This window comes from Roseibium sp. 10G30-5 (assembly GCF_055809635.1).
The window spans coordinates 56,043-111,944 of record NZ_JBVVUH010000001.1; the positions used below are offsets into that span (position 1 = coordinate 56,043).

Annotated in this window: 51 protein-coding genes and 15 pseudogenes (2 of these 66 running past the window's edge); 28 read left to right on the forward strand and 38 right to left on the reverse strand. The window is 56.7% G+C overall.

The features are described from left to right. From AC0L7U_RS19145 to AC0L7U_RS19230, 18 genes and pseudogenes are all read right to left on the reverse strand, one after another. Positions 1-891, reverse strand: the 5' portion of a protein-coding gene (locus AC0L7U_RS19145; RefSeq protein WP_473696044.1) for a nucleotidyltransferase family protein. 456 nt of this gene lie to the left of the window's left edge; only the first 891 of its 1,347 coding nucleotides appear in the window; its start codon is at positions 889-891; its stop codon lies off the left edge, out of view. Positions 892-1,042: 151 nt separating this feature from the next. Then, positions 1,043-1,717: a glycosyltransferase family 2 protein gene (locus AC0L7U_RS19150; RefSeq protein WP_473696046.1), complete on the reverse strand. Its 675-nt coding sequence runs from the start codon at positions 1,715-1,717 to the stop codon at positions 1,043-1,045. A 74-nt stretch (positions 1,718-1,791) separates the two neighbouring features. After that, a complete protein-coding gene (locus AC0L7U_RS19155; RefSeq protein ID WP_473696048.1) occupies positions 1,792-2,472 on the reverse strand; it encodes a glycosyltransferase family 2 protein in 681 nt (226 codons plus the stop codon). Further along, positions 2,469-3,560, reverse strand: a complete 1,092-nt coding sequence (locus tag AC0L7U_RS19160) for a hypothetical protein (protein WP_473696050.1) — start codon at positions 3,558-3,560, stop codon at positions 2,469-2,471. Before AC0L7U_RS19160 ends, AC0L7U_RS19155 begins: the two co-directional genes overlap by 4 nt. After that, on the reverse strand, positions 3,527-3,943 hold the full coding sequence (locus AC0L7U_RS19165; RefSeq protein ID WP_473696052.1) for a PqqD family protein: 417 nt from the start codon (positions 3,941-3,943) through the stop codon (positions 3,527-3,529). Before AC0L7U_RS19165 ends, AC0L7U_RS19160 begins: the two co-directional genes overlap by 34 nt. An 88-nt stretch (positions 3,944-4,031) precedes the next feature. Next, on the reverse strand, positions 4,032-5,231 hold the full coding sequence (gene hydA / locus AC0L7U_RS19170) for a dihydropyrimidinase (protein WP_473696054.1): 1,200 nt from the start codon (positions 5,229-5,231) through the stop codon (positions 4,032-4,034). 212 nt (positions 5,232-5,443) lie between these two features. Then, positions 5,444-6,213: pseudogene (locus tag AC0L7U_RS19175) on the reverse strand (maleate cis-trans isomerase family protein). Further along, complete coding sequence (locus tag AC0L7U_RS19180; protein ID WP_473696056.1) at positions 6,206-7,648, reverse strand: amidase; 1,443 nt, start codon at positions 7,646-7,648, stop codon at positions 6,206-6,208. Before AC0L7U_RS19180 ends, AC0L7U_RS19175 begins: the two are co-directional and overlap by 8 nt. A 5-nt stretch (positions 7,649-7,653) precedes the next feature. Beyond that, entirely contained in the window at positions 7,654-8,442 is a 789-nt protein-coding gene (locus tag AC0L7U_RS19185) for an aspartate/glutamate racemase family protein (RefSeq protein WP_473696058.1), read from the reverse strand. Next, positions 8,439-9,416, reverse strand: a complete 978-nt coding sequence (locus AC0L7U_RS19190) for an oligopeptide/dipeptide ABC transporter ATP-binding protein (RefSeq protein ID WP_473696059.1) — start codon at positions 9,414-9,416, stop codon at positions 8,439-8,441. Before AC0L7U_RS19190 ends, AC0L7U_RS19185 begins: the two co-directional genes overlap by 4 nt. Continuing rightward, positions 9,406-10,026, reverse strand: a complete 621-nt coding sequence (locus tag AC0L7U_RS19195; RefSeq protein ID WP_473696061.1) for an oligopeptide/dipeptide ABC transporter ATP-binding protein — start codon at positions 10,024-10,026, stop codon at positions 9,406-9,408. Before AC0L7U_RS19195 ends, AC0L7U_RS19190 begins: the two co-directional genes overlap by 11 nt. Then, positions 9,950-10,378: an ATP-binding cassette domain-containing protein gene (locus AC0L7U_RS19200; RefSeq protein WP_473696063.1), complete on the reverse strand. Its 429-nt coding sequence runs from the start codon at positions 10,376-10,378 to the stop codon at positions 9,950-9,952. Before AC0L7U_RS19200 ends, AC0L7U_RS19195 begins: the two co-directional genes overlap by 77 nt. Then, a complete protein-coding gene (locus tag AC0L7U_RS19205; RefSeq protein WP_473696065.1) occupies positions 10,375-11,253 on the reverse strand; it encodes an ABC transporter permease in 879 nt (292 codons plus the stop codon). Before AC0L7U_RS19205 ends, AC0L7U_RS19200 begins: the two co-directional genes overlap by 4 nt. Further along, on the reverse strand, positions 11,243-12,265 hold the full coding sequence (locus AC0L7U_RS19210) for an ABC transporter permease (protein WP_473696067.1): 1,023 nt from the start codon (positions 12,263-12,265) through the stop codon (positions 11,243-11,245). The genes AC0L7U_RS19205 and AC0L7U_RS19210 overlap by 11 nt, the downstream gene beginning before the upstream one ends. Before the next feature lie 105 nt (positions 12,266-12,370). Further along, positions 12,371-12,568 carry a hypothetical protein gene (locus AC0L7U_RS19215; RefSeq protein WP_473696069.1) on the reverse strand — a complete coding sequence of 66 codons (198 nt, stop codon included), beginning with the start codon at positions 12,566-12,568 and terminating at the stop codon, positions 12,371-12,373. Next, complete coding sequence (locus AC0L7U_RS19220; protein WP_473696071.1) at positions 12,528-12,803, reverse strand: hypothetical protein; 276 nt, start codon at positions 12,801-12,803, stop codon at positions 12,528-12,530. The genes AC0L7U_RS19215 and AC0L7U_RS19220 overlap by 41 nt, the downstream gene beginning before the upstream one ends. Next, entirely contained in the window at positions 12,755-13,810 is a 1,056-nt protein-coding gene (locus AC0L7U_RS19225; protein ID WP_473696073.1) for an ABC transporter substrate-binding protein, read from the reverse strand. The genes AC0L7U_RS19220 and AC0L7U_RS19225 overlap by 49 nt, the downstream gene beginning before the upstream one ends. Next, entirely contained in the window at positions 13,791-14,015 is a 225-nt protein-coding gene (locus AC0L7U_RS19230; protein WP_473696075.1) for a hypothetical protein, read from the reverse strand. Before AC0L7U_RS19230 ends, AC0L7U_RS19225 begins: the two co-directional genes overlap by 20 nt. A 326-nt stretch (positions 14,016-14,341) precedes the next feature. Between AC0L7U_RS19230 and AC0L7U_RS19235 the strand changes: the two genes are divergently transcribed. From AC0L7U_RS19235 to AC0L7U_RS19245, 3 genes are all read left to right on the forward strand, one after another. Continuing rightward, complete coding sequence (locus AC0L7U_RS19235; protein WP_473696077.1) at positions 14,342-14,626, forward strand: GntR family transcriptional regulator; 285 nt, start codon at positions 14,342-14,344, stop codon at positions 14,624-14,626. Beyond that, positions 14,623-15,045 carry a GntR family transcriptional regulator gene (locus AC0L7U_RS19240; protein ID WP_473696079.1) on the forward strand — a complete coding sequence of 141 codons (423 nt, stop codon included), beginning with the start codon at positions 14,623-14,625 and terminating at the stop codon, positions 15,043-15,045. The genes AC0L7U_RS19235 and AC0L7U_RS19240 overlap by 4 nt, the downstream gene beginning before the upstream one ends. Before the next feature lie 160 nt (positions 15,046-15,205). Next, complete coding sequence (locus AC0L7U_RS19245; RefSeq protein WP_473696081.1) at positions 15,206-15,820, forward strand: GntR family transcriptional regulator; 615 nt, start codon at positions 15,206-15,208, stop codon at positions 15,818-15,820. Here AC0L7U_RS19245 and AC0L7U_RS19250 read toward each other — a convergent pair. Together AC0L7U_RS19250 and AC0L7U_RS19255 are read right to left on the reverse strand one after the other, a co-directional pair. Continuing rightward, positions 15,809-16,465 (reverse strand): NrsF family protein, encoded by a 657-nt coding sequence (locus tag AC0L7U_RS19250; RefSeq protein WP_473696083.1) that lies wholly within the window; start codon positions 16,463-16,465, stop codon positions 15,809-15,811. The two genes, AC0L7U_RS19245 and AC0L7U_RS19250, sit on opposite strands and share 12 nt — an antisense overlap. A gap of 8 nt (positions 16,466-16,473) precedes the next feature. Beyond that, complete coding sequence (locus AC0L7U_RS19255) at positions 16,474-17,052, reverse strand: sigma-70 family RNA polymerase sigma factor (protein WP_473696085.1); 579 nt, start codon at positions 17,050-17,052, stop codon at positions 16,474-16,476. Between the two features lie 181 nt (positions 17,053-17,233). Here AC0L7U_RS19255 and AC0L7U_RS19260 point away from each other — a divergent pair, with 181 nt between their 5' ends. After that, the gene (locus AC0L7U_RS19260) at positions 17,234-18,046 is read left to right on the forward strand and encodes an alpha/beta fold hydrolase (RefSeq protein ID WP_473696086.1); all 813 of its coding nucleotides are present in this window, start codon (positions 17,234-17,236) and stop codon (positions 18,044-18,046) included. Positions 18,047-18,372: 326 nt separating this feature from the next. On the opposite strand, the pseudogene AC0L7U_RS19265 reads toward AC0L7U_RS19260, so the two are convergent. Together AC0L7U_RS19265 and AC0L7U_RS19270 are read right to left on the reverse strand one after the other, a co-directional pair. After that, positions 18,373-19,381 (reverse strand): annotated as a pseudogene (locus tag AC0L7U_RS19265) (GlxA family transcriptional regulator). Beyond that, positions 19,378-19,938 (reverse strand): isochorismatase family protein, encoded by a 561-nt coding sequence (locus tag AC0L7U_RS19270; RefSeq protein WP_473696088.1) that lies wholly within the window; start codon positions 19,936-19,938, stop codon positions 19,378-19,380. Before AC0L7U_RS19270 ends, AC0L7U_RS19265 begins: the two are co-directional and overlap by 4 nt. A gap of 238 nt (positions 19,939-20,176) precedes the next feature. Between AC0L7U_RS19270 and AC0L7U_RS19275 the strand changes: the two are divergent. The 6 genes and pseudogenes from AC0L7U_RS19275 (at position 20,177) to AC0L7U_RS19300 (ending at position 24,467) form a co-directional block, all read left to right on the forward strand. Next, positions 20,177-20,770, forward strand: a pseudogene (locus AC0L7U_RS19275) (TetR/AcrR family transcriptional regulator). A 198-nt stretch (positions 20,771-20,968) separates the two neighbouring features. Continuing rightward, positions 20,969-21,662 (forward strand): annotated as a pseudogene (locus tag AC0L7U_RS19280) (type 1 glutamine amidotransferase domain-containing protein). A 131-nt stretch (positions 21,663-21,793) separates the two neighbouring features. Next, entirely contained in the window at positions 21,794-22,558 is a 765-nt protein-coding gene (locus AC0L7U_RS19285; protein ID WP_473696090.1) for an alpha/beta fold hydrolase, read from the forward strand. A gap of 92 nt (positions 22,559-22,650) precedes the next feature. Further along, positions 22,651-23,073, forward strand: coding sequence for a GlcG/HbpS family heme-binding protein (locus AC0L7U_RS19290; RefSeq protein WP_473696092.1), 423 nt, complete (start codon positions 22,651-22,653; stop codon positions 23,071-23,073). A 346-nt stretch (positions 23,074-23,419) separates the two neighbouring features. After that, positions 23,420-23,950, forward strand: coding sequence for an MFS transporter (locus tag AC0L7U_RS19295; protein ID WP_473696507.1), 531 nt, complete (start codon positions 23,420-23,422; stop codon positions 23,948-23,950). Then, positions 23,934-24,467 (forward strand): MFS transporter, encoded by a 534-nt coding sequence (locus AC0L7U_RS19300; protein WP_473696509.1) that lies wholly within the window; start codon positions 23,934-23,936, stop codon positions 24,465-24,467. Before AC0L7U_RS19295 ends, AC0L7U_RS19300 begins: the two co-directional genes overlap by 17 nt. Before the next feature lie 53 nt (positions 24,468-24,520). Here the strand turns inward: AC0L7U_RS19300 and AC0L7U_RS19305 are convergent, their stop codons facing one another. Then, positions 24,521-25,441, reverse strand: coding sequence for an AraC family transcriptional regulator (locus AC0L7U_RS19305; RefSeq protein ID WP_473696095.1), 921 nt, complete (start codon positions 25,439-25,441; stop codon positions 24,521-24,523). Positions 25,442-25,539: 98 nt separating this feature from the next. Here AC0L7U_RS19305 and AC0L7U_RS19310 point away from each other — a divergent pair. The 4 genes and pseudogenes from AC0L7U_RS19310 to AC0L7U_RS19325 all read left to right on the forward strand — a co-directional run bounded on the left by AC0L7U_RS19310 (position 25,540) and on the right by AC0L7U_RS19325 (position 28,645). Beyond that, positions 25,540-26,369 (forward strand): annotated as a pseudogene (locus AC0L7U_RS19310) (oxidoreductase). 501 nt (positions 26,370-26,870) lie between these two features. Further along, positions 26,871-27,020, forward strand: coding sequence for a hypothetical protein (locus AC0L7U_RS19315; RefSeq protein ID WP_473696096.1), 150 nt, complete (start codon positions 26,871-26,873; stop codon positions 27,018-27,020). Between the two features lie 154 nt (positions 27,021-27,174). Further along, positions 27,175-28,002 (forward strand): sulfotransferase family protein, encoded by an 828-nt coding sequence (locus tag AC0L7U_RS19320; RefSeq protein ID WP_473696098.1) that lies wholly within the window; start codon positions 27,175-27,177, stop codon positions 28,000-28,002. 523 nt (positions 28,003-28,525) lie between these two features. Continuing rightward, positions 28,526-28,645: a winged helix-turn-helix transcriptional regulator gene (locus AC0L7U_RS19325; RefSeq protein WP_473696511.1), complete on the forward strand. Its 120-nt coding sequence runs from the start codon at positions 28,526-28,528 to the stop codon at positions 28,643-28,645. Between the two features lie 23 nt (positions 28,646-28,668). Here AC0L7U_RS19325 and AC0L7U_RS19330 read toward each other — a convergent pair whose 3' ends face one another. After that, on the reverse strand, positions 28,669-29,298 hold the full coding sequence (locus tag AC0L7U_RS19330; protein WP_473696101.1) for a TetR/AcrR family transcriptional regulator: 630 nt from the start codon (positions 29,296-29,298) through the stop codon (positions 28,669-28,671). 113 nt (positions 29,299-29,411) lie between these two features. Here AC0L7U_RS19330 and AC0L7U_RS19335 point away from each other — a divergent pair, with 113 nt between their 5' ends. Continuing rightward, positions 29,412-30,545 (forward strand): alpha/beta hydrolase, encoded by a 1,134-nt coding sequence (locus AC0L7U_RS19335; RefSeq protein ID WP_473696103.1) that lies wholly within the window; start codon positions 29,412-29,414, stop codon positions 30,543-30,545. 124 nt (positions 30,546-30,669) lie between these two features. Here the strand turns inward: AC0L7U_RS19335 and AC0L7U_RS19340 are convergent, their stop codons facing one another. The 3 genes from AC0L7U_RS19340 to AC0L7U_RS19350 are packed head-to-tail and all read right to left on the reverse strand — an operon-like array spanning position 30,670 to position 32,982. Beyond that, on the reverse strand, positions 30,670-31,716 hold the full coding sequence (locus AC0L7U_RS19340) for an FAD-binding oxidoreductase (RefSeq protein ID WP_473696105.1): 1,047 nt from the start codon (positions 31,714-31,716) through the stop codon (positions 30,670-30,672). Between the two features lie 10 nt (positions 31,717-31,726). Further along, positions 31,727-32,308, reverse strand: a complete 582-nt coding sequence (locus AC0L7U_RS19345) for a hypothetical protein (protein WP_473696107.1) — start codon at positions 32,306-32,308, stop codon at positions 31,727-31,729. 26 nt (positions 32,309-32,334) lie between these two features. Beyond that, the gene (locus tag AC0L7U_RS19350) at positions 32,335-32,982 is read right to left on the reverse strand and encodes a glutathione S-transferase family protein (RefSeq protein ID WP_473696110.1); all 648 of its coding nucleotides are present in this window, start codon (positions 32,980-32,982) and stop codon (positions 32,335-32,337) included. A 141-nt stretch (positions 32,983-33,123) separates the two neighbouring features. Here AC0L7U_RS19350 and AC0L7U_RS19355 point away from each other — a divergent pair, with 141 nt between their 5' ends. The 10 genes and pseudogenes from AC0L7U_RS19355 to AC0L7U_RS19400 form a co-directional block, all read left to right on the forward strand. Further along, positions 33,124-34,017 carry a LysR family transcriptional regulator gene (locus AC0L7U_RS19355; RefSeq protein ID WP_473696112.1) on the forward strand — a complete coding sequence of 298 codons (894 nt, stop codon included), beginning with the start codon at positions 33,124-33,126 and terminating at the stop codon, positions 34,015-34,017. Positions 34,018-34,367: 350 nt separating this feature from the next. Further along, positions 34,368-35,253: pseudogene (locus AC0L7U_RS19360) on the forward strand (AraC family transcriptional regulator). Between the two features lie 96 nt (positions 35,254-35,349). Further along, positions 35,350-36,268, forward strand: a pseudogene (locus AC0L7U_RS19365) (ABC transporter substrate-binding protein). A gap of 73 nt (positions 36,269-36,341) precedes the next feature. Next, a complete protein-coding gene (locus AC0L7U_RS19370) occupies positions 36,342-37,844 on the forward strand; it encodes a sugar ABC transporter ATP-binding protein (protein WP_473696114.1) in 1,503 nt (500 codons plus the stop codon). Continuing rightward, positions 37,834-38,820 (forward strand): ABC transporter permease, encoded by a 987-nt coding sequence (locus AC0L7U_RS19375; protein WP_473696116.1) that lies wholly within the window; start codon positions 37,834-37,836, stop codon positions 38,818-38,820. The genes AC0L7U_RS19370 and AC0L7U_RS19375 overlap by 11 nt, the downstream gene beginning before the upstream one ends. Before the next feature lie 61 nt (positions 38,821-38,881). Beyond that, complete coding sequence (locus AC0L7U_RS19380) at positions 38,882-39,613, forward strand: SDR family oxidoreductase (RefSeq protein ID WP_473696118.1); 732 nt, start codon at positions 38,882-38,884, stop codon at positions 39,611-39,613. 49 nt (positions 39,614-39,662) lie between these two features. After that, a complete protein-coding gene (locus AC0L7U_RS19385) occupies positions 39,663-41,291 on the forward strand; it encodes an FGGY-family carbohydrate kinase (RefSeq protein ID WP_473696120.1) in 1,629 nt (542 codons plus the stop codon). Between the two features lie 37 nt (positions 41,292-41,328). Further along, positions 41,329-42,054 (forward strand): SDR family oxidoreductase, encoded by a 726-nt coding sequence (locus AC0L7U_RS19390; protein WP_473696122.1) that lies wholly within the window; start codon positions 41,329-41,331, stop codon positions 42,052-42,054. A gap of 198 nt (positions 42,055-42,252) precedes the next feature. Then, a pseudogene (locus AC0L7U_RS19395) lies at positions 42,253-43,644 on the forward strand (ISNCY family transposase). A gap of 194 nt (positions 43,645-43,838) precedes the next feature. Then, a pseudogene (locus AC0L7U_RS19400) lies at positions 43,839-44,644 on the forward strand (IS3 family transposase); the annotation flags it as partial. 237 nt (positions 44,645-44,881) lie between these two features. Here the strand turns inward: AC0L7U_RS19400 and AC0L7U_RS19405 are convergent. Continuing rightward, positions 44,882-46,142: pseudogene (locus AC0L7U_RS19405) on the reverse strand (IS110 family RNA-guided transposase). 145 nt (positions 46,143-46,287) lie between these two features. Between AC0L7U_RS19405 and AC0L7U_RS19410 the strand changes: the two are divergent. Further along, positions 46,288-46,560 (forward strand): annotated as a pseudogene (locus tag AC0L7U_RS19410) (transposase); the annotation flags it as partial. A gap of 40 nt (positions 46,561-46,600) precedes the next feature. Here AC0L7U_RS19410 and AC0L7U_RS19415 read toward each other — a convergent pair. The 4 genes and pseudogenes from AC0L7U_RS19415 to AC0L7U_RS19430 form a co-directional block, all read right to left on the reverse strand. Beyond that, a pseudogene (locus AC0L7U_RS19415) lies at positions 46,601-47,128 on the reverse strand (transposase); the annotation flags it as partial. A gap of 22 nt (positions 47,129-47,150) precedes the next feature. Then, on the reverse strand, positions 47,151-47,444 hold the full coding sequence (locus tag AC0L7U_RS19420; RefSeq protein WP_473696124.1) for a hypothetical protein: 294 nt from the start codon (positions 47,442-47,444) through the stop codon (positions 47,151-47,153). A 288-nt stretch (positions 47,445-47,732) separates the two neighbouring features. Next, positions 47,733-49,057 (reverse strand): annotated as a pseudogene (locus tag AC0L7U_RS19425) (type II toxin-antitoxin system HipA family toxin). Between the two features lie 3 nt (positions 49,058-49,060). Next, positions 49,061-49,417 (reverse strand): helix-turn-helix domain-containing protein, encoded by a 357-nt coding sequence (locus AC0L7U_RS19430; RefSeq protein WP_473696126.1) that lies wholly within the window; start codon positions 49,415-49,417, stop codon positions 49,061-49,063. Positions 49,418-49,606: 189 nt separating this feature from the next. Between AC0L7U_RS19430 and AC0L7U_RS19435 the strand changes: the two genes are divergently transcribed. Then, positions 49,607-50,497 carry a hypothetical protein gene (locus tag AC0L7U_RS19435; protein ID WP_473696128.1) on the forward strand — a complete coding sequence of 297 codons (891 nt, stop codon included), beginning with the start codon at positions 49,607-49,609 and terminating at the stop codon, positions 50,495-50,497. 1,271 nt (positions 50,498-51,768) lie between these two features. On the opposite strand, the pseudogene AC0L7U_RS19440 reads toward AC0L7U_RS19435, so the two are convergent. The 5 genes and pseudogenes from AC0L7U_RS19440 to AC0L7U_RS19460 all read right to left on the reverse strand — a co-directional run. Further along, positions 51,769-52,050: pseudogene (locus AC0L7U_RS19440) on the reverse strand (recombinase family protein); the annotation flags it as partial. A 173-nt stretch (positions 52,051-52,223) separates the two neighbouring features. Beyond that, positions 52,224-52,463: pseudogene (locus tag AC0L7U_RS19445) on the reverse strand (GrpB family protein); the annotation flags it as partial. A 151-nt stretch (positions 52,464-52,614) separates the two neighbouring features. Further along, a complete protein-coding gene (locus tag AC0L7U_RS19450) occupies positions 52,615-53,814 on the reverse strand; it encodes an MFS transporter (RefSeq protein WP_473696130.1) in 1,200 nt (399 codons plus the stop codon). Then, positions 53,804-54,232 (reverse strand): thiamine pyrophosphate-dependent enzyme, encoded by a 429-nt coding sequence (locus tag AC0L7U_RS19455; RefSeq protein WP_473696132.1) that lies wholly within the window; start codon positions 54,230-54,232, stop codon positions 53,804-53,806. The genes AC0L7U_RS19450 and AC0L7U_RS19455 overlap by 11 nt, the downstream gene beginning before the upstream one ends. 8 nt (positions 54,233-54,240) lie before the next feature. Next, positions 54,241-54,600 (reverse strand): hypothetical protein, encoded by a 360-nt coding sequence (locus tag AC0L7U_RS19460; protein ID WP_473696134.1) that lies wholly within the window; start codon positions 54,598-54,600, stop codon positions 54,241-54,243. Positions 54,601-55,075: 475 nt separating this feature from the next. Here AC0L7U_RS19460 and AC0L7U_RS19465 point away from each other — a divergent pair, with 475 nt between their 5' ends. After that, positions 55,076-55,225 carry a hypothetical protein gene (locus tag AC0L7U_RS19465; RefSeq protein ID WP_473696136.1) on the forward strand — a complete coding sequence of 50 codons (150 nt, stop codon included), beginning with the start codon at positions 55,076-55,078 and terminating at the stop codon, positions 55,223-55,225. On the opposite strand, the gene AC0L7U_RS19470 is transcribed toward AC0L7U_RS19465, so the two are convergent. Continuing rightward, a protein-coding gene (locus tag AC0L7U_RS19470; RefSeq protein ID WP_473696138.1) for an HPP family protein crosses the window boundary here: on the reverse strand, positions 55,226-55,902 show its 3' portion. The gene runs 472 nt beyond the window's last position; 677 of the gene's 1,149 nt are visible here — the last part of the coding sequence; the start codon falls outside the window, past its right edge — the gene reads right to left on this strand; its stop codon occupies positions 55,226-55,228. It abuts the gene before it with no gap.

Here is a 55,902-nt window from a genome sequence, read left to right on the forward strand (position 1 = left end):
GGCGCTCCAAAGGGAGTGTTCGTCGCGCGAATGGAACAGGAACAATGCCTCAAGATAGGCGAGACGGTCAGCGGTACCCTCCTCGTGTAACCACTGCAGCACATCAGGGGGCACCGGAACGCCAAGACCGACTGACATATAGCGCAGCGCGATATGAGCATGCGGCAAAATGTTGAGAGCTTGTGCACGTTGAAGAAAGAGCGGCCAGTCGACAGTTTGGGTGCTGATCATTTTGGCGCAGTCCGCGATCCAGTCAGCGTGGTGCTGGGCGTCTACGGCGCCATGTGCGAGGGCGGTGGTAAACAGATCGGTTGCACAGGGCACGTGAACCTTTGCCCCGAGGAAGGTGACCGGCTGTGCCCGTCGCCAGATGTCCTGCTCGACCGGATGCGTTCGTGCCACTGTTCGGTGAACACGGGCGTGAATGTCGAGATTGCCGTTTGGAGCTTTGACGAAGTTGATCCCGTGAAAGCGCGTTTCCAAGGATCGAAGGTAAAGTGTCGATGCGCCATAGTCAGCACGCCACCCGGCCGTGTCGAGCACGTCGAGAACCCGCAGGTAGTCGTCCGCCTTGATGACGAGGTCAACGTCGTGAGCAATGCGGCCTTTGAGGCTTGCCATATCGAGCGCGGAAAACGCAGCTCCCTTGATGACAAGCATGTCAATGCCTGCGTTTGACAGCGCCTGCAAAACCGGCTCCGCAGTTTTGAGTGCGACACGTGATTTGCTCCAGAGCATGCGGACTATGCCGTCAATTCGGGGACGCTCCGGAATGTCGAGCAGCGATGCCGGAAAACGATTGGCCGCGCGGACAAGCAGTCGTTGGTCAGCAAAGGTCGCCGCGTCAAAATCGGTGTTCTCAAGCCATTCCCGAAGGGCCCTGTACCGCATGGTCCTCATCAGGGCAGGCGGCGGCGATGATCAACAGTTCTCGCTCGTTACGTGGCTGAGTCCCATGCCGCCGAAGGAAAACGCCGCTTTGTGGTGCCGGAAATCGGATGCTTTTGGCCGGCTGAGAGGGCCTTGAGGTTGCGTGACATGATCATGTTTTGCGCTCACGTCTGCGCAGTATCGCCTGTCGTGCGGCGAAGAGGTAGCCGGCATCGCGGTCATGTGTCTGTTTGTAGCTCAGACTTCCCGGTCTGATCCTTCGTAGCACAAGCGTTTCGTCACACATGAACAGACGGTTTTGCCCTTCACGGACCCGCGCAAGCCAGTCGACCAAATCGCCGGTCCCTCCAGGAGGGTCGATGATTGGGCCAGTTGTCTCAAAGATCTTCCGGCGCACCACCATTGTAGATCTCAACCAGCCTTCTACAGGACTTTTGAGTGTCTGGGAGGAGACGGGCGAGCCATCCCGGAAGTTTTGAATGTGCGAGAAGACACCGGCGAACGCAGAGTTTGCTGCGAGGCAGGCAAGTTGTGTTTCCATCTTGTGCGGCAGCCAGAGATCATCAGAATCCAGTGTGGCAATCACAGGCGCGCGTGCTGTCATGAAACCGGCTGAGGTCGCTGACCCGACGCCCTTGTTTGTTTGTCTGACAAGATGAATGTCGACGCCAAGGGTTTGCACGCTGTCGCTGGTCCCGTCTGTGGAACCGTCATCAATGACAATGATCTCGGCCGGAGGCACGGTTTGTGCCCGGACCGATGCGATTGTCTCGCGGATCCAGAGGGCTGCATTAAACGCCGGGATGATTACTGCGTAGGGCTGCATGTTTCCAACGGTCCAGTTCGGCAGTGTGCGTGTCGGTTAAAAAGCCTTTCGGCAAGGGCGCTGCGCCCGTTTTTCTACGGCGATTGGCCGCACGCAGCATGGCACGTGTCATCTCCCTGCGAGCCTTGGTCAAGATCATCGGTGATGCTGCCGTGATTGCGGCGATAGTAGACGGCGATGTCGTCATCAAAGGCATAGATGATATTCTGTTCAAACATTCGCAGCAGGTAATCTGTATCTTCTGCCTGGAGAAGCGCTTCATCGAAAAGGCCAACCGCCCGAATGAGGTCGGCCCGATAGAGGCCTGCGCCGAGCTGGATCGGGCGCCCATCCAGAATGCGTCCTCTTGGTGAGGGGGCCAATGTGTTGCTGTCTTCCGTTTCAAAGAAGCGGGTGGCGCAGTAAATCATCTCGAGGTTGGGTTGCGCCGAGAATTTCGCCAGATCACGTTGGAAGCGCCCGGCCGGAGACAGATCATCTGCATCGAGAAAGGCGACGAAATCGGTATCTGCGGCGAGGGCACGCAGACAGGCATTTCGGCTGGCCGAGATGCCGAAATGTGGCCTGCTGATAAAGTGGATTTCGGGCGCGCTGTCTGCCAGGTGACGCGCCATCGCGGCGGTTTTGTCTGTCGAGCCGTCATCGGCGACAAGAATTTCAAGATGGGCGGCGTCGCGCTGCCGGAGAAGCGAATTCAACGCCGATGAAATGGTCTGCTCGCAGTTATAGGCGGGCATGATGACAGACAGCTTCATGGCCGACCCTTGATCAGGATGTTGCGGATGAAATCCGCGACTTCTTTTGGATCCTTGCCGAGATCAAGGTGCCATGTGGGCATACGGCGACAAAACTTTGCCATGAAGCTCAAATCGGCTCTCCACGTGCCGAAGAGTTGCGCAAAACTGCTCGGTGCCAGTGCCAGCATGGCGTCCTTGGAAGAGCCTGAAACTGCCGTGGTGCGTTGGTCACCGCTGACTTTTGGCAAAAGGATTGCGCGCCCTTTCAGCGAGGAGACTGGGGGAGACGATAACATTTGCTCGAACTCGAATTCATACTTGCCTTGCCAGTTGGGCCCTGGAAAATGCGGTGTGCTGGATTCAGTCCAAGTCGCTGCAAGCCTCGGGGGTCTTGTTTCATGATTTTCACGATGGGACGCGCGGTGACATGGGTTGATGTGACTTCGGCGAGCACATAGTCGTCTCCGACGCTGTCCAATCCATTCAGGATGCCGGAAAGTGTCGTGCCGGATTTTCCGGATCCGCCTGGACCGGCGAGAAAAGCACAGGTTCCCTCCATGGCCAAGCGTGCCGGCATGCACCAACGGGCGGCCAATGCCATGCATGGCCCAATGAACGAAAAGACGAAGCGGGATCGATGCCTCCCACGGCGGAGGAGTGTCTGTTCTGGGCATCAACTGCACCCCTTCGCCCGTTTCCGGATCATAAAATTGCCAGAGGTCCAGTTCGGGATCATGAACTCCAAGAAGGTTTTCCTGCTCCAGAGCATCGCGCACAGGCCCGCCACCGATCACGCTATCTGACCATACACAGCGCGGCATTTCCGGGATTAGCTGCGCATCCAGAACGGTCAGCTTGACTGTGCGTTGTGGACTGTCAGTTGTCTCATTCAGGGCATAGATGCGAGCGCAAGCCTGTGCGTAGGCCGGGTCGGCGCATGCAATATCAAGGTTCAGACCATGGAGACGGAAAGATCGGTGAGTCAGCTGATCCTCAGGCAAACATCGTGCAAATGCCAGCGCGTCTTTTGCAAAGCTTGCCAGATCGGCGCGGCCGACCTTGCGGGGAGAGGTCAGGATCGTACCGCTTCTTTTTGCAACGGCCATCCAGCTTGCTCTTCCACATCGTGCACCGGATCAGCGCGGATCAGGTCGGACAAATCATCAAAGACATCAACCGTCGGCGCGTCTGTCGCGAGGGAGAGCGTCTCAAGCGCTGCGGCATCAAGCAGGGCGTCCCCGGGCAATGTGGAGGCAACAAGTAGCTTATGCTTGGTCAACGTGCTGAGCAGCGGGCCGACCGTCCTGCCCGCTGCGGCTTCGATTGCAGCAGGGGCGACGCCGGCCACGAGAAGTGTCCAGATCACACTGGCACTCTTGTTGAGGCTGAAGTAGCAGCCGGTTTCAAGGTCCAGGACAACAAATTCACCGTCGAACTCTTCACAGACCACATCCGGTCCGGGCAAGATGTATTTTCTTGTCGAAGTCATCACTGTTTTTCATTTCAAGATTTCATTGACCTGACAAAAATACCTATATACCGGAACAACTTCAAGTTGTTTTGCCTGTTGATTTGTCTCAGATCGAGTGAGATGTGGGGAGAAATCTGCCACGACCGGCGGTTGCGGTGACTTTGCCTTCATCCATTACGGTTTTGCCACGGGCCAGGGTCTTGACGGGCCAGCCAGTGACGTGAAATCCCTCATAGGGGGTGTAGTCGATGGCGTGTTGCATCAGCGCATTTGTCAGGGTGACTTTACGTTTCGGGTCCCAGAGGACGAGGTCGGCATCGCTGCCCGGTGCGATCGTGCCTTTTTGCGGATAGAGGCCGAAGCGTTTGGCGGGGGTCGTGGCACACAGTCTTACGAACGTGTTGAGATCGATCTGCTTGTCGGAAACTCCGAGACTGAAGACCAGCGGTAGCCGCGCGGCCAGTCCCGGAATGCCGTTTGGAATTCGGGTGAAATCCGCATCGCGGCCATTCATCCACTTGCCAGTCTCCCCGTTGAAGCTGAAGCCGCAGTGATCGGACGAGATCACATCCAGCGTGCCGTTCCGGATTGCATCCCATAATCCTGCATGGTCAGCGACATCGCGAGGGCTCGGGCTGCACATGAATTTGGCGCCTTCTCCCTTGGGACGATCCATGTCCGCAGCAGTCAAGCACAGGTATTGGGGGCATGTTTCCGCGGTCACTTTGACGCCACGTGCCTGAGCGCGAGCGATTTCATCGGCAACCTCGGCACACGAAACATGAAAGATATGGATTGGCTGGTCGATCATTTCAGCCAGGGCAATGGCCCGACAGGTGGCTTCGCGCTCCACGACTTTTGGTCGTGACAAGGCATGGGCCGCCGGGTCGGTGCGTCCATTGGTAAGCAAGGTTTCGGAACGCCAGCGGATGGCTTCGTAATTCTCGCAGTGAACGCAGACCAGAACACCTCGTTTCCTAGCCGCAACGAGCACGGCCAGAAACTGTCTGTCATCAATGTGAAGCGGGTCGTAGGTCAGAAAGACTTTCAGACTGCCGCAGCCATCATCAATGATTGGTGGCAACTCACCTTCCAGCACATCTCCTGTCGGATCGGTGATGATTTGGTGAAGTCCATAGTCGATGGGAGAGCGTGCGGCACGGTTGCGATAGTCACTCAGATGGGCGGCAATCGGCTGGCCCTTGAACTGGGGAGCGAAAGGGATGACCGTTGTCGTGCCCCCTGCATAGGCCGAGGTGGCGGCGCTTTGAAACGTTTCTTCGTGAATGGATCCGTCGGGCTCCAATTGTTCGATATGGCAATGGCTATCGACGCCGCCTGCAGCAAAACGAGCAGGCCGCTTGCATCCAAAGTGACGGCACCGCTCAGGTGCTCGCCAAGCGCAGCAATTCGCTCGCCCGTGATGCCAATGTCGCAGCGGGTGGTGTCAGTGCCCGTGACGACCGTGCCACCGGTAATGACCAGATCATAGTCTTGCATCTCTGCTATCCTTCCTGTTCAGGCAGCGCTCGTGGTGAACATCTGGCCGTATGTGCTCAAACCACCTGTTGGAATGCCTGTCGCGGTTAGTGCACCGAAGAGCGCAGTCGCGATGCTGTCGTGGATGGGAATGCCAAGCTGGCGCTCCAGTTGGGCAGCGACTGGCGCACCGATCAGATTGGTACACAGCACAGAGATTGCATCTGGCCGTCTGTTCCCAACTGTTTCGATTGCCGCTGCAATTCGTGCAGGCGGAACCGTGCCAAAACTGTAGTTATCGCGAATTCCGAAATGATTTTCTGCAATGATTTCGATCCCTTCGCGGGAAAAGCCCGTGATGATGGCCTGTTGCACATCGGTTGTATAGGGCGTCACGAGACCGAGGGTTTTTTCATTGCGGACTCTTAAAACATCAAATAGCGACAGCACCGAGGTGGAGGCGGTAATGCCGGTGACGGCCGTGATCCGTTCGCAAAGCCGTTGATCAGATTCAAGACCAAGCCAGCCGGCGCTGGTGCCATTCCATAGGTGATGCAATCGACTTTGGCATCGGCCAGAAGCTCGGCCGCCGCCATCATGGGGCGATCATCGAATTGGTCGAGTGCCATCGTATCCAGGCCGATGGCGGTGACGCGAAAGCGCGCGAAATGTGCACTCACATCTTTCAGATGCGCGAGCATTGCCGTGGTAACCGGCTCCAGGATGGTGTTCGATGAAGGGGTGAGCATGCCGAGACGGACATGCTTTCTCAACCCGCGCGACGTCGACGGAATTTGATCTTCAGACATGAACAGGTGCCGATCTGGTGCGTGAGTGGAAGAACCGCTCGAAAGCCGCTGCCAATGTGAGAACCTTGCCGTCGCTCAGGTGGGGCCCGATAATTTGCAGGCCTACCGGATAGCGGTCATCGACATAGCCACACGGCACACTGGCCGCGGGCTGACCGGTCAGGTTGAAGGGGGAGGTGAAGGGGCACCAGCCATTCGGCCCGACGGGAACGCCTGCAATGCTCTCGGGGCCGGTCTTGTCCGCCGGGAAGGGTATCAGCGGCAATGTCGGCGTCAGAATGAAGTCGGTTTCGGCCATGATCTGAGCAATGGCATTGGCAAAAGCCTTTCGGGTGGTGATGGCGTCGGTCGCCGCCTCGAAGGGAAGGTCGGTGGCCAGAACACCTTGCAGAGCCGGGCTCAGGCCGTCTTCTCGGCCCACAGCCATTTTGCGCAGTCCGGTCAAGTCGGTTTCAAGCGCCACAATGGTTTGGAATGCCTGTCCGAGGTCGATTTCGGGAGGTGCACCAATCGTCAGCTCGATATTATGCGTCTTAGCGAAGGTGGTAACAGCCGCATCTACGATGGCACGGAGCTTCGGGTCTATCGGCTGGTCGCCCCATGTCGGCCAATAGGCGACCCGCAGGTGCGCGGGCAATGGCTGTGCGGCCGAGGCATTATAATCGACATCGCCACCGGGAAGGGACCAGCGGTCGCGTGGGTCAGGGCCGGCGAGCACGGACAGCATCAACGCCATATCCGCGACGGACCGAGCCATCGGGCCAATATGCTCGACGGATTCCCAGCCGGAGACGCCGGGAAGAGTTACATCCCGGCAGCTTGGCCATACTGGAATGCGGCCCATGGACGCCTTGATGCCAACCAAACCGCAGAAAGCTGCCGGAATACGGATTGACCCTCCCCCATCGCTGCCAATGGCGAGGGGCACCACACCGGCGGCCAGCGCTGCGCCGGAGCCGGCGCTGGAACCGCCCGGAGTGCATGTCAGATCCCATGGATTGCGGGTGACGGGAAACAACTGATTGCATCCATGTGCGCCGAAACCGAATTCGGAGGCATTGGATTTGCCGAGAATGATGGCTCCGGCGGCCCGTAATCGCGCAACGACAATATCGTCCTCATCGGGCACGTAGTCTGCGTAAAGCACCGAGCCAAATGTGGTGCGCAAGCCCTTCGTCATCACCAGATCCTTGATGGCGACGGGAACTCCAGCCAATGGGCCCGGGTCTTCTCCCGCTGCAATCTTTTGGTCTACGGCGGCGGCTTCTGCCCGTGCCGAATCTGGTGCCAGCGTTGCAAATGCGTGAATCTGCGGTTCCATCTTCTCGGCCGCCGCCAAGGCGGCTTCTACAATTTCGCTCGCAGTGGTTTTGCCGGAGTGGACCTGATGTGAAATCTCGGTGGCGGAGAGAGCGGCGTAATCTTCGATCTTCATGGAAGTCATGTCCTCATGAGTGGCACGGCTGCGCTGGATACAGGCGTTGGGGAGAGGCCCTCAAGCATGGCGGAAAGAGGTTCTGTCAGTCCGGCAGAGGGTTTTGGTCTGCGGCTGAATGATCCTGCCCTGGCGGGATCGACAGAGAGGTGGCACAGCACTTCCGCTTGTGCGACAGCGGCGGCGGTGCATTCAATCACGGGCACGGGAATGCACGTCTTGACCTGTCCGGCAAGTCCGGCCAAGGGAGCTCCGGCCAGAATGATTACATCAGCTCCATCTTCGGTGACCGCTTTGCAGGCTTGATCGACAAGGTGGTCAGCCTTTTCCTCGGGCACGGTGGAGATGGACCGGAAGCTGCCGTCCAGCAGCCGGAGGCTGGCAAAGCGTTCGGTGAGCCCGTGCATGGCGACACAGTCGCGGTACCACGGCCCCAGTGTGGTGGAAAAGGAGACGATCGAGAACCGCTGTCCGAGCATGCAAGCCGTCAGCATGGATGCTTCTGCAAGGCCTATGACGGGCACGTCGAGCAATTCACGTGCGCCGCCAAGACCCGGATCGCCGAAAGCGGCGATGATGGCGGCATCATAGGTTCCGTTCAATTCGGCGAGTGATTCAAGAGCGATGGCGCCAGCAATGACCGCTTCGGCGCGGGTGGCGATATAGGGCACGCCACGCGTGACGGTGTAAGGCACAATATCCGTTTGTGGTCCGGCGGTCGCCCGAGCCACGGAGGCCATTCGCTCGGTCACATCGGCGGATGTGTTCGGATTGAGAAGCAGAAGGCGGGTCATGACGATGTTCCTGACGGTTGAGTGAGGTGGCATGCCGCCAGATGATCCTCGCCGACCGCCAGCAGTCGGGGCATTTGGCGCGTGCAACGGGCGACTTCGACAGGGCAGCGACCAGCAAACCGACACACGTTCGGGTTGGGGTCGATGGGGCTGGAGGCTGTGCCCTGCAATCGCTCTATTGTCTGGCCCCGTTGTGCGGGGTTCGGAATGGCGGCAATCAGTGCTTTGGTGTAGGGATGTTGTGGATTGCGGAAGACCTCGTCAGCAGGACCACTTTCCACGATCCTGCCAAGGTACATCACGACGATCCGATCACAGACAAGCCGCACCACATTCTGATCATGCGAAACGAAAAGATAGCTCATCCCGAGTTTCTGTTTCAGGTCGCCCAGCAGTTTTAGAATGACGGATTGCACCGAAACATCGAGTGCCGAGGTCGGTTCATCCAGGATCAGCAGCTTTGGTCTGACGATGATGGCGCGGGCTATGCCCACACGCGCCTTTTGTCCCCCTGAGAGCTGGTGCGGATAGCGTTGGGCAAGGCCGCGAGGCAGTCCGACATCATCCAGCGCCTGCAGTGCCAGCGTTTCTGCGTCTCGCGCCGCCGTGTCCGGGACGAGCCTGCGCAGCGGGTCCATGACGGCGGAAAGCGCGGTGAAGGAAGGGTTGAGGCTTTCATTTGGATCCTGAAAGACGATCTGAATGGCTGCACGGTCCTTCGTGCGAACAAACCGAGGTTCAGGGATCGCGGAAATGTCAGTGTCACGGAACAGCAGTCTGCCTTGGCTTGGTTCTATGAGACGAGCAACAAGGCGTGCCAGCGTAGACTTGCCGCATCCGGATTCGCCAACCAGCCCGACGCTTTCTCCTTCCTTGATGGATAGACTGACATCATCGACGGCGTGCAGGCGGCTCTTGCGACTGCTGCCGCGCACCGGGTAGAGCTTTGAGATCGATTGAACATCAAGCAGCATCGGGTTCCTCCGGATGGTGGCAGCGAACTGTGTGATCCTGAGCGATCCGGACAAGCGGCAGAGCTCCCAGGTCACAGTCTGGTTGGAAGCGAGGACAGCGATCCTTGAACCGACAAGGGGCAAGGTTACTGCGCAGATCAGGCAGGTTCCCAGGAATGGCGGCCAGATCGTCCAGACTGTCGGCGGCCTGTGGCGTCGCCGCAAACAGACGCTTGGTATAGGGATGACGAAGGTTTGACAGCAACGAGCCGGTCGGCGCGGTCTCCACAACGTGGCCCGCATGCATGACCATGACGCGGTCACAATATTCGCCAGCCAACGCGAGATCATGTGTCACCAGCAGAGCGCCCATGCGGGTATCCTTCACCAGTGCCCGGATCAAATCCATGACGATGGCCTGGGTGGTGACGTCCAGCCCGGTCGTCGGCTCATCAGCAATCAACAGACCGGGGGAGCAGGCGAGAGCCATGGCGATCATGACCCGTTGACACATGCCCCCTGATAGCTCGAACGGATAAGCGTGATAACGCCGTTCAGGATCGGGGATGCGCACACGATCCAACGCTTCGATGGCCCGTGCACCTGGCGTGCTGGCGAGGCACTGGGCCATGTCGCACCAGCACATCTTCAATCTGATGGCCGACTTTCTTGATCGGGTTCAAGGCAGTGCGCGGGCTTTGGAAGATCATCGAAATCTCGCGCCCGCGCAGGGCCTTGATGCCTTGGCCAAGCAGGTCGATGCCGCCATATTGCAAGCCCCCGGAACGAATGTCGGCCGCGCTATCGAGAAGGCCCATGATGGCATAAGAGAGAACCGATTTTCCGGATCCGCTTTCCCCAACGATGCCAAGAATCTCGCCTTTGTCGAGAGATAGAGAAATGTTTTCAAGGGCTTTGACCCGGCCATGCCGGGTTTTGAAATCGAGTGTCAGATCATCGACAGAAAGAAGAGGCGGTTTCATGTGCGTCCTTTCGGGTCAACGAGGTCGCGCAGACCATCTCCAATCAGGTTGAAGCAGAAGACAGCCAGAACCAGAGCTGCGCCGGGGAACACGAAGGTCCACCATTCTCCGGAAAAAATGTAGCTGGCGCCTTCTGAGACCATGATTCCCCATTCCGGCGTGGGAGGGCGAACACCCAGGCCGATGAAGGACAGCCCTGCGGCGTTTAGAATTGCCCAACCCAGATTGAGCGAAGCCTGAACCATCATGGCGGGCAGGATGTTGGGAACAATATGGACGAACAGGGTGCGCCATCGTCCGTTGCCACCTGTCCGGGCTGCTTCGACGAAGGCAAGTTCACGGCGCACATTGACTTCTGCCCGGGCAAATCTGGCATAGAACGGCAGGTTAATGATGGCGGTTGCCAGAATGATATTGGTGACGTTGTTGCCAAGCGCTGCGACAATGCCCATTGCCAGCACGAAAAGCGGAAAGGCCATGATGGTGTCCATGAGACGTTCAATGAGCAGATCAACGATCCCGCCGAGCATTCCGGCCAAAGCGCCAAGTGCCGTGCCGATGACAAAGGCACAGATAACGGCTCCGGCGGCCATGCCGAGGTCCAGACCGGTTGCGATCAGAACCCGGCTGAAAACGTCGCGGCCGAGAGCGTCCGTTCCAAAAAGATGCGCGAGGGAGGGCGGCGAAAGGCTTGGCCCGACATTCGTCATCAGTGGATCGTAGGGAGCAACATAAGGGCCGATGAACCCGGCAATGACGAACAGCAACAGTAGAATGCCGGCGAAACGGGTTACACGGTTTTCCGCCAGCGCATGGTTGAGGGTCATCAGTCGGCGATGCCAGCGGGACGTTGGGGCAGCGGTCTCAATGGTCATAGCGGAGCCTCGGATCGATGGTCGTCGCAATGAGGTCGACGATAAGATTGAGCAACACGTAGAGAATGGCCATCACGAGGACGAACCCCTGAACGGCGGCGTAGTCGGACGAGATCACCGCGTGCACCGCGTAAGCGCCAATGCCTGGCCAGGCAAAGACCTGCTCGACCAGGACGTTTGCACCCAGCAGAAAGGAAAAAACCATGCCGAAGATATTGACGATTGGCAGCATGGCATTGCGCAGGGCATAGCGGGTGAGGATCCGAGTGTTCGACAACCCCATGGCGCGCGCTGTGCGGCAAAAGTCGCTGGAAAGGGCCGCCAGCATTGAGGCGCGTGTGATGCGCGCGATCGGCGCAAGTGCGAACAAGCCCAGCGAAATGGCGGGCAACACGAGTTGGGCGAAGGCCGCTTGGAATGCCTCCAGATCTCCCGCCAGAAGAGTATCAATCAGATAGAAGCCGGTGACTGTGGGCGGTACATTGAAATAGATGTCATCGAGCCGGCCAAGTGGTTGTGGAGCCCAGCCCAGCTTGAAATAGAAGATGAAGACCAGGGCGAGAGCGACAAAGAAGGTCGGGAAGGCCGCGCCGATCGTGACGATGACCCGGCAGGCGTGATCGATAAAAGAGCCTTGCCGGACGGCGGCCAGCAGGCCGAGCGGCAATCCGATCACCAGCGCGAAGATCAGGGCGGCGGCCGTCAGCTCAAGGGAGGCTGGCAAACGTGTCGCCAGATCGCTGAGAACGGGTTGACCGCTGGACAGGGAGGTTCCGAGGTCGCCTGTGGCAATGTTTTCGACATAATCGATGAACTGCAGGGGCAGGGGCTTGTCGAGGCCAAGCCGCGTGCGCATGTCGGCGATGCTCGCCTGTGTTGCCGAACTGCCGGCATAATAGACCGCCGGGTCTCCGGGCAGAGCGCGGGCAAGCAGGAAGGTGACGATCACGACGCCGATAATGCTCGGCAGTGCGGAGAGCAGTCGCCGTCCGATGATGAGAAGGGTCTTCATCCCTGTTTCCTGTCTTGAAGGCTTCGGGAGCAGCGGATCACATGAATGGAAAACTGACCGCCGCCAGTCAGGCTCTGGGCCCTGACCAGCGGCGGCAGAGGTGCATCAGTCCTTGCTGATGGAACGGTAGTCGACATGGGTGTGGAACCAGTAGACATACCCTTTGACGTCTTTCTGCATCGCCACATCAGAGAACAGGTTGGCCACTGGGATGCGCGGGACATCGGTCATGGCAATCTTGTTCATCTTCGAGATGAGAGCGTCATATTTCGTCTTGTCGGTCTCGAACCCGAGCTTGGCCAATCATCTTGTCCAGTTCCGGGTTGTCATAACCGGAGGTGTTGAAGACGCTGTTGTTCTTGCCGTCGTAAGTCCAGAAGTAAAAATATTCCGGATAATCGAGCCAGCCATAGAAATAATTGATGTCCATGGGCATGGATTTCGCGCCCATCTTGGCGAACCACTCGGAGCTAGGAACCTTGTGAAGCGTTACATCAATGTTGAGCTTCTTGAGTTGTTCCTGAATAAGCAAGGCCATGGGTTGTTGCACCGTTGCCTGTAGCTCATGTCGTAGTAGAGATCCGTCTTGAACCCGCCGCTGAGGCCTGCCTCCTTGAGCAGAGCCCTGGCCTTGTCGAGATCCGTATTGTAGTGCGAGGCAACTGGCCATTTCGGTGCAAACTCTGTCTTGGGATCTCCGCCATAAAGCGGTTTGGCGCGCTCATAGAGCGCCTGCTTCATGATTGTGTCATAGGGCAGGGCATAGGCGATTGCCTGACGCACTCTCTTGTCGGTGAAAGGTTTCGTGTGAACGTTCAGGTCAACCTGAAACGTTTCATTTTGCATCAGCGTGCCGATAACGTTGACTTTGCCTGCGGCTGCGAGCTCGGCATAGTCCTTGGGCGGCAGGCCGATGGAGATGTCGACATCGCCCTTTTCCAGCAACGCACGTCGTGTCCCGGCGGAGGCGATCTCGCGGTAGACCACTTTTTTCATCTTCGGCAAGGGCCCCGATTTCCAGTCATCGAACCGGGCAAAAACGATCTGGGTGCCGGTCTTCCAGCTTGCGATCTTGAAAGGGCCCCCGCCAGCGTCATGCGTGCGCGTCCATTTCAGCGCCCACGGATCGTCGGCTGTGGCATGTGAGAGGGCGAGGGTCTTGTTCATCACGTTCGGAACCTGGACCGCAAGGTCCGGCAAGGCCAATTTGTCGGCCTTGGGAAGGGTGATCTTGAAGGTGTATTTGTCGACGACAGAGAACTGATCCGGATTGGTGAGGGAGCCTGCCGCCATCTGCGTGGTCGGAAAGCCGCCTGCCTTGACCGCTCGGTCGAAAGACCATTTGACGTCGGCGGCCGTCACCGGGCTGCCATCGTGGAAGGTTGCGTCCTTGCGCAGATGAAAGATCAGGGTTTTGCCATCGTCGGAGACCTTCCAGCTTTGAGCCAGTTCCGGTTCGATCTTGGTATGGTCATAGGTGACTTTGCCATCGGGCAGGGTCTTGGTGCCATAGGTGACTAGCCGGTCATAGATCTGCCAAGGCAACCATCTGACTGTATTCGTTGGCGGCAGGTGCCATCGGATCCAGCGAGTTGGGCCCATGTTCTCCGACTTCGACCAGCACTGATTTGGGGGTTTTTGCCATGGCAGGGGCAAGACCTGTCACTAACAGCAGAAGTGAGGCGGTGGCGGTCGCCGCAAGACGCGTCTTGCGCCTGCTTGATTGCAGATTGAGTGGTTTCGGGTACATTCTATATCTCCTTGTCACGACATGCCTGCTAAAAAATTCTAATCACGCCTACGCAATGATTGTGCCAATATATTAAGTTATTGAATTTATTGTGTTTTACATTTTATTGCATTAAATATCAAAAATTGAGTATGCCTAATCGTTGATCGAATGCTTTTGAATCGGGCAGAGTATGCGTATTATGCAGAAGCGTAATCAGATGATTCTCTGCTCACCTCGTCGCCCCGATTGCATAGTGGTGGCACAGGTGGTTTGAAGCGCAGGGCACTGATTGTGAGGCGCAAGCCGCGTTCTGGAAAAGAAGCATTGTGGTCGGGTGAGAGATAGTGGACGGAATTGCTGAAAAACCAGAAGCCGCATCAAAGCGGCAGGCCCGTCGTCCTTTCCGTCGGATGACGCTGCATGAGCAGGTCGTGGATCGCCTTCGCGAAATGGTGCTTAACGGCGATATTGATCCGGGTGAGCGTCTCAATGAGGTGGAGATTGCGGAGACACTCAAGGTGTCGCGCACTCCTTTGCGCGAAGCCATCAAGATGCTGGCCTCGGAAGGTGTGCTGGAACTGCTGCTGGGCGTGGCGCGCGCGTCCGCCGGTTCAGCCCCGCCGAAGTGATTGATCTGTTTGAGGTGATTGCCGCGCTGGAGCGCCACGCAACGGAGATGACCGTTGCGGTGATGAAAGAAAGTTTGCGCGTAGAGGTTCAGCGGCAGCATGACAAGATGGTTCTGGCTTTTGAGAATCAAGATCGGAAAAGCTATTTCAAAGCCAATCAGAGAATCCATGCCATTCTTGTGAGTGGCTGTGGCAGCCATGAACTTGTTGCCTTGCATGACAGTCTGACAAAAAAGGCGCGTCATGATCGCCAGTTTACACTCTTGTCCGAAGAGCGGTGGGCGGCGTCGATGCGTGAACACACAGCCTTGAACGACGCGATCCAGTCTGGGAACGTGCGGGATGCTGGAGAACGTATGCTGGAACATGCTCGCCTGACCGGCGTAGCGCTTGCTGAAGTGCTGAAATCGCAGGCGTGAAGGCTGCTGACAGGAGGGTTAAAGGGTCACTATGAGCGACGTGCACACGAGGTCTGGAGCAGGCAGTCCATGGCAATCAATCGTCGGTCACTTTATGATCCGGTGGCCGAGCATTTGCGCGAGATGATCATCAAAGGCGATCTGGTGCCTTGGCGCGAAGGTGCCGGTCAGCGAGTTGGCGGCCGAGTTTGGTGTTTCACAGACACCTATGCGAGAGGCCCTCAAGATCCTGGCCGAAGAGCGGCTGGTTGAATTGCTGCCAAGTCGTGGTGCGCGGGTTCTGGCCTATACGCAGGAAGAAGCCTCTGATCTGTTTCAGGTGATTGCCAGTCTGGAAAGTCTGGCCGCCGAGCTTGTTGCGGTGAGTATTTCTCAGTCTGATTTGGATGAGCTGACGCAAATGACGGCACGGATGCGCCAATTCTATGAAACGCAAGACAAGGAACCTTACTTCGATCTGAACAGCCGTATTCACGACCGGATTGTCAAATTGACGGGCAATGATGTTTTGATCGAGATGCATGGAAAGTTGCTCGTGCGGGCAACGCGTGGCAGGTATATGGCGATTGTCAGCCGGGAGCGTTGGAGCGAAGCGATGATTGAACATGAGGAACTGTTGTCAGCGTTTTGGGAGCATGCCGGCGATCAGGCGGCGTCCATCTGGAAGCGGCACCTCATGCACACGGGGAGTCCGTGTCAGCGCTTTTGTCCGGGGGATAGCGGCAGGCTGTTATGTCGTGCGGGTGGTCGGGCCAGCTATCGGTTACCATTTTAGCAGCCGTGCCCCGCAGACCGCCCCCAAGGCGGTGGAGACAAGAATAGCCGCACTGTACCAGAGCGCCACGAACATTGCCCCGTCGTTGCGACAGACCAGGGCATAGGCAGCGGCGCCTATGGTCCCCGCCAGTAAGCCAGCCGCGATACCCCCGCAGACCGGTCGTGTGACCACTCCCCGCGAGATGACTGTCAGCATGAGTGCAAGCGGCAAGAGCGATAATAAGATGATCGCAAGGGTGCAAGAGGGCACGGCAATGGCATCCAGACCAAAAACGGGGAAGCCGGTCGGGTCGAGCAGTGCTCCCAGGAGCAGTACAGTGATCCCGGGAATAAGCCACAGCCACTGTCGTCTTGAGAGGCCCGGACGACTGATTTGGCGTACGGCTGCAAAGCCCCCGATGGCAAGCAGGCTCATTGCGAAAAACTTGTAGTCGAACGCGGGGTGAACGAGAGTTGCAAGAAGACCTCGGGGGGCCGTTAGCAGAGATCGGCCCAATGTTGCAGCGATCAGGAAACCGAGCACGATGGCGACCACAAGCCAAAGGTCGAAACGGTGCGGTCTCGCCAGAGACGAGGGCACATCGGATCCGGCATCGGCAGCGAGAGTTGCAATCAGCTCTTGTGTGTTTGTCTGCTGTTCCATGTGGGCTTTTAGTCCGTCGTGGCCAAGGTGCGTGGGGACACATCGTTGTTTGCAAGGGCCTGCAGGCGTTTCAGAGCGCGATGAAGCGTGACACGTACGGTGCCTTCGCTCTTGTTGGTTCGGCCCGCGACCTGCTGAATGCTCAACCCTTCGATTGCAAGAAACCTGACAATTGTCTGCTGCGCAGGTGGAAGCTGTGTCAGTCTCTCTTCTACATCTACTGACGCCTGTAATGGATCCTGTACTCCGTCGTCGACAAGGGTTTGCCATTCCTCGAAGCTCAAGTCGCGACGGTGCAATCGGTCACGGTATCGGCGGCGCAATGCATCGTTGATCTTGTAGCGTAAAATAGCGTGAATCCACGGCAGAATCGGACGGGTTTCATCCCAGCGACCGCGCATCTTGTGAATACCGATCAGCACCTCCTGCAAGATGTCCTCCACCTCGTCTTCGGCGCCAGACATACGGGCGCGTATGATCCGGCGGGCGCTCAGTGCGATGTCCTCCAGTAAGTGCGAATACGCTGCCGCATCGCCGCACCTTTCGGCCCGCATGGCATTCGCCCAGTATGTTTCCTTGTCTTCCATGCCTATAGTCCTTCGCGCCTGACGCGGATTTGTTACATCGCGGCTGAGACTTTTCTGCGGCCATGAAGAAAATTACGTTTTTGTAATGCTGTTGCGTTTTTGCGCCGGGCACGAACTTCACTTTAGAGCCTGATGGCCTCGGGCCGGTTCAATGTGGTTTTTCGGGGCAGGAGACATTGTGATGAAGTCGTTTAAAATGATGGCCAGCCTTGCGGTGCTTGCAACTGGTGTATCCGGTCTGAGTATCGCACCGGCATTTGCTGCCAAAACAGCCCCTGTCTTGCATGACGTCGTTCTCGTGCACGGCGCATGGGTGGATGGCTCTGGCTGGCGACCAGTCTACGATATGTTGACGAAAAAGGGGTATCATGTCGCGCTGGTGCAGGAGCCCGAAACGTCGCTTGCAGACGATGTGGCCGCAACCCGGCGTGTCATTGATGCGCAGGATGGTCCTGTGTTGCTTGTCGGACATAGTTACGGTGGGTCGGTGATCACCGAGGCCGGGATGGACCCCAAGGTCAAGGGGCTGGTCTATGTCGCCGCGCATGCGCCGGATGTTGGCGAGAATGAGCATGACCTTGGCAAGAAATATCCCAGCGTGCTCGGCAAGGTAAAGGGGGCCATTGTCGTGAAAGATGGCTTCACACACCTGAAGCCATCCCTTTTACCTAAGTTGTTTGCCCCGGATCTGTCTGCGGCACAGGCGAAATTCATGGCGCAGTCGCAGGTTCAAACGGCGGTTGGCTGCTTCTCAAGTCCGATGAAGGCTGCTGCCTGGAAAACAAAGCCAACTTGGGGAATCGTTGCAAGTGCGGATCAGATCATCAATCCGGATCTGGAGCGATTTTATTACAAGCGCGCCAAGGCGCATATGACGGTCATCAAGGGGGCCAGTCATTCGGTGTATGAATCTCATCCCAGGCAGGTCGCAGTCGTTATTGAGACCGCTGCACGAAAGGCTGAAAGCGAGCTGGCGAAAATGACCGCTAACTAGGGGCTGTCCCCATAAATGGTTTCAAATGGTCGGAGCAGATTTTCCTGCCTGTTAGGCGCGGCTGGGCAGAAAACCGTCGGGTTTTCAAGATGTCGCAACGATACAGGCAGGAAAATCCCCCGACCCTTCCCGGACATCAAAACCTTGCGATCGATCGGTCTGTGTCCGCCGGTCGAAGTCCGCTCTTCGCCGCTTTTCTTGCATCGCTATGCGCTTTATGACGTCATTTAAAGTGCATTTATGGGTCCGCACTCTAGGGGGTGGACCCAGTTTTGGTCGGTTGTCTTTCATTTGCATTTGCAAAATGGCGGTCGCCGGGCTGGCTTTTACACTTCGACGGCACGCATCTGGCTGGGAGGAAGCTCGTAGAGACGGTTCCAGTACGCGGCGCAATTGGCGGGTCGAGGCGAAGCCCGCGCGCAAGGCTACGGTTTCCATATCAACCCGCGACCCGGTCAGAATTTCGCGGGCAAGTGCCACGCGCATGCGATTGACATAATCCGTGATACTCATGCCTGCGTGGTCATTGAAGAGACGTGACAGGTTGCGTGTGCTTGCGCCACTGGTGCGCGCAAGTCGCTCCAGAGACCAGTTTTGCGCCGGGTCTGCGGTCACGGCATCTTGTGCCCGGTGAACAGCCGGATGGATGTGATTGCGGCCTTCAAGCCACGGTGACAACTGTGGATCGGCTCCTCCGCGGCGCAGATAGACCACCAGATAGCGCGCCACTGCGAGGGCGCAGTCATGACCGATGGTTTGCGCCACGATATGAAGCATCAGATCGACACCGGCGGTGATCCCGGCGCTGGTCAGCCGGTCTCGGTCCTCGACGAACAGCCGGTTTTCCCGGATGCGCGCCAGGGGCGCCAGCCGCCTCAGATCCTCAAGGCAGGCGTGGTGGGTGGTGCAGTCATGCTGGTCGAGGAGACCGGCTCGCGCGGCCAGAAGGGCGCCTGAGCAGATAGAGACGAGGCGCAGGCCGGGTCGTATGGTGGATTTCAGCCAGTCGACAATCACCTCTTCATGGGCGGCATCATCGGGATCAGAGGTTTTTTCCGTTTCGTGCCCCATTGTCAGCACTGTACTGCCTGCGATGACGACAAGGGCGTTGTCCGGCAAATGGTCTGGCAACGGCAGGATGTTAGTCAGGCCAAGTCCAATGGAGCTGCTGGTCTCGCGTGAGGGGCCGATATAGGTGACCGAGAATTGCACCCGGCTCTGGTCAAGATTGGCCTTGCGCAGCACCTCGATGGGGCCTGCTACGTCAAGCAGCAAAACACGAGGTGGCACCACAACGTAGACCGGGATGTCCAGAAGCTGCGCAAGAGGTTTCATGCGGGTGGTGTCTCCTGCGCACCGGCGAGGGCATCTTCCACGGTAGCGATGCGGGCAAATCTGTCGGCCAGCACCAGTTCTGTGCGGGCGCGAATATCGGCGGCACTCCATGTATGTCCGGCGGCATCGGTCATGGGAAAGGTCAGCGTTGCCTCGCCCACATAGTCGACGGTATAGCCAAGGTCGGACGCATGGCGGGTGGTGGTTTCACAGCACTGTTCGGTGCGAATGCCGCAAACGATGACGCGGCGAATTCCGTTTGTGGTCAACCATACATCCAGACCACTGCCGATCAGGGCGCTGTGACGGCGCTTGCGGAAGACCGCGTCGGGCGTAATTGCGATAGGATCAAATGTTGTGACGAAGCCGGACTCTTCCGAAAAATCTCCGCTGTTTTCAACGTGGAAGATCTGCACGACAGGAATATCCTGTGCTTTTGCGCCGTCAATAAGGGTCTGAAGACGGTCGACAAAGTGGTCGAGGCCGCTGGCGTCGAAATACGGGCGGTGCCGGAATGATTCCTGAACGTCGATGACGAGAAGAGCGGTATCGGACATTTCATGTACTCCTGTTTTTGAACATACCGCAATTTAATCAGTGTTAAAGCAGATAAAAATGTTCCAACAGGCCGAAGATCGGACATATCGCGCCATATCAGGTGATCGCGAGATTTGGTGTCTGAGATGTCGGGCAAAAGCATTGTGGAGGCGGCCTTGAGGATGAAAATACGATCTTGATGAAGTTTTTTGATTTTTGCACTAGACGACTGGTCTAATCTTCTTTATCTGTCAAGTCATGAACACCGCAGCACACACCACTGATGTTCGGGAGCACATCCTCGAAACCGCTCAGACAATCATGAGTGGCAAGGGGTTTTCCGGAGTAGGGCTGAACGAGATATTGTCATCTGCAAAGGTGCCGAAGGGATCGTTCTATCATTACTTCGGCTCAAAGGAAGTGTTCGGAGAGGCTTTGCTGGAGCGATACTTCGAAAACTACCTGTAGCAGCAATGGATGAGATGTTTTCCCGGTCCGATCTGACGGGTAGCGAGCGTCTCATGATGTACTGGCGTCACTGGGTCGAAACGCAGACGGCAGATGACCCGCAAAGCAAATGTCTGGTGGTCAAGTTGGCCGCCGAGGTGTCTGACCTTTCCGAGGCGATGCGGCGTGTGTTGTTGAAGGGGACGAAACAGATCACGGCAAGATTGGCCGAGACAATCGAGGCCGGTCTTGCAGACGGATCGCTTTCTGTTGAGGGCGAGCCTTATGAGATTGCCGCGCAATTGTACCAAGCCCTAGCTTGGGGCAAGTTTGCTGGCGAAAATTACCAAGGATGATGCTCCGTTGCGCGCTGCAATGGAGGCGACCAACACACGACTGGGATGATGCGCAGCGCGAGACGGAGCGAGCGCAGCACCGGTCTGATTTAAAACGGTCAATTTATAGACGACTGGTCTACTATTGACGTTGATATCGGTTGATGCCGCATGAGCGGCTCAGCCCATTGCCCGGATTTTCGGGTTTGCAGGCCGGGTGTCACAAGATGTCTCGGCGCAACTGAAACGATAGAAAAGGTGACATGACATGAAAATCTTGATGGTTTTGACCTCGCACGATGAGTTGGGGTCCACTGGCCGGAAAACCGGTTTCTGGCTGGAAGAGCTGGCAGCGCCTTACTACACCTTCAAGGACGCTGGGGCTGAGATCACCCTTGCTTCGCCAAAAGGGGGGCAACCACCACTTGATCCGGTGTCCAATTCGGAAAACTTCAAGACCGATGATACACGCCGGTTTGAAGCCGACACCGAGGCGAATGCAGCCCTCGCCACGACGTTGAAGCTGGCTGATGTGACCGAAGCCGATTACGACACCGTCTTCTATCCCTGGTGGTCATGGCCCACTTTGGGATCTGACCGAAGATGCCAACTCTGTGGCCTTGATTGAAGCGTTCAACACGGCAGGCAAGCCCTTTGCGCTGGTCTGTCATGCCCCCGGTGTGCTCCGCGACGTGAAAGGCACCGATGGACAGCCACTGGTCAAGAACCGTGCGGTGACGGGCTTCACCAATTCGGAAGAAGAGGGCGTCGGCCTGACAAAGATCGTTCCGTATCTCGTCGAGGACGTTCTCAAGGCAAAGGGTGGCAAGTTCACCGCTGGCCCGGATTGGGGGTCGTTTACCGTACAGGATGGTCAGTTGATCACCGGCCAGAATCGCAGGTCTTCGGCCGAAGCAGCGGCCCGGCTGATTGAAGCGCTCAGGGTGCAGAACGCTGCCTGATGACTGGTCCGAAGCCCGTGGCGCCTTGTTTCGATAAAGCGCCACGGGGTCTGGTTGGGACACGTTTCCTGACGCCAGGCATGGTCTGCGCCTGCTCGTCCATCTTCCTCCTTTATTTCAGGAACAATCCAATGCGTAAAACGCTTCAACTTTTTGCCAGTGGTGTGCTCTTGGCATCGCTCGGCGTGTCCATGACGCCTGCGTTCGCTGCTGGAGATCGGATCTCTAATGTCGTGCTGGTGCATGGTGCCTTTGCTGATGGGTCGGGCTGGAAAGCCGTCGCTGCCTTGCTGCAAAAAGACGGTTTCCATGTCAGCGTCGTCCAGGAACCAGAGACAAGTCTGGAAGACGATATCAAGGCGACCCAACGCACACTTGATCAGCAGACAGGACCGGTCGTTCTGGTTGGCCATAGCTATGGCGGCATGGTGATCACTGATGCGGGCAATGATCCCAAGGTGAAGTCGCTCGTTTATGTCTCGGCCTTCATGCCAGACGTTGGTGAAAGCCTGTTGTCCCTCGTCAAGACAAAGCCTTTGCCGAATGAGGACATCAAGGCCACCAAAGATGGGTTCCTTTACCTTGAGCCCTCGCGCTTTGCAGCCGATTTTGCCGCCGATCTGCCGAAAGAGACGTCGGCCTACATGGCGATCTCTCAGGTCTACACGGCCCACAAGGCCTTCGTGGCCAAAACGGAGAAGGCGGTATGGCGCGATAAGCCGTCCTACGCGATCGTCTCCACGCAGGACAAAGCGATCAATCCCGACCTTGAACGCTGGATGTACAAGCGCGCTGGCGCGCATGTCACGGAGATCAAGTCCAGCCACGCTGTCTACATGGCACATCCGCGGGCCGTGGCGAGGGTGATCGAAAAAGCAGCGTCTCCTGCGAAGTAATAAATCCGGTCAGATGCGTTTCCCGGGGGCAAACCCTCGGGCAGGCGCCTCTCGATCGAGACAAGCAAAGACTTCTCGCAAGAGGACACGACATGCCCAGAACGCTTGAAACACTGACATCGGACGATGCAACCGTCATGCTCAAGGTCGCAGAAGCACAGGCCGCCGCCCTTGGCCTTCCCTATTGTCTGGCGGTGGTCGATGCCGCGGGACACCTCATTGCCTTTCGACGGCAAGACGGCAGCCAGCCGGGCTGTGTTGATCTGGCGATTAACAAGGCCAATACCGCCTGCATTTTCCAGACCGCCACCCATACGCTTGGTCATCTTGCCCAGCCCGGAGCCGACCTTTTCGGCATTCAGCACAGCAATTCAGGACGCGTCGTCATCTTCGGCGGTGGCTTGCCCGTTTTTCGCAATGGACGGGTAATCGGCGCTTTTGGTGCCAGTGCAGGCTCCGTTGAACAGGACATCCGTGTGGCGGAAGTCGCTGTCGCCACTCAACAGGTCGCATGACCGCTCGCCCTTTATCCAAGTCATCGGAGGCAGCTCTCCGGCCCTTTTAGAGAAAGAAATCGATATGACCCCGCATCCCTTGCCATTGTCGTCGTGTGACGCAGTCCCGAAGACGTTTTCATTCCGTCCCGCGCGGCCGTCCGCGCAGGTCAGGAGGCGATGCGAATGCGATCCGGGTTTCCATTCCTCTTGCCATTGCCTGTATTGTCCTGGTTGGTATGGATTTACGCCCCGGAATTGCGTCTATCGGACCGTTGTTGCCGCAACTGCGTGACGCTTTCGCCATGTCGACGCTTCAGGCGTCTCTGCTAACGGCCATTCCGCCTTTGCTGATGGGGGGCTTGCCCTGCCGACGCCATGGCTTGCTCATCGGTTCGGCCGCAATCAAACGATCATCCTTGCACTGGTGCTCATCAGCTTGGCAACCGCGACGCGGGCGCTGGTTGGGACGCAAGACCTGCTGTTTGTCACAACGGCGCTTGTCAGTGCGGGGATCGCCGTGGCCGGGGCGTTGATCGGCGGCTTTGTGAAGGGCAATTTTCCCCGTCATGCGGCCTTGTTCATGGGGCTTTATGCAATGTCTCTCGGGTTGGGGGCCGCGATTTCTGCCGGTCTGACGGGACCGCTGGCGATGATCACCCATGACTGGCGCATCAGTGCCGGCATCTGGGCGCTGCCGGGGGTGAGTGCAATTGTGGCATGGTGTTTCATTGCACGCGGGGAGGCGTCCTCTGGTGGGATCCGGCAGACAGCTCCTGCGGCCAGAAGCCCTCTGCCTCTGCGCAATCCGGTGGTACTGGCAGATCGCGCTTTACTTTGGCGCCAACAATATTCTTTTCTTTGGTTTTCTGTCCTGGTTGGTGCCGATCTACCTTGAGCACGGCACCAGTAGAGCGACGGCAAGCCTGATTCTGACCAGCTTTACGGTCGTGTTCATGATAGCAAACCCTTTGCCGGGTCTGTTTGGACGTCGGGAAGACCGACGTTATCAGATTGGTCTTGCGGCCCTCGTCGCCGTCGTGGGAATTGTTGGGATCACGCTTTGGCCCGACCGCCTGTCTTTCCTCTTTGTGCCTGCCATTGCCTTCGGTGTCGGATCGTCTTTCACTCTTGGCATGACACTGCCCCTTGACCGTGCCCCAACCCATCATGAGGCAAATTCATGGAATGCTTTCGTTATGGCTGTGGGATATGCGATGGGAGCGATTGGCCCATTGATGGTTGGTCTCTTGCATGAGCTGTCGGGCGGGTTTCAGCTGCCACTTTGGCTTCTCGCAGCAATCGCTGTGCTGATGCTGGCCATGAGTTTTCGCCTCGGACCCGATAGACAACGCAGTCGCCAGCCACATGATGCAGGACAGAGCTATGTCAGCCCGGGTGTGTATCGCTCATGACAAGGGTATGAGGCTCTGAATGGCCGAAGGAGGGACGAACCTCTCCTTCGGCTTTATCGATCAAACAATTCGCCGATGTGCTGCCGCACCCATTTGGCCTCTTCCGAGGCCGTGCGGTGGAAGTGTCGTTTGAAGTCGCGGCTGAATTGCGCCGCACTTGCATAGCCAACCGATATGGCGACTTCGGCGATGCTGTCTTGCTGGCGGGCAATTCTCAGTCGGGCTTCGTGAAGCCGCAGCGCCTTCACATATTGCATCGGGCTGCTGCCGGTCAGCGCCTTGAAGTGGACATGAAAAGAGGGAACGCTCATGCCTGCGTCCGCGGCCAGATCTGCGACCAGGATGTCTGCACAGAATGTCTCGCGCAGCCGCGCCAGGCTTTGAACGATCCGGCCCGCCGTGCCTTGCTGGTTCAGCGCTGCAATCATTGCATCGCCTTGTGGGCCGACGAGAACGCGGTAATGCAACTCCCGCAAAAGGGACTGCCCCAGAACCGTTGTTTCTATAGGGCTCTGCAGCGTGTGGAGCAGGCGCGCCACCACATTTGAGAGGTCGGGATCCATGCGGCTCGACATCAGGCTTCTTGCCCTTGTCGCGGATGACTGTGGGCGGCCTGCTTGCACTTGTGTGGCGATTTCCGCTGCGAGGCCCATGTCGAATTCGACATAGACCGCCAGCAAGGGCGCTTCCGGGCTGGCCGTGGATTCCATCCGAAAGGGTACAGGCACCGACACGGCCAGATAGTGGTCTTCGTCGTAAAGATAGACTGCGCCATCCAGAAACCCTTGCTTGCGACCGCTTAGAACGAAAACCACACCCGGCCGGTAGAGCACGGGCACATCGCGCAGGTGCGTGTCGCTGCGCAGAATGCGGACCTGTTCAAGGCCCGTGGCGTTGTATCCGGCACGTGGGGCAAGTGTTGCAGCGAGCTCGGCCAGATCATGCAAGGTGATGGTGGTTTGTGTCTGGTTCATAGGATTAGTCAATTCTTTTAGAGAAACAGCAGTCGCTGATCCGCTGTTTCAAGATTATTGGTCAGCTCGTTCCCGCAATCAAGGAAAGACCAACCATCATGGACAAGAAAACATTTTTCATCACTGGCGCCAATTCCGGTTTCGGGTTTGCCATTGCCGCCGCTGCACTGCGCGCAGGCCATAGGGTCATCGGCACCGTGCGGTCTGTCCGGGCACAAGACACATTGGCGGAACGTTTGCCCGAAGCCCATTCCGTTCTCTGCGATGTGACGGAGTTCGACCGCATTCCGGAGATTGTCCGGCAGGTGGAGGCGGAGCACGGGCCAGTCGATGTTCTGATCAACAACGCTGGGTATGGCCACGAAGGCACGCTGGAGGAATCTCCGCTGGACGAGATGCGGCGTCAGTTTGACGTCAATGTCTTTGGGGCGGTTGCCGTTGCCAAGGCCTTTTTGCCGCTCTTCCGCGAACGGCGGCGTGGGTTCATTGCCAATGTGACGTCGATGGGCGGTATGATCACGATGCTCTGGCATTGCCTATTACTGTGGCAGCAAGTTTGCTTTGCAGGGTATTTCCGAAGTGATGCGCGCCGAAATGGCCCCTTTCAACGTTCATGTGACTGCGATTTGTCCAGTGCTCGTTCCGCACGGACTGGGCCGGGCGCTCAATGGTGCGCAGTGACCGCAAGATTGCTGACTATGACGCGTTGTTTGATCCTATCCGTCAGGCGCGGCAGGAGAAAAACGGCAAGCAATTGGGCAACCCGGACAAGCTGGCGGACGCGGTGCTTGAGTTGATCAAGACGGAAAACCCACCCCCGCAGCTGCTTTTGGGCAGTGACGCTCTAACCTTTGTCTCGCAACGTATCGACCGCCTTAGACAAGAAATCGAAACCTGGACACCGCTTACCGTGTCAACGGACGGCTGAGGCGGTATTCCGAGTCGGAGTTTACTCTGTTCAAGCTTGGTAGAGAGGTCATTAAGATTCAGGCGAAGGCTCAGCCTGTTTCCGCGTCCGCAGTGGTGGGGCGGTGTAAGAACCAGATCCCACCGCTGTGATTTTGATAATGTGTCTGAAAATCGTTCGGCTGCATATTTGTTTGATGAGTAGTTTAAGGCACATTCAGAGCCTCAACTATGGGCGCAGAGTATATGGAGTAAGTTGTTATTTGCGGTTGACTAAGCAAGGATGTTTCAAGATTCTATCTTTCAAATTATCAAGGTTAAAAGAATGTCGTCGTCTCACTTGAGAAGCGTGCATATTTTCTGCTCAGTGAACGGCGAAAACCTAAACAACGCCTTAGGCGATCACCAACGATTGAGGAAATGATGTTTTTTGCCCGTATCGGATCATTGCTTGCCTTAGTTAGGATTGGTGCTAGGGGTGTTATCTCTGGGAGCAGGGTTTTGGCTCGGCTCCAATTTGCCGATGAATGATCCTGAGGCCATGGCGCAAGCCCAAGCCTTTTTTGATCGCCGTTATGGGGCAACCACGGGCGAAATGGTGACACGGGGTGAATATCTGGTGCTTGGTTCGATTGTTCTTGGCATCCTGGCCACGATCGCGCGACGACAGTGACAATTCCCGCCTGACAAGGCCCTAGGTGTTTGATCCCAGATTTTGTCTTTCAAATTATCAAGGTTAAAAGAATGTCGTCGACTCACTTGGGAAGCGTGCATATTTTCTGTTCAGTGATCGGCGAAAAATCAATAATATCACGGAAAATCATACAATGATGGGTATTGGACGTATTGTTAAGTCGACCTTCCGATATGGTCGTGATGCTGTATGTGATATGTCAGTAAAACGGACAGATTTGGATCTTTATCAGGTTTATTCTTTAATTTCGAAAAATGGAGCGAGCTTCGAATACTTAACATATATATATCCGGAACAAAGAATTGTTTATCGAGAAGTTCCAAAATGTGCGTCTAGCTTCATTTTAAAGGTTCTTTTTGAGGCACGTTACGGCATTGGCGCGAAAGCTAAAAATTTCCATAAGCAAAGCAAAGACAAGCTGCTCTCTCCCAGTCAGTTGGGGCTGCGAAAATTTGTCTGCCTCATCGAAGACCCAAATCTTCTTCATTTTACATTTGTTCGCGACCCCTATTCACGAGCTGTTTCCTGTTATAAAGATAAATTTTCTAAAGTCATGGTAGGTGACGGCAGCTATATTAGTGCAACTTTGCTTGCATGGGCGCGCGTCTACAATAAGAAATTGAAAATGGGTTCGCCGATTTCATTTGAACAATACTGTGAGCTGGTAGCCGACACAGCGCGCGATAATATTGATGGTCATTGGACGCCACAGTCGCAATTAGTACCACGTGGTTTTATGGAACCCCGCTTTATTGGGAAATTTGAAAATATTGCTCGAGATTTTGAGGAAATATTGCAGCGAATTCATGTGAGTGATGAATTTCACGCCCATGTTCGTAAGCAATTCAAAGCGCCGTCGGATAGAAACGCCTATGAGAAATATTTAACTCCCTCGAATATGAGCGTGCTTGCAGAAGTTTATGCGGACGATTTTGAGAGATTTGGGTATTCCATTTCTTAATTGTTTGTGTCGCTTTCTGAAATTGAGTAGAGTGGTGGTCGACCGTTATTTGGTCGTCTTGATTGTGTAAGAAAAATGTTGAGGCTGGTACGGATCCAGGTTTTGAAGGCTGTGTGATCGGTCATGTTGCCGGGAAACAGGTGAGTCAAAATCTGGGATTTGTTGCTGCCATGCAAGCGGTTGCGGCAAACCTTCATCGGGAAATGCAGGCGGGCCAGTCCGGAGGGCAGGGGCTCGCTGCGTTCATCCATATAAAAGATGTCGGCAAAGGTTGGCCGTCCGATCTGGACGGCGCGAAGCGCCTTCCATGTGTCGCCGGCGGTCAGGCAGGATGACGCACTGCGAAAGTCAGTCAGGAGATCGCTGCGCATGATCAGCGGGCGGTGGAAGTTGCCGATCCTGTTTCGGCTCTATGCCGACGAGGTTTCGCGCAGTTCGCAATTTCTGCGTGACATAGAGGCGTTTCCAAAAAATGCTGGCCCAACATCTGTATTAGATGGAGGCGGATAGGCTGATCGCGCGGATGGATCATGGCGAGCAACCGCCACGGGTGGACTATCGGCTGACCGAGGAAGGCCATGCACTGATGCCCGTGTTGATCGCAGCCCATCGCTTTTCTTCAGACCATGCGGTGCAGACATAGCGTTTGCAGGCGCATCTGGCGGTTCACTTGCGTCGAGCGTCGAGAAAGCCTGTGATGAGCCGGACCAGAGCGTCTTCCAATGCGGGCGTACCCAGCAAAGGCGACGAGTGGAGCGTCGCCGCGCGTAAAACCTCGACCACGGATCGGTTTAGCACAAAGACCTCGGCCTCGTTGAGAGGGGCGGACGGGGTCTGTTCGGCGTCGCTCCAGACACTGATGATGGCGCGAACGAACCGCTCCGTTGGCTCGGGAAGGCCTTGTTCCAATGCGAATTCGATTAAAGCGCGGACCAGCCAGGGCTGGGTTTCGCTATGACGATGAAACGCCTGATGCAGCAAATGCACGATCGCCTTGATCTTGTCATCCCGATTGTTGGTGTGTGTGTCTTTCAGCAGGTCATCGATTTCCAGGTCCACCTGTTGCCGCTGGCGTTCGATCAGAGCAATGACAATCGCCTCTCGGTTGGGAAAATACTGATAGATCGTTCCAACGGAATAACCTGCGCGGTCGGCCAGATGATTGGTGGTCAACTGCTCACCGCCGTTGTGCGCCAAAATCTGAGCAGTCGCTTCGAGAATTGTGTCGATGGTCTGATGCGCGCGGGCCTGTGTTGGATTTTTTCTAACGAAATCAGGTCTTTGTTTTGATTTCATCGCACATGCTCCGGTCGACGTGTTTGCGAGTATGAAAGTCGGCTGAGGCGAATACAGTTCCACGACCGCCCTGCATTCATTGGGGTCATTACCTTTGAGCCGTGGAAGACACCATGACACTTTTCAACAGACGATCTTTGCACAACCATGCAGGCCAGCGTGGTGTGGTGCATACAAAAAGCGGCCGGTTTCTCCGACTTTCCACCATGGCTGGGGCACTTGCCTTGTGTGGAGGGGCATTTGCGACCGCGGCATTCGCTCAGTCCGGCGCTGCGGATGCAGACCACACAAGGATCATCACATCTGGCTATGTGCACAAGATGGCGCGGATCAATCGCATCAGGCTCAGTTATTGGGAGGGGCCCGACAACGGCCCCCCTTTGGTTCTGCTGCACGCCCAGTTCCTTGATTGGTATTCCTACCGTCAGGTGATGCCGGAGCTGGCCAAAAAATTCCATGTCTTCGATGTGGATTATCCCGGTCATGGGAGAACGGTCACACCGCAGAATTATGCGATGACAGCCAATCAGATCGGCCAGGACCTTGGCGATTTTATCCAGGCGGACATCGGTAAGCCGGTGTTTGTCACCGGCAATTCATCAGGGGGTCTATTGGCCACCTGGCTGGCGGCCAATAGACCCTCTCTGATCAGGAAAGCGGTGTTGGAAGATCCGCCTTTGTTTGCTTCCGAGTATCCTGCGATCAAGAAGACCATTGCCTATAAGGCCTTCGCCACCAGTTACAGGGCGGCAACGCGGGATCATCCGAGTGATTTTTTGCGCTACTGGATCGAGGGCAGCAAACCATTTTTCCGCAAGACAGCCGGGTTCGGAGCAGCGTTTTTCCTGACCCGGGCTGTAAAAGCTTATGAACGCACTCATCCGGGACAACCGGTGGAACTCTCCCGCTTGCGCGATAAGAACCTGACCGTTTTCATGTTGATCCGTGGCCTGAGCGACTATGATCCAAGGTTTGGTGCGGCATTCTACAATGGCACTTGGAATAAGGGCTTTGATCATGCCAGTGCTTTGTCCCGGATCAAGTGCCCGGTGTTGCTGATGCAGGCGAATTGGTCCATCAATGATGATGGCGTGCTGGATGGTGCAATGACGAGGACCCAGGCTGACAAGGCGATGTCGCTGCTCCAACACGGCACCTATCGCAGAGTTGACGCAACGCATGTCGTCAACCTCGACAAGCCCGATGTGTGGTTGAGGACGGTTGAGACGTTCTTTCTCGGCACCTGAACAATTGGGGAAGGGCGAGGCACAGCCTGTTTGCCAAGCATTGGCCGTCCGCTTTTCGTCTCTCTTTCGTGTCCCGGTTCGCTGCCTCTGGCGAGATGAAAACGCATGTGCTCATGCCTACACCCTACCCCGTCGGTCCGAAAGTCTCGAAGTGGATTTGATCCGCGGGGACGCCTGCACGCTCCAGTCCGGTTCGGACTTCGGCAAGAAACCGGGCCGGACCGCACAGCATGTAGTGTGCCTCTGATCCGGCTCCAAGCGCCTGCAAGGTTTCTGCCGTGATGCGGCCCTTGCTGTCGTAATCCTGCCCCGGCGTGTCTGCTGCGTCGGGGGCACTGTAGAAGATGTGCCATTTGGCTTGGCCATGACTGGCTGCAACCGCTTCACTTTCAAGCCTGAAGGCGTGGCTTTGTGCGTTGCGTGTGCCATGGACGAACCAGATAGGCCGGCGTGGTACGTGGGTTGCGGCGGCATGCAGCATGGCAAGCATGGGCGTGATGCCGACCCCTGCACTGGCCAGTACCAGCGGACTGTTTCCCTCAGGCAGAATGAATTCTCCTGCGGGCGGCTGGGTCTCGATCTGCGTGCCGACGTTGACGGTGTCATGCAGAAAGCGCGAGGCAAGGCCGTGGTCCTCCCGTTTGACGCTGATCCGGTAGCTGTCTCCCCCTTGCGGCCCTGAAAGGGAGTAAGTGCGTCGAACCGGTCCTTGCTGGCCTGGAATGTTAAGGCAGAGGGGAAGGTGCTGCCCCGGCTTGAACGGCAGGAGCGGCGCTCCGTCGGCTGGCGCCAGATGAAATGATGTGACGCCATCGCTTTCCCGCACCTTGTCGATAACCGTCAAGATGCGGGTGGTCTCGGTTGTCCGCCACCGGAGCGAGAGGGCCCCGGTGCGCTCAATGAGGGCGTCGATTGTGATCTCGATGAAGCGTTGCGCATTCGGGTCTTCATCGGGTGCAGGCGACCAGTCTATCTTTGCCTGACCGGTGATGTGCAACAAGCTGCCCCTTTCAAAATCAACAAACACCAGCGCGACGCGCGGGTTGCGGAGCAAGTTGCCGATGGTGTTGAAGAATTTGTTGCCGGCATAGTCGGGAAGCCGTAGCGTTCGATCATTTAGAATCCTGACGAAGCCAGGCGATCCACCGCGGTGCGAGGCGTCATACCCCACGGTTGAGGTGTCATCGGCGGTGACTTCTTTGACCCGAAGCCTGTGCCAATGAACATTGTGTCTGCGGCCTCGATCCAGGCGCACTGATCTCTGGTGAGGGTCTGTGATGATCTGGCCGGGCTCTGCTGTTTCGGTCCTGGCCTATGGACCATTCGCGCTCGCGGATGTACTGCGGGCAGTTGCCGAAGCTTTGCTGCACTTCGATGCAAATTTCACCGTTTGCCTGACGAATGACGCCGTTCAGGCGGTTACGGCGGCGCGTGACAAGTTCAATGCCCAACAGACCGACAGGTGTGCCCGGTGCAAGAGCGCCCGACAAGGGGTCCTGCGTCGGCAGTCGGGCCGCAAGCATCAGATGGCGCGGATCAGGTGAGCGCATAAAATCCTCGCCACCTTCAAGAAGTGTGATCCACGGCCGGGCTTGAACATCGCCAGACGCCAAGACCACAAAAGGCAAGGCCGCAAAGAAGGTGCGGTGCTGATCAGGCATGTGATCGCGGATGAAACCACCGGCCCAAGACGCGACGTCTCCCACCCTGGCGCGTCGTTGGGCTTCCAGTTCCCCGCTATGGAAGGGAATGTTCTGCGACATGATGACGGTTCCTGTGTGCCGGTCGGTCAGGCCAGTTTGGGCGATGCAGCCATTGGGATGAAGCCGGGCAGGGCTCCGACATTGGCCAGCCAGGCGCGGATGTGGGGATAGGGCTGAAGGCTTACGCCGCCTTCCGGCGCATGAGCGATATAGCTGTATCCTGCAATATCGGCGAGCGTCGGCCGGTCTGCGACCAACCAGTTTTTCTGATCAAGATGGGCGTCCATGATCTTGAGGAGCGCGTGAGCCTTGGCCTTTGCTGCCGCATGGTCGAGGGGGGCCTTGAACACTTTTACAAGGCGCGCAGCACATGGACCGGCGGCGATTTCCCCTGCAGCAATCGACAACCAACGTTGTACTTGTGCTTTCTCGACAGGAGTGCGCCCTCGCCATGTGTCGATATTAGCTTGGGCGTAGCGTTCAACAAGATAAGTCAGAATTGCATTGGAATCGGCCAGCGTCACGCCGTTGTCCCGAATGGTTGGAACCTGACCAAGCGGGTTTATCTCCAGATATGGTGCTGCCTTGTGCGCATCATTGGCCATATCCAGATCGACGGTTTCGTACGGCAAACCCAGCAGCGATAGCATCAGTTCGACGCGGTGGCAGTGGCCTGATTTCGGATTGCGGTAGAGCACGATCGGTGCGCTATCATGGGCGTTGGAATGTAACATGATCTTATCCTTCCGTCGGGCGAGAGAGCTTTGCGTCCTTGCAAATATTGATAGGCATCAGACCTATCGACATCTGAAATGTGAAAGAATAATCTTTATTGGTAAGTCAGTATTTCAAATTTTGCAGCAATAGGCTGAATTATGGATCACTTGCAGTCTCTGAAGGTCTTTGTTGCGGTTGCAGAGGCGGAAAGCTTCGCTGGCGGCGCAAGGGTTGTCGGGCTGAGTGCCCCTTCTGCTACGCGCGGGGTTGGTGCACTCGAAGACCGGCTTGGTGCGCGGTTGTTCACGCGTACGACGCGTCAGGTTCGGCTGACGGACGTGGGTCGCGCCTATTTGCATGATGTGCGGGATATTCTGGCGGATCTACAAGCTGCCGACGAGACCGCTTCGGGCACGGCTCATGCGCCGGCGGGTCGGCTGCGCATCACCTGTCCGCAGGAATTTGGCCGCATCCACATGACACCGGTTCTGATGGCGTTTCTGGATCTTTATCCGGATGTACGGGCCGATGTGCTGATGGTCGATCGTATCGTCAATATCGTGGAAGAAGGGTTTGACGTGGCCTTACGGATTGGCCCGCTTCCACCGTCGGGGCTTGTTGCTTTGCGTGTTGGTCACGTTCGCCGTGTGGTCTGCGGTGCGCCTGATTATTTTGCTGCGCACGGGCGGCCAGGTCTTCTGAGTGACCTTTCTGACCACACTCTGATTTCAGTCTCGCCCATTAATTCTGAGTATCAGTGGCGGTTTGGTGCGGGAGGCGAACAAATGATCCGGGTGGATCCACGGTTGTCGGTGAACAGTGTTGCCGCTGCGATTGAAAGCGCGCGACGCGGCTGGGGTATTTGTCAGGTTCTCTCCTATCAGATCGGGTCGGATCTGGAGGCGGGGAGCCTTGAAACCGTCCTGGAGGCACACGAGCCGATGCCGCTTCCGATCCACCTTGTCCATGTCGAAGGGCGCCGTGCTCCGGCAAAGGTGCGTGCCTTTCTTGATTTTGCCGCGAGGCGCCTGCGCGAGACGTCGGTCTTATGAGGCCATCCCCTGGCTTGATGAGCTTCAGAATGGGCTTTGAGCTGGCTAAAAAGTATTATTTTTGAATGCGCGTTTATTTGATTGGTTTCGATACGTAATCCGTAGGGAGAAAGTAAAAATCGCTTGAAATTCGCGCAATCACGGGCCTCTCTCGCTGCATTGCGAGATAGCTTTGTGCTGAGGGTCAGCGCCGCTCAATCATTCTGCTCAAAGCAGGGGATGTGAGTGGTAAAAAAGTATCGCACAAAATTTCAATCTGATGTAGAGGCGATGATCCATCCTCGGTACTCTTGCTCTATCGCCGGAACATGTTGGGAGACGTGGCTTCGGCTGTGGAGGGGGAGGAAGAGATGCAGCCCGATCTGGAGCTGGTGCACGTCCGCAAGGGCGAAAGTTTTGCGGCATGGATGCATGGTTATCCGTTCCGCACAGTGCGCTGGCATTATCATCCGGAATACGAGATCCACCTTGTGGTGGAGACGACCGGAAAGTTCTATATCGGTGATTTCATTGGCGACTTCCGTCCGGGTCAGTTGATTGTGACCGGACCAAACCTGCCACAAAACTGGATTTCCGATATCGCTCCTGACGAGAGCGTTCCGTTGCGCTCGCTCGTCATTCAGTTTCCGGCCGCCTTCATTGAAAGCGCTCTCGACACAATGGTTGAGATGGAGGATGTGCGCCCGTTGCTGGAGCGCAGCCATCGCGGTCTCTTGTTCGACGACGCAACAAGCGAAGCCGTTAAACCGCTGATCATGCAGTTGATCGAGGCGCGGGGTCTCAAGCGGTTGTCGCTGTTCTGGGCTATCCTCGATTGTCTGGTGACGGCACCTGAGCCTGAGGTTCTGGCCAGCCTGTCCTTCGCCCTTGATCTGGAAAAGCAACAGCACTGCGGCGTCAACCAGGCTGATTGCCTATCTGCGGGAAAATCTGACCGAGCGTGTGGAGGAGAAAGACCTTGCCGATCTGGTTGATCAAAGTCCCAGTGCCTTTTCTCGTTCCTTCAAACGCCATACGGGCGTGACGTTGGTGCGTTACAAAAACCAGCTTCGGGTGGATCTGGCGTGCCAGATGCTGGTGTCGCGGCTGGACATGAAAATCGCGGAGATTTGCTATGACGTCGGTTTCTCCAACCTGTCCAACTTCAATCGTCATTTTTTGAAATTGAAAGGCATGTCGCCGTCGCAGTTCCGCGCCACGTTCGCGGTCAATGGTGCCTTATGCGCCGCTGAGTAATCCGTTTCTGACACGACAGAGACAACGAATTCGGGCGGTGAGGTGTCGTCCGGAAACAGGCGAGTTTTGCCTGAATATACCCACGGGAGGAAGACCATGATCAAGAAATTGCTGATGACCGCTTCGGCGGCAGCGCTGGCTTTGGCAGCCGTTGCGGCGCCCGCCATGGCGCAAGACCAACTGAAGATCGGCATGACGTTTCAGGAGATGAACAATCCCTATTTCGTCTCGATGAAGGAGGCGCTCGATCAGGCGGCCAAGACCATTGGCGCGAAGGTTATTGTGACTGATGCCGGCCATGATGTTGCCAAGCAGATCTCCGATGTCGAAGACATGCTGCAACAGAATATCAACATCCTGCTGCTCAACCCGACGGATTCCGCCGGTGTGGAAGCTGCCGTGAAAATGGCCAAGGACAAGGGCGTCATCGTGGTTGCGGTGGATGCCAATGCCAATGGTCCGGTGGATTCCTTCGTCGGCTCCAAGAACTCCGACGCTGGCTATCAGTCGTGTAAGTATCTGGGTGAAAAGCTCGGCGGCAAGGGTGAAGTTGCCATTCTCGACGGCATTCCGGTCGTGCCGATCCTGCAACGCGTTCAGGGCTGCAAGAAGGCTCTTGGCGAGTTCAAGGACATCAAGCTGGTCGATACACAGAACGGCCGCCAGGATCGCTCGGTTGCTCTCGGCGTGACGGAAAACATGATCGAGTCGCATCCGAAACTTGCGGGCATCTTCTCGGTCAATGATGGCGGTGCCATGGGCGCATTGTCCGCCATTCAGGGCTCCGGCAAGGACATCAAGCTGGTGTCCGTCGATGGGGCACCTGAAGCCGTTGATGCCATCAAGAAGGGTACGCCTTTCATCGAAACAACCGCTCAGTATCCGCGTGACCAAGGTGCGTGTCGCGCTTGGCATGGCGCTGGCCAAATATTGGGGTGCTACGGTTGTTCCGAAAGAAGTGCCGATTGATGTGACCGTTGTCGACGATAAGAACGCTGCCGACTTCCATTGGTGATCACATCACCCATCTTCCGCCCCTTCCTTACGTGGAAGGGGCGGGTTTCATTGGTGTTGTTCGGGATTGAAACATGCTGGAACTGACCGGGATCAAGAAAAGCTTTGGCAAGATCGAAGTTTTGCATGGTGTGGATCTCACCGTTCAGAAGGGCGAGATTCATGCGCTGCTGGGAGAAAACGGCGCTGGCAAATCGACCTTGATGAAAATTCTCACCGGGATCCTGCAGCCCAGTGCGGGGACCATTCGCATTGACGGCAAGGACTGCCGGTTTGCAGATTACGATGAGGCCATCGAGGCCGGTATCGGCATCGTGTTTCAGGAATTCAGTCTGATCCCGCATCTGACTGCAGTTGAGAACATGTTTCTGGCGCGCGAAATGACAACCCGGTTCGGCTTTTTGGACCGCAAGGCAATGCGCGCTCGGGCAAAGGGCATTCTCAAACAGCTTGATGTAACATTGCCGCTGGATCAGCCGGTCAATCGCCTGTCGGTCGCAGAACAGCAGTTTGTCGAGATTGCCAAGGCGTTGTCGCTCGAGGCCCGTATTCTGGTGCTGGACGAGCCGACGGCGACCCTGACGCCGTCCGAGGTCAAGCATCTTTTCAAGGTGATGCGTGAACTGCGCAAGCAAGGCGTGGCCATCGTTTTCATTTCGCATCATCTGGAAGAGATCTTCGAAATTTGTGATCGCATCACTGTGCTGCGCGACGGTGCTTTTGTTGGCGATTGCGCCGTGTCTGAAACCGACAATGACCGCTTGGTCGAGATGATGGTCGGTCGGCGTATCGAGAACAGCTTCCCACCCAAACCCGTGATCGCGGATGACACACCGGTGGTGCTGGAATGCCGGGAAGTGCAATTGCGCAAGAATGGTCCTGTGTCCGGCTTCAAGTTGCGCAAGGGTGAAATTCTCGGCTTTGCCGGACTGGTTGGCTCGGGGCGCACGGAAACCGTGCTCGCCATGCTTGGCGCCTGGTCGGCAGCTCGCTGTCAGGTGTTCATGGAAGGCGAGGAACGCCGCTTTCGCGAACCCGCCGACGGGCTGGCGCAGGGCATCGGCCTTCTGCCTGAAAGCCGCAAGGAGCAGGGGCTGATCACCAGCTTCTCCATCCTGCACAACATCTCCATCAACAACTATGGCAAGTACCGCAAGAACCATTGGTTCATTGATATGAAAAAGGAACTGGCCGACAGCGAGACGGCGATGCAGCAAGTGCGGGTCAAGGCCCCCAACGCCCATGCGCGCGTCGATACATTGTCGGGAGGAAATCAGCAGAAAGTGGTCATTGCCCGCTGGCTGAATCATCAGATGAAAGTTCTGATCTTTGACGAGCCCACACGCGGCATTGATGTCGGTGCCAAGGCGGAAATCTACATGCTCATGCGCGCATTCACCGCGCAGGGATATTCCATCATCATGATTTCATCAGAACTGCCTGAGGTGATCGGCATGTCGGACCGTGTCTGCGTGTTTCGACAGGGTGGCATCGTCGCGACTGTTGAAGGCGACCACATCAATTCCGAAGAAATCATGACTCATGCCACGACCGGGAGAGTTCAAAATGTCGCATGATGAAAACACGTCGGTGGCGATGAACCCCGAAAAACGCAGCCGGATCAATTGGGGCTGGTTCCTGCATTCGCCCTTGGCGCTGCCTCTCGTCGGCTTGATCGTTGTGTCGATACTGATGGGCTTTGCCAGCGAGAATTTCTTCTCAGTCTCCAACATCCTCAATGTTCTGCGTCAAGTCTCCATCGTTGGCGTGCTCGCCGTGGGCATGACTTTTGTCATCCTTACTGGCGGGATCGATCTGTCGGTCGGTGCCGTCATGGCCTTGTCCGGAACCATTGCGGCCGGGTTGATGGTCAACTTCGGTCTTCCTGGCTGGGTCGGACTGCTGGCCGGCATTGGCGTCGGCATTGGCCTTGGCGTTTTCAATGGCTTTCTTGTCGCGTGGGGGCGGATGCCTGCCATCATCGTTACACTGGCCACCATGGGCATTGCCCGCGGGCTGGGTCTGATCTACTCGGGCGGCTATCCGATTTCCGGCCTGCCGTCCTGGATCTCCTGGTTTGGCATTGGCCGTATCGGCATTGTGCCAGTGCCGGTGATCGCCATGTTCGTGGTCTATGCGCTGGCCTGGGTGCTGCTTCAGCGCACGCCCTTCGGCCGTCACGTCTATTCGGTTGGCGGCAATGAGCTGGCGGCCAAATTGTCCGGCGTGAAAACGCAATGGGTGAAGCTGGGCGTCTATGGCATCTCGGGGCTGACGTCTTCGCTGGCCGCCATCATTTTGACCGGCCGCCTGATGTCCGGTCAGCCGAACGCGGGCGTCGGGTTCGAACTGGACGCCATTGCCTCGGTCGTTCTCGGTGGCACTGCCATCGCTGGGGGACGTGGCCTGATCCTGGGCACCCTGATCGGTGCCGTGCTGCTGGGCATTCTCAACAATGGCCTGAACCTGATGGGCATCAACCCTTACCTGCAGGACGTCATCAAGGGCTTCATCATCCTGCTCGCCATCTACATTGGCCGCGAGTGGCGCTGAGTCTACGCGGTGTCCTGTCCTGACGACTATCTGACGTTAAATTTTTCAAGGAGTTATCATCATGTCTCAATCGCTTGAAGGCAAGACGGCCGTTATTACCGGAGCGGCATCCGGCATCGGTCTGGCGACTGCCGAACGTCTGCTGTCGCATGGCGTGACGGTGGTGATGGTTGATCGCAACGAAGATGCGTTGTCGAAGCTTGTCGCTGATCTGGGCAGCAAGGCAATTGCCCATGTGACGGACCTTCTGGACGCGGAAAGCTGCAATGCCATGGTCCCGGAGATCCTGAAGAAGGTCGAGCAGATCGACATTCTGTATTGCAACGCGGGCACTTACATCGGCGGTGATCTGGTTGACACCACGCCGGAAGCCATCGACCGCATGTTGAACCTGAACGTCAATGCAGTCATGAAAAACGTGCAATCGGTGCTGCCGCACATGATGCAGCGCAAGACCGGCGACATTGTCGTGACCTGCTCGATTGCCGGACATTTTCCAACCTATTGGGAGCCGGTCTACTCGGGCTCCAAATGGGCAATCACCAGCTTTGTGCAGGGGATGCGTCGCCAGATGATCCCGCATGGTGTGCGTGTATCTCAGGTCTCTCCGGGTCCGGTCGTCTCTGCGCTTCTGTCTGATTGGCCGGAGGAAAACCTGCGCAAGGCCAAGGAGTCCGGCAGCCTGATGGACCCGGACGAAGTGGCGGACGCGGTTGAGTATATTCTCACCCGCAAGCGCACCGTGACAATCCGTGACATGATCGTGTTGCCGACCAATTTCGACCGGGTCTGATCCGCACTCGATCACGGCACACTTTGCAAGTGGAAGAAGGGTTTTCAGCATGTCTGGCATGTTCATCGGGGTGGATGTCGGAACCGGATCGGCACGCGCTGGTGTCTTTGACGCGGCGGGGCAGATGCTGGCCACGGCCAAGCGCCCCATCGAAGTCTGGCGCAATGATGCGGGTCATGTCGAGCAGTCCAGCGACGAGATCTGGCGGGCTGTCTGCGCTTGCATCAAAGAGGCGGTGACGGGCGCTCATGTCACTGCTGATCAGATCCGGGGTATCAGCTTTGATGCCACCTGTTCTCTGGTCGTCCAGGGCGGTGCGGGCGGCTTGCCCGTGGGCGATCCGGCCCATCCAGACCGCGATGTCATTGTCTGGATGGACCATCGCGCGCTGGAGCAGGCCGAGCGGATCAATGCCGGGCATCATGATGTGCTGAAATACGTTGGCGGCCGCATTTCGCCGGAAATGGAAACGCCGAAGCTGGTCTGGCTCAAGGAAAATCGCGCCGGCATCTATCAGCAGGCGCAACACTTCTTTGACCTGACGGACTTCCTGACCTTGAAGGCCTCCGGTGCGCTGGAGCGCTCGTCCTGCACGGTGACTTGCAAGTGGACTTATCTGTCGCATGAAGGACGATGGGATCCTGCGTATTTCGCCGCCATCGGGCTGGACGATATGGTGGTCGATGAGTTTCAACGCATCGGTCAGCGCATCGTCGACCCGGGCACGGCGTTGGCACAAGGGCTGACACGTGAGGCCGCTGACGCCATGGGGCTGTCTGTTGGAACGCCCGTGGCTGCGGGCTTGATTGATGCACATGCGGGCGGCATTGGCACGGTGGCTGCGCGCGGTGGCGCAGAGGATGCCACAAAGTGCCTCGGGTATGTGTTCGGCACCTCGTCTTGCACTATGACGACCACCCGGGACCCTGCTTTCGTGCCAGGCGTCTGGGGGCCTTATTATTCGGCCATGGTGCCGGGCATGTGGCTCAATGAAGGCGGCCAATCTGCGGCCGGAGCGGCGATTGACCAGCTTGTCCAACTGCATCCGGCTACGGCGGAGGCAGAGGCTCAGGCGCAGGCCGATGGCAAAAGCCTGCCGCAGTGGTTGGCCGACAGGGCATTGCATCTTGCTGATAACCCAAGCGAAGTGTTGCGGCTGGCGGACGATCTGCATGTTGTGCCGGAGTTTCTTGGAAACCGCGCGCCCTTTGCGGATCCGCAGGCCCGCGCCGTGATCGCCGGGCAAGGCATGGAACGCGGGGTCGAGTCCCTTGTCGCGCTGTATGTCGCCGGTCTGTGCGGGCTGGGGTACGGCTTGCGCCAAATCATCGAAACGCAGGCTGAAAACGGCGCGCCGATTGACACGATTTCCGTCTCTGGTGGTGCCGGGGCCCATCCGTTGACCCGTCAGATCCTTGCTGATGCCACAGGATGTGAGATTGAAGTAACGGCCTGTGAAGAGCCGGTGCTACTGGGGTCTGCCATGTTGGGCGCTGTGGCAGGTGGTCAGTATTCGGACATTCCAGGGGCCATGTTGGAGATGGCCAGCGTTGCCACCCGGTGCCAGCCAGCGAGTGGACTCATTCGACGGCTGCACGATGCGCGTTTTCAGACTTTCCTGAATTTGCAGGCGCAGGCGCGAGAAAGTCGCGTGACGATGGCTTCGATTTTGAGCTGAGATCGGTCAAGGGCCGAGGACTTTTGGAGACTTCAACATGCAATTTTCTGGCAAAAGCGTCATCATTACCGGTGCCGGCAAAGGCATTGGCCGGGCGTGTGCTCACGTCATGGCTGCTCGTGGCGCGGAGGTGATTGCCATGGCGCGCACAAGCGCCGATCTGGACAGTTTGCGCGAAGAGATCGGTGGTCGTTCGATCACGGTGGACATGCTTGATCCCGCAGCAACCCGTGCAGCGATGGCCGAAGCCGGGCCGGTTGACTATCTGATCAACTCAGCCGGCACCAATGTGATGCAGAGCAGCTTTGACATGACGGAAGCGGGCTATGAGGCCGTTCTAGGCATCAATCTGCGCGCTGCCCTCATTACCTGCCAGGAGTTCGGACGCGCCCGTGTCAAGGCCGGTGGCGGAGGAGCCATTGTCAACATCACGTCGATTGCCGGCCATCGCGGCTTCACCGAACATCTGTGTTACGCTGCGTCAAAGGCGGGGCTGGAAGGCGCCAGCCGGGTTCTTGCCAAGGAATTCGGGCCGCACGACATTCGCGTCAATTGCGTGGCGCCGACCATCACCTTGACGGAACTGGCGGTGGAAGCCTGGAGCGATCCGGAAAAATCCGCACCGATGATGGTGCGTCATCCGATGAACCGCTTTGCAGAGGCAGACGAAGTCGCCGAAAGCATCGCCATGCTGCTGTCCGATGATGCCAAAATGATCACTGGCGCCGTGTTGCCAATTGACGGTGGTTTTCTCTCCGTCTGAAGCCGCAAGCAATCCACACTGTCGGATCCCACGGTGTTTCCTCGGAGGGGCTGACGGTACGGGGTATATGGTTATTAAATAAATTCCATAATACAGATTACGCGCATTCGTTTTGTAAGCGCCGTGCTAAAATGTCTCACATATGCAATTCAAAACTGTCACGCTTCCCGCGTTCTTTAAATAGTCGGGGGTTGAGGCATGGGATGGGTATTGATGAGCGAGCGTGATTTGAAGCGGGTCAAGATCCTGAGCACAGGTCGAAGATGGGTATCTCAGCGTCACGACGGCGGCCAATCTGATGAACATGTCCAGGCCGGCATGTCTACCGGCTGTTGGACCGGTTCCGCTCGGAAGGTCCTGGTGGGATCCGCCACCGCGCCCGTGGCCGCCGGCCGAACAACGCCATTCATCCGGCCAAGCGTGAGTATGCAATGTCACTGGTGCGCGAGCGCTACGAGGATTTCGGACCGACACTGGCCGCTGAGATGCTCTTGGAACACCATGGCTTCAAGGTTGGCTGGGAGACGCTACGCCAATGGATGATCGAAGATGGTCTGTGGTTGTCGCGCAAGCAACGCCGACGGTTCCATCAGCCGCGGCTGCGCCGGGAATATTACGGCGAGCTCGTGCAGATCGACGGCAGTGATCATCGCTGGTTCGAAGAGCGCGGCGACCCTTGCACGTTGCTGGTGTTCATCGACGATGCGACCAGCTCCTTGATGGAATTGCGTTTTGTCCGTTCGGAGAGCGCCTTCAGCTATTTCGAAGCACTGGACTGCTATCTGACCACGCACGGCCGTCCGGTAGCGTTCTATTCCGACAAGCATTCGGTGTTCCGGGTCAGCAAGCCGGAGGCTAAAGGCGGTCAGGGCATGACGCAGTTCGGCCGGGCCTTGTCGGAACTTAACATCGAGATCCTGTGCGCCAATTCCAGCCAGTGCCAAGGGCCGCGTTGAACGGGCGAACCGGACATTGCAGGACCGTTTGGTCAAGGCCCTGAGGCTCGCCAATATCAGTACGATCGAGGAGGCCAACGCATTCCTGCCGCAGTTCATGGAGTGCTACAACGCACAGTTTTCCAAGGTTCCGGCCCGTCCGGACAATCTGCATCGGGCACTTAACGTGGAACCTGCCCGGCTCCAGGAGATCCTGTGCTGGAAGGAGAAGCGTTACGTGACTGCACAGCTTGCTGTTTCTTATGAGCGCAAACGGTTGATCCTGGATGAGAACGAGATGAGCGGCGCCCTGCCCGGCAAATATGTCGAGACACGCAAGTTCGCCGACGGCCGCCTTGAGGTCTTGTGGAACGGGGTTTCCTTGCCGTTCAGGGCATTCGACAAAGACCAGCGCGTGTCGCATGCGGCTATCACGGAGAACAAGCGTCTCCGCGATGTCTTGTCATGGGTGAAGGAACAGCAGGACGCCGGCTTGCCGCCACCCAAGGTTAAATCAAACAGCGAGAAAGGCGGCTACAAACGACGGGGAAAGAAGCGTGGGCGGCCGAGTTTGTTTGAGGATCCGAAGTACATTGCCAAGCGACAGAAAGAGCGCTCAGGCGGTGGAGTGACGATTTCAGAGGCAGATCAATGAAAGTGATTTTGGCGTAACAGCCATATCTATTGCAGATGGGTATTCGGGTTTGTCTCTCCATTTTTGCAATCAGTTTTGCATGTAGTTTCGTGCTGATGTTCGCTTTTCTGGCGGCGGAAAGGTCGCAGGTGACCTGCCCCCCGCATGGTCCCGCGTTTTGATTTAGAGTCTGCTCAATCATATGGAGCAGATTTATGCGAAAGAGCCGTTTCACCGAGGCGCAGATTATTGGGATGATCAAGGAACAGGAAGCAGGTCTTCCGACGTCCGAGGTTTGCCGCAAGCACGGCCTCAGCCCCGCAAGCTTTTATAAGTTCAAGGCCAAATATGGTGGCATGGAGGTTTCTGAGGCCGCCCGGCTCAAGGCTTTGGAAGACGAGAACACCAAGCTCAAGCGGCTACTGGCTGACACGATGCTCGACAATGTCGTGCTGAAGGACCTCCTGGGAAACAACTGACGACATTGAACAAGCGGCGAGATGCAGCGCTGCGTGCGATGCAGGATCACGACATCTCGCAACGCCGTGCCTGCAGGCTTGTCAGTGTCGCCCCGAAGACCGTCCGGCGACAACGCCCGCCGGACTGCCCGGAAATCCGCAAGGAGATGAAGGATATCACCGATGTTCGTCGTCGTTTTGGTTATCGCCGGATCGGCGTCCTGCTTGAGCGCAAGGGTATGATCATGAATCACAAGAAGCTTTATCGGCTCTATCGCGAAGAGGGGTTGTCAGTAAAACGCCGGCGCGGACGCAAACGGGCCCGTGGCTCACGTTCGCCGATGCCACAGGCCGCTCATCCCAATGCCCGCTGGTCACTCGATTTCCTGTCGGACAGCTTCGGCGCGTCCCGCAAGTTCCGCGTGCTGGCGGTGATTGATGATTGCTGCCGGGAAAACCTGTGCCTGATTGCCGATACCAGCATCTCGGGTGCGCGTGTCGCCAGTGAGCTTGATGCACTGGTTCGCCTTTATGGAAAGCCGGCCTGCATCGTCAGCGATAACGTCCTATGTTTGGAACGATTGGTTGATTTGGCATCAGGTCGTCGTCGTGTCGCTGGAATGCGACACGTTTGAATCTTGGCTCAGTTCGTCGTCTTGGTCAACGAACGGTCTCTCCCATAACAAACACAGAGTACGCATGATTGCGGCTCTCACCGTCCTTAAGACGAGATCCATTTGCCGTTGAGCAGAAGGCCTGAACATTATCTACGAGGTCAGCGAGCTGCCTCTACGGCCCTGTCAGAGAAAGGTCCTTCTGCTGTCGATCGCCCCCTCGAAGAAGGGGCGATAGGGCTCGCCGCCTTTGACGACCGCGTGCACGATGCGGGCCATCTTGGCTGCGATTGCGGTATACGCCTTTCGGCGCAAATGGGTGTTGTTGCGGTCCCTGGAGATGTAGCGCTCGAATTTGTCGCGGAAGCTGTTGGCGGGTTGAAGGATCGCGACTTGCCCGGCGAGCCAGAGGGTGCGTCGCAATCGAGCATTGCCGTATTTTGACAGTTTGGTTTGCCCCCGGAACATGCCGGACTGGATGGTGGCGAGATCCATGCCACAGAACTTCAGAAACTGCCGATGATGCTGGAACCGACGCAAATCACCGGCCTCCGCCATGATGGTCAGGGCATTGATGGGGCCGATTCCGGGGATCGAGGTCAGCAATTTATAATCCAGATTATCCTTTAGCAATGCGATTGCGCGATCCTCAATCTGGTTGCGCTGAGTGATCAAGCTGCGCCCCTCGGCAAGCACCATGCGGAACATCATGATGGCATCGGATCCTGGATCGACCGGCAATCCCACCGATGTTCTCGCCGTCTCGTAAATATCTGCCAGCAAACGCTCTTTGGACACGCGACGCCCTACAGCGTCCCAAGCATCCGCGATGAACGCTTCCCTACCCATAGCTGAAATTAAATGTGGGGAGGGATATCTTTCGAGAAATGCAAAGAACCAATCACTGCGTGAGCTACGATGAAAACGATCTGCTTCGGGAAAATACAGTGGCAGATAATGGGTCAAAACCCTGTGCCACAGCTCCGTCTTTGACCTGGATACAATGTCATGGGTTTTGGAGAGCTCTTGAAGGTCGTTCGTGCCAGACAGCAACGGATCATGGTAGAACTGCTCGTTCCCGATCTCCATCATGTGCAAAATGACCTGTGGCGTCCTTCGGGTCGTTCTTGTCCCAACTGTTATTGAGAGCTTCCCGGGTCCGCGCCAACGCAACTGACGAGACCAACCTCGTCTCAAAACCTGCGGCGCTCAGATGAAAAGCCAGGGCGCGGTGATAATTGCCGGTTGCCTCAAATGCCACACGGACCGGGCGGCCATAGTCTGACAGCGCTCCGATCAGCCGAGTGAAGTCATCAAGCCGGTTCAAAACCGTTACACGGCGACGGCGCGTCTTGCCCGGCACAGCAATCAGCGCCTCATGGCGCGACTTCGAGATATCGATCGCCACCAAAACGGGCTCGGTCTGTGGGATACTGGCATCGGTCATGGGATACTGGCATCGGTCATAGTCGGTCTCCTCTGCAGTGTGATTTGTGCAAAACCACTTTAGAGACCTGAGGCGCGGCTATGACCACCAGTGCGTGCTACTTGGGGTCATAGCCTCTCAATCAACGTCGTTCCGCAGGTGTTACGGCCCGGAATATGTCAGCGGCAAGCTCATGGAATGGGCAGAGAAACAAGGGATTGCCTTGAACCACATCCAGCCCGGAAAGCCACAACAGAATGCCTATGTCGAGCGCTATAACCGCACCGTCCGGCATGAATGGCTCGACCAGAACATCATCGAAAGCATCGAGGAGGCACAGGAATTCGCCACGCAGTGGCTATGGACCTATAACAACGAACGGCCCAATATGGGCATCGGCGGCATCACACCCGCACAGAAACTGAAGATGGCCGCCTGAAGTCTACTGCGGAGCCCCGTTAAAAACGGGAGGATTACCCAACGTGCAGCCGCCCGACCTTGAACCCTTCCTGAACCAGCAATCCCTGCAGCATTCGGCTGCCCGCGAAGGGAAATTCCATGTGCAGCTTGTCGATGCGGTGCATCAGCTTCAGGCCCGCGTCCGACACCGGGCGGGGCTTGTAGTAGACGCTGCCCCGGCTGATCCCCAACACGATGGCCTGTCGGCTGACGCTCAGCCTTGGCCGAGGGATCGATCATTTTCTTGCGCTCGGCAACAGACCCGCCTTTCCGAGCGCGCCGGACAAAAAATCGTTCTCCAGCGTCAGCTCTCCGATCTTCGCATGCAGGGTCTTCACATCAATGATCGGTTCTGGCTCTGCTTTCGTGGCTTCGCCGAACACCCCGGTAGCGCCCTCAAGCAGTTGATCGCGCCATTGCTTGATCTGGTTAGGGTGAACGTCGAAATCCTGCGCCAGCTCGATCAGCGTCTTCTCGCCCTTGATCGCAGCTACAGCCACTTTCGCCTTGAATGCCGGGCTATGGTTCCGGCGCGGTCGTCTTGTCATGCTCTTCTCCTCGCTCGCAGCATCATGCTGCCGTTGCGCGGAAAATCCACTTATCCCGGCTGCTCAGATCTCCCGAACCACCTCTCTTTGTGAAGCGTTCGATTGACTTTGCTGTTTCAGGGGCGAGGCGGACGATCAGATCGATCACCTCATCAAACGCCTTGGGTGTCAGCAGTCCGCCATTTCGGAACCTGTCGGCGACGACCTTCCTGTTTCTTGCAGGGACGCCATTGATTACCTTCTGCACCGTCAGCCGGGTCTTGAACGGCTCGACATCATTTACATTCAGGCGACTTTGCTGTGTGCCAGCGTTCACGCTGCGACGTGCGCTCGCTATGTGGGTGATCTCGTCCCTGTGATCCCACGATGAAGCAGACGAGAGGGACGTTGCGGTTATATGAAAAGGATGGAACCGCCTCGGCAAAAAAGCCAGATTCATTCAACGCATCGGCGAAGATCTCTGCGCGCGCTTTGTCCAGTCTCAACACATATGCGTTTGGCTTGGCCAAATTTTTACCTGCTATATTACAGCGCCTTCATCTTCAGGGCCGTCTATTCCTGAGTTAAGTCGACCACAATTCCCGTCTCGGATCTGCCGAAAGCTTCAGCGAAATGATCGGTGGGCGTTTCCAATTTTTCGTATTGTCTGGTCATCAACGCCGGCGTCTTGCGCATAGTGCGGCCAGTTCGAAACAACCTCGCCGACATTTGAAATGAGTGCCTTTGCTTTGGCTGGCTTTATCGATGCGGTTTCAGCGAAGGCCAGCAGGTCGTCCATTTCGAAGCCGTCGCGTTTGCCGTTCAGGCTCATCTGATGCTGAACGGTCCAGTCGCCACTCGGATTGTACGAGTAGTTCACGTCGAAGGCTGGCGACAGTGTCCACTCACCGGCCTTATCCATGAGGAAGGCGATGTTTTTGACGTGATCATCCTGGTTCCTTGCGATGATGTTGAAGATTGCCCGAAGAAACTGCTGTTCTAATGCTGGAGCGCCGAGACCGAGTTCACGGATTGTCAGGATGGCTTGCTCATAGGAGTAGCCACGCGTATCGTTGAAGTCGTAGTGCCGCAAGGCGCAAAGCGACTGCATGTGGAGCTTGTGTGTCACCCCATTCTCATCGACGGGTCTGTCAAAGCGCCGCGTCATGAAATGGCTGCGTTCACCCTCATGATGCAAACGGCATGGCATCATGTCGATGCCCGCGGCCGTTGCCATCAGATAGTAGCCGTACTCGATCAGGCCGAACCCCTGCGGGTCGGGTTCTTCCTTGTCGCGGTTATTGTCGATGCCATCGAACTTCATCAACCAGTGTTCGAACCCATCTCCGGCATCTATCTGGCCATGGCGGAATTCGCCCGTATTCTGGTTCCACGCCAAAATCGCCTTGGCGCGCGCTCCTCCGGCCGATGTGCCAACTCTGAGAATATCGTCGATGGCGGCAATGTCGTTCTCGCCCTCGAGCACGCCCTCCAGACTGGCCTTCTCGTTCAGGACCAGATTGGCCAGGCGCGTACCAGGTTGGCGACCTCAACTTTTCGAGCCCTCCGGTTCGAGCCCATCAGCGCCGGCTTGAATTCAAGGGCGCCCATGCCTCGGGTTCCGACATAGCAAAGGCGCTCCACCGGATTGAAGCTTTCAGGCCTGCGGCCCTCTTCTGCCAGCCAAGCGTTGATCAGCCGATCGCCATATTTGTCGGGAAGAGCGTCCGCCAGCATTCCCGGTAGTCCTTTGAAGGTTGTCCGGGGCAGGGCAGGAAAGGAATAGGGGTCCGGGCTCAAAGGCATGACCAACGGCGACAGCTCTATCCCAGATTGGGCGAATTCGGGGTCATACTGGAAGACGGCAAACCCATCCTCCGGCAGCCACGAAACGGCCGCGACCTCTCGCCCCCAGAGATTGATGGATGCATCGGTTGAAGGATCAGCCATGGTCTACTTCTTTGCGCCCCATTCCCATTGCTTTGTCTTCTTTGTTGGCTTGGTCGAACTCGATCGTTGACGCTCGACCCCCTTTGTCCGCACCCGTTCTATTGGCCTGACACGCGGATCGGGAACGAGGAGGTCGACGTTTTGCTGGATTTTCAGCGAAATCAGGACGCGTATGAGCGAGTCGAGTGTGGGATTATCTCCGGATCTGAGCCGTCTCAATGTGCGCTCGGAAATGCCTGCGTCTTGAGCGAGCTCGGCTTGCGTAATGTTTCGGGAGAGGCGCAGCCGCTCAAGCTTTTCGCCGATGTCCCGCGAGATTGTTTCTGGTGTTTTTATACTCATGTGTCTATTATCGGCCATATATGACCTCATAGTCCGATTTTTTGGCATTTGTAGGCCACATATGGCCGCTTGCTATGCGCCAGTAGAAGTACGTCAATCGGTCATATAAGGCCGTTTATGATAAAAATCAATCGTTATCGGGCGTATATGGCCGATTAAAGTGAGTTGGATATTGTCCCTGACAGCTTTCGAGGATTGGATAGCGTCTTGAGCAACAAAAAAGCAAAGGGTCCCGACATTGGATTGCATCAAGCCAAACGGCTCTGTCAGTTACCCCAGCAGCAACGCATAGACTTCATCGCGGAAGGCTTGCCCATCATCCTAGACAGTGCGCAGGGCTTTTGGACCGCGTCCCAGAAGCTGGAAGACCTCCCCCGCGAAGCCAAGGTCCTTGAAGGGTTCGCCAAAGAGGAGGCCGCGAAGATCCTCATTCTCATGGATGCTGTGCGGTGTCCGCCCAAACTGATATCCTCAAAGCTCAACCGTATCATCGGATGGTTCTACGATCATCTTGCGCGCCTCATCTACGCCGATGCGGTCAGCTGGAAACCGATGGACCTCGCTCAATTGCGCGAATACGTCGACCATCAACGGCGCGGACACTACGTTGAAGGTTACGCGGGCGCATACATCATGCCCAATTGGGCAGTTTACGAGCGCGAAAGCGGTCTATACGTTGATGTTGAAGCCTATCAGGACAATACCCTTCTTTGGAGTGAGCCCCGTCGATCCGGGTATGATCGCTCGATATTCCCCCCAATGGCGCCCAGGGCGCTGCGAGTGGCGGAGGCCATGCAACACCTCGGCCTCTTCACTTCGAAAGGCCTGAACGCAACTTCAGAAATCTGGGGTTCACTTGAGTACCGGGAAAACGAGGGTCACCACGACGGAAGGGTACTTACCGAAAGGCTCCTGACCAGACTGGACGACGAAAAACTTATCCTCGACACCGCGGAGGACCGACATGTCGGAACTCTCTGCTATGATTGGCAGTTCCCCATGTATAATCTGGATTTCTCAATTATTCCTGTGAGCCTCAAAGAGCTGCAGGCCGAGCAGGAACGGGAATATTGGTCAATGGTTGGTGATCCGCTGTAGGTAAGATGGATCGGCTCACGCTCAATTATGTCTGGAACCAGAAAGGGATCCCTGTTGTCTTGCGACGCACCGGAAAGGTAGAGCGTCTGCGGGTGAGATTGCCATTTGCCGAAACGAATCGGCAAAGGCTTCAGAACGGTCGAAGAACCCAACCCGAATGGATCGGTGGTAAGCACGCCTATTGGGAACTGCCTAAAGCGTGGTTCAATGATTTCGTAGACCGAGCTCTGGAGCGATTTGGCAAGGTCTACATTATCCAGCCTTACCGCGAGCAGGAGATGTGCACGCGCGCCTGCCAAGAGGCCCGCGGCCATGAGTGTGTCAATGCTCGTGCATGGGAGCGAACCATGGAACTGGCAACGATGGCAGCTTGTTCGAAGTCTCTGAGACCTTTTCGACGCGTTGGGGTGACAAAGAGCTCGCCTGCCGACTACTGATTGTACGGTAGGGGGCCACTGACCAAAGTGTCGATATAAAATTTGGTCAGTCTGTCGCCGCAGCCTTGTTGCTTCTTTGTCGTCGCAGGCCCTGATACTCAAACATCCGCGAAGGTGCCATTGTGGCTGAACGACGTCATCAAACGAAATACTCTCCCTGTGTCGATCAGACCGAGGACGAGATTGGAGCCTACTATCGCACTGCCAAAGAGAAGGACAGAGCCGTCGTTCGACAAACGCAGGACCACATGTTGATCTATAAATTAACCGAAATCGAAGGGATCAACCCGTCGCGTGGCCGGGTATACGTCAGGCAATTCGGCGCGTTTTATTCCAAGCACGGAAAGAATTGTTTCCATCCGAAAGGCCAAACCTCACTCGTGGTTCCAACGGCTGAGGTTCTTTCCTTAGGCGGAGCAACATCCTCACGGAGAATTCGGCTATAGCTGCCACCGCGTCGAAGGGTATCAATCCCTATTTAAAAGAAAGTCTTGAACCGCCTCGGACGATCCTTCGATAATCCGTCCTACGCGATGCGAACGACGTCCACTAGCACTCAAAACAGTGCCAGTCGATCTCTGCTTGGTTCTGCGTCGCTTTCGGTGAAGGATGAAAGTGAGATGTAGCCGCAAAGTTAAAGTGTCCTGGTTTAGCCGTTCTCGTGAATGTCGCCTTTGACTCGCTGCACCGCAGCACAATGGAGCCGTACGAATGTCGGCTTCGGGCGCGAAAGCGCCAGTTCATTCAGAACCGACGAATGTCAGCTAACCGCAAGTCGGAGCACGCTGGCGCCTATACTCTCCCGACATCTGCTCCGCCATTACTCTGCAAAACTCACTTCAATGCCAGCGCCCTATATACGCTCGCACGACCGATACCCATCTCCCGCGCGATAGCGGCAGCGCCCATGCCGGATTGCTTCAGCGCCCTCACCTTCTCGACATCTACACTGCGCTTGCGCCCCTTGTAGACGCCACGCTCCTTAGCTATCGCGATGCCCTCCATCTTACGCTCGCGACGGAGGTTGGTCTCGAACTCTGCGAAGACGCCGAGCATGTCCAGAAAGGCCTTCCCTGCGGCAGACGAGGTGTCGATTGGCTGCTCAGTCGCCTTTAAGCGCCCTGCCAAACGCGGGCCAAAAGTCCGCAACTGAGAGAAGAGAATAAGACAGACCATCACATGACGATCAATCAACGGCCTTAGCGAATTGTCCGGCCAGTCTTCCGGCCTGGATCCATCTAGGTAGGCTTGAAGCAATAGCCCAACAGCGGAGCAATCTGGGACCAGAACAAGAGGTCACGAAAGCGAAGCATTCGCTTAATCTGCCAATGGCCGGTGACGCAAACATGGACCTTGTGTGTTCGTACGCCATCAACATCGCGACGATAGAACTGGTGGCCTGCTGAAAGGTCCTTTCCCGAACGTAGCCCAAGGCCAGCATTGAAGCTTTTTTAGATGCGGTCTTTCTCGGTGGAGAACTGGTCAGACCATCGACTGTCATAAGGGGTGATTTTGCTGGTGAGCGCCATCTGTATCTTCTCCCTCATTCCGAACAGTCGAGGCAATTCCGAGTTTTGCGCGATTTTTATAGCCGATTTTTGCGATGCAAAGAATGTCGGGGACGCGGCGAGCACCTTTGCCCCCTGAATATTAAAGGGGCACAAATATACGGTAGACAGATCATTGGGCGATCGCACGTCGCTTGCCATTCAACTGCAATAAAATGACAAAGGCCATCGTGCTAAGCGCGCCAAGAACAGCGAAAACCCCTTGCGGACCGATACCTGACATCAGCGCAGCGAGAAGCGGCGGCGCCGTAGCGGTGATCAGGTTCATCGGCAGGGCAATAGTAGCCATAGCGGCCGTATAGTCCGCCTTCTGAAAAAAGACGAGCGGCATCGTGGCTCTAGCCACGGCGAAGGCGCCACTTCCAACGCCGAACAGCACGAGATAGCCACCCACTGACAGCATTCCTGAACCGCCGATCCAGATCGCGACGAGCCCCATCGGGATCATCAAACCCGAGGCAATCGCGGTGGACAGCCCGTCCCATTTCCGCCCGCCAAGAAGGTCAATCACACGCCCTCCAACTTTGAAAACACCAAGGAGGGAGGCGACCGCGACGGCGCCAGTCAGGTCCATGCCCATCGCCTGCAAAAGTTGGATACCCATTGCCTCGACGCCAAAGGTGACAAAGGTGTTAAGGGTGATGGCCATCACCAGCAAAACGAAGACATGCCCCTTTCTTTCACCGTTTTGGCGTGTGCTCGTGGCAGTCGGACCGTCTGTCGCGGGCAGGCCGAACCAGACGGTCGGGCATATTATTAAAACCATAATGCCAGCATAGACAAAGACAGCTCCGCGCCAACCAATCACGCTGTCAAGAAACGTAGTTATCGGCCAGAAGACGCTGCTTGCGAGGCCTGTCACCAGCATCAGCGTCCCGATCAAGCTACGTGCGCGGTCCTCGGCATACTCTGCGATGTAGGCGTAGGCAGCGGTTGTCAGGAACATTGCTCCAGCCAAACCGATCAGCGCCCAAGAACCCCAGAATACCAGCAAGTTCGGAGAAATCGCGAACAGGCATAGACCCAGCCCGATCAACCCTGCTCCTGCCGCCATAATTTGACGAGTTCCAAATCGAAGAAAGGCGCGGCCGGCCCAAGGGGCGGCAATCCCCATTGCAACAAACATCGCCGAGGTCCCGAGAAAGACTGCGGGCAAAGAGCTTCCAAATTCCGTTGCGATCGTCTTCGCCAGTACGGGCAGTACGCCGACCACGCCCCAGCCGGTGATTTGGGTCAACGCAAGAAGCAACGTCAGCATCGCCATCGGCATTGCGGGACGGTGAGCGGAATCGCTGCCCGACTTAGCCAGCATGAACCAAGGTCTCCTGCAAACGTTTAAGGACATTCTTCGGTGGCATATCCGGCCGAGGTAAGTCCTTGGGTGAACCCGCGGCGATCTTGAGCCTTATTAGTAAAGGTCCGTTTTCTTGACGCGTCCGCGTAAGGATCTCTGAGAAGCTGTCGAGATCGTCAGTTGTCCAGCTCGCTCGATAGCCGCTTAGAGCTGCTATTTCTGCAAAAGGCGTGTTGGGGGCAGTCGACGGTTGGGCTCCTGTGGAGTCGTAGCATCCGTTGTCGAGGATCACGTGCACAAAATTGGCCTTTCCATAGGCTGCAATTGTCGACAATACCCCAAGATGCATCAACGCCGCTCCGTCACCGTCGAGCGCGATCACTCTCTCGTCCGTCCCCAAGCTCAGACCCAGGGCGAGGGAGGACGCAAGCCCCATTGATCCCACTACGTAAAGGTTGCGTGGCAAATCGCCAAGTGCGAATAGCTCACGCGCCGTCTTTCCCGTGGTTGCAACCACCAGATCGTCACCGCGGGTCGCATTGAGCCGTTCAAGGGCTTCGGTGCGAGACGGCAATTGCCTGTATCGTTGCTGACGAGGTGGAAATGATCGCCGGGTGCACGGCGAGGTGTTTCCGTCGTAGTACAGGGCAAAGAGGAGAAGGTTTTGTCAGGAACGATGATCGCATGGGTGCGACCGGTGGTCTCTATCAGGTCGAGTACCTCAGTGAGATCCACTTGGGCAGCGAACACCTCCTGTGACAGGATGCGGTAGGGAATATCGATGACTTGGAGCAGCTCGGGCATGACCCGCTCCATCACTTCGTGCTGGGGCTCATCCGGCCATCCAGTGCCGACCACGCCAAGAAATGATCAGTAGAACCGGGATTTCGAAGATTGCTAGTGAGCGAGGTTACGGGGTTTATCGCATTCCCGAGCCCAGAATTCTGCATGAGGACGACCGACTTTCGTCCTGCGATGCGGGCACCTGCAGCGATCGCCAAGGCCTGCCGCCCGCTTTCATGTCCAATAAACGTTACTTTTTCTGACAGTAAAGCAGAGGCTCAAAAAGCTGTGACCTGTCGCGATATTTGGCTCATTCTCTTCAGGGCCAAGTGGCGTAAACTAGTGCTGGAACTAGCGTAGCGGACATTCGAGCTTTACGCGGCGAGGGTCCGGTTTGAGCCCAAATGACGAATTTTCCCGCGTGAGCGGCTTCGTTCCTAGGCGGCAATCTAACCACATATCGGGGGGCAGCCCAGTCGGCATGGAGCCAGGCTTCGTGTTTGGCTTGGCTTTGGGCGTCAGTTCGTCGAGTGGACCTGCGCATGGTGCTTTCGCCGATCACATCGGCTCGGAGCAGACCATCGAGAATCTGGCCCTGTTTCTGTATCTTGGTCTCTTGACGGCGTTGTTACCGGGCCTTGACTGATCACTGGCTGGTACGTGCAGAGCTGCGCGCCAGAGCAGCGATCAAATCCGTGCGTGTGACGATGCCCACGATTTTTCCATACTCAATGACGGGGACGGCGTCAGTGTCACCGTCTGCCATCATTGGCAGGAGAGCCCCAATCGGCGTGTTGATTGTTGCTCGGGGCCCTGCCACGCTCATAATGTCTCCTGCCATTACTGGTTTTTCGCGTTCGCGATCCAGCAGCCGTCGCAGGGCTGCCCCGTATCCTCGATCAAGGCGCATTGCGTCACTGCGGGCTTGAGTGATGAGGTGCATCTGAAAAATGACCCCCAAGAATGTCTTGTCGGTTTCAATCACTGGAAGAGAGGTGAAACGGTGTTGTCTGAAGAGATCGGCAACATCAGCGAGGGCTGCGCCCGGACTGACGGTGACGAGGTTTCGGGACATGATGTCCTGAGCTGCCAAAGGCCCTGAGGAATGCGCGGCGGCTTGTAGTTCTGCTGCACCGATTAACCGAGCGAGGTCTTCGACGCCCAAGTTGAATGATTGGCTGTAACGCTCAAGGATATTGGTCAGTTCGTCCTCTGACAGCCCGAGGCGTTCCGAAGGGTTACGATCATCAGTTCCGTGTTTGCTGAGATCGTCAAACTGCCTGAATGGATAGTGACGTCCAGTCAGGCGCGCATAAATGGCGG

Excerpts from the sequence above, each read along its gene's own strand:
- AC0L7U_RS19150 (WP_473696046.1), bottom strand. The coding sequence starts at position 1,717 with ATGCAGCCCTACGCAGTAATCATCCCGGCGTTTAATGCAGCCCTCTGG.
- AC0L7U_RS19155 (WP_473696048.1), bottom strand. The coding sequence starts at position 2,472 with ATGAAGCTGTCTGTCATCATGCCCGCCTATAACTGCGAGCAGACCATT.
- AC0L7U_RS19160 (WP_473696050.1), bottom strand. The coding sequence starts at position 3,560 with ATGGCCGTTGCAAAAAGAAGCGGTACGATCCTGACCTCTCCCCGCAAG.
- AC0L7U_RS19165 (WP_473696052.1), bottom strand. The coding sequence starts at position 3,943 with ATGACTTCGACAAGAAAATACATCTTGCCCGGACCGGATGTGGTCTGT.
- AC0L7U_RS19180 (WP_473696056.1), bottom strand. The coding sequence starts at position 7,648 with ATGAAGATCGAAGATTACGCCGCTCTCTCCGCCACCGAGATTTCACAT.
- AC0L7U_RS19185 (WP_473696058.1), bottom strand. The coding sequence starts at position 8,442 with ATGACCCGCCTTCTGCTTCTCAATCCGAACACATCCGCCGATGTGACC.
- AC0L7U_RS19190 (WP_473696059.1), bottom strand. The coding sequence starts at position 9,416 with ATGCTGCTTGATGTTCAATCGATCTCAAAGCTCTACCCGGTGCGCGGC.
- AC0L7U_RS19195 (WP_473696061.1), bottom strand. The coding sequence starts at position 10,026 with ATGGCCCAGTGCCTCGCCAGCACGCCAGGTGCACGGGCCATCGAAGCG.
- AC0L7U_RS19200 (WP_473696063.1), bottom strand. The coding sequence starts at position 10,378 with ATGAAACCGCCTCTTCTTTCTGTCGATGATCTGACACTCGATTTCAAA.
- AC0L7U_RS19205 (WP_473696065.1), bottom strand. The coding sequence starts at position 11,253 with ATGACCATTGAGACCGCTGCCCCAACGTCCCGCTGGCATCGCCGACTG.
- AC0L7U_RS19210 (WP_473696067.1), bottom strand. The coding sequence starts at position 12,265 with ATGAAGACCCTTCTCATCATCGGACGGCGACTGCTCTCCGCACTGCCG.
- AC0L7U_RS19220 (WP_473696071.1), bottom strand. The coding sequence starts at position 12,803 with ATGGCCTTGCTTATTCAGGAACAACTCAAGAAGCTCAACATTGATGTA.
- AC0L7U_RS19230 (WP_473696075.1), bottom strand. The coding sequence starts at position 14,015 with ATGTACCCGAAACCACTCAATCTGCAATCAAGCAGGCGCAAGACGCGT.
- AC0L7U_RS19250 (WP_473696083.1), bottom strand. The coding sequence starts at position 16,465 with ATGGAACAGCAGACAAACACACAAGAGCTGATTGCAACTCTCGCTGCC.
- AC0L7U_RS19255 (WP_473696085.1), bottom strand. The coding sequence starts at position 17,052 with ATGGAAGACAAGGAAACATACTGGGCGAATGCCATGCGGGCCGAAAGG.
- AC0L7U_RS19260 (WP_473696086.1), top strand. The coding sequence starts at position 17,234 with ATGAAGTCGTTTAAAATGATGGCCAGCCTTGCGGTGCTTGCAACTGGT.
- AC0L7U_RS19270 (WP_473696088.1), bottom strand. The coding sequence starts at position 19,938 with ATGTCCGATACCGCTCTTCTCGTCATCGACGTTCAGGAATCATTCCGG.
- AC0L7U_RS19285 (WP_473696090.1), top strand. The coding sequence starts at position 21,794 with ATGCGTAAAACGCTTCAACTTTTTGCCAGTGGTGTGCTCTTGGCATCG.
- AC0L7U_RS19290 (WP_473696092.1), top strand. The coding sequence starts at position 22,651 with ATGCCCAGAACGCTTGAAACACTGACATCGGACGATGCAACCGTCATG.
- AC0L7U_RS19305 (WP_473696095.1), bottom strand. The coding sequence starts at position 25,441 with ATGAACCAGACACAAACCACCATCACCTTGCATGATCTGGCCGAGCTC.
- AC0L7U_RS19315 (WP_473696096.1), top strand. The coding sequence starts at position 26,871 with ATGAATGATCCTGAGGCCATGGCGCAAGCCCAAGCCTTTTTTGATCGC.
- AC0L7U_RS19320 (WP_473696098.1), top strand. The coding sequence starts at position 27,175 with ATGATGGGTATTGGACGTATTGTTAAGTCGACCTTCCGATATGGTCGT.
- AC0L7U_RS19325 (WP_473696511.1), top strand. The coding sequence starts at position 28,526 with ATGGATCATGGCGAGCAACCGCCACGGGTGGACTATCGGCTGACCGAG.
- AC0L7U_RS19330 (WP_473696101.1), bottom strand. The coding sequence starts at position 29,298 with ATGAAATCAAAACAAAGACCTGATTTCGTTAGAAAAAATCCAACACAG.
- AC0L7U_RS19335 (WP_473696103.1), top strand. The coding sequence starts at position 29,412 with ATGACACTTTTCAACAGACGATCTTTGCACAACCATGCAGGCCAGCGT.
- AC0L7U_RS19345 (WP_473696107.1), bottom strand. The coding sequence starts at position 32,308 with ATGTCGCAGAACATTCCCTTCCATAGCGGGGAACTGGAAGCCCAACGA.
- AC0L7U_RS19350 (WP_473696110.1), bottom strand. The coding sequence starts at position 32,982 with ATGTTACATTCCAACGCCCATGATAGCGCACCGATCGTGCTCTACCGC.
- AC0L7U_RS19355 (WP_473696112.1), top strand. The coding sequence starts at position 33,124 with ATGGATCACTTGCAGTCTCTGAAGGTCTTTGTTGCGGTTGCAGAGGCG.
- AC0L7U_RS19370 (WP_473696114.1), top strand. The coding sequence starts at position 36,342 with ATGCTGGAACTGACCGGGATCAAGAAAAGCTTTGGCAAGATCGAAGTT.
- AC0L7U_RS19375 (WP_473696116.1), top strand. The coding sequence starts at position 37,834 with ATGTCGCATGATGAAAACACGTCGGTGGCGATGAACCCCGAAAAACGC.
- AC0L7U_RS19380 (WP_473696118.1), top strand. The coding sequence starts at position 38,882 with ATGTCTCAATCGCTTGAAGGCAAGACGGCCGTTATTACCGGAGCGGCA.
- AC0L7U_RS19385 (WP_473696120.1), top strand. The coding sequence starts at position 39,663 with ATGTCTGGCATGTTCATCGGGGTGGATGTCGGAACCGGATCGGCACGC.
- AC0L7U_RS19390 (WP_473696122.1), top strand. The coding sequence starts at position 41,329 with ATGCAATTTTCTGGCAAAAGCGTCATCATTACCGGTGCCGGCAAAGGC.
- AC0L7U_RS19430 (WP_473696126.1), bottom strand. The coding sequence starts at position 49,417 with ATGGCCGATAATAGACACATGAGTATAAAAACACCAGAAACAATCTCG.
- AC0L7U_RS19450 (WP_473696130.1), bottom strand. The coding sequence starts at position 53,814 with ATGCTGGCTAAGTCGGGCAGCGATTCCGCTCACCGTCCCGCAATGCCG.
- AC0L7U_RS19455 (WP_473696132.1), bottom strand. The coding sequence starts at position 54,232 with ATGGGGCTTGCGTCCTCCCTCGCCCTGGGTCTGAGCTTGGGGACGGAC.
- AC0L7U_RS19460 (WP_473696134.1), bottom strand. The coding sequence starts at position 54,600 with ATGCCCGAGCTGCTCCAAGTCATCGATATTCCCTACCGCATCCTGTCA.